This window comes from Pectobacterium peruviense, from assembly GCF_002847345.1.
Taxonomy (GTDB): Bacteria; Pseudomonadota; Gammaproteobacteria; order Enterobacterales; family Enterobacteriaceae; genus Pectobacterium; species Pectobacterium peruviense.
Genome location: NZ_LXFV01000023.1, coordinates 1 through 57,671 on the forward strand (window position 1 = coordinate 1; position 57,671 = coordinate 57,671).

The 57,671-nt window shown below is 52.1% G+C and carries 52 protein-coding genes, 2 tRNA genes and 1 riboswitch (1 of these 55 running past the window's edge); of the genes, 28 read left to right on the forward strand and 26 right to left on the reverse strand.

All coding sequences use genetic code 11. From position 1 onward, the window contains the following. Nucleotides 1–65 precede the first annotated feature (65 nt). Nucleotides 66–842 (reverse strand): phosphatidylglycerophosphatase B, encoded by a 777-nt coding sequence (gene pgpB, locus A0G03_RS16235; RefSeq protein ID WP_048259795.1) that lies wholly within the window; start codon nucleotides 840–842, stop codon nucleotides 66–68. A gap of 274 nt (nucleotides 843–1,116) precedes the next feature. Between pgpB and ribA the strand changes: the two genes are divergently transcribed. After that, nucleotides 1,117–1,710: a GTP cyclohydrolase II gene (gene ribA, locus A0G03_RS16240; protein ID WP_048259794.1), complete on the forward strand. Its 594-nt coding sequence runs from the start codon at nucleotides 1,117–1,119 to the stop codon at nucleotides 1,708–1,710. Nucleotides 1,711–1,785: 75 nt separating this feature from the next. Here ribA and A0G03_RS16245 read toward each other — a convergent pair whose 3' ends face one another. After that, nucleotides 1,786–3,420 carry an ABC transporter substrate-binding protein gene (locus A0G03_RS16245; RefSeq protein WP_048259793.1) on the reverse strand — a complete coding sequence of 545 codons (1,635 nt, stop codon included), beginning with the start codon at nucleotides 3,418–3,420 and terminating at the stop codon, nucleotides 1,786–1,788. 297 nt (nucleotides 3,421–3,717) lie between these two features. Here A0G03_RS16245 and A0G03_RS16250 point away from each other — a divergent pair, with 297 nt between their 5' ends. After that, the gene (locus tag A0G03_RS16250; RefSeq protein WP_048259792.1) at nucleotides 3,718–4,248 is read left to right on the forward strand and encodes a hypothetical protein; all 531 of its coding nucleotides are present in this window, start codon (nucleotides 3,718–3,720) and stop codon (nucleotides 4,246–4,248) included. Between the two features lie 2 nt (nucleotides 4,249–4,250). Continuing rightward, nucleotides 4,251–4,682, forward strand: a complete 432-nt coding sequence (locus A0G03_RS16255) for a putative T6SS immunity periplasmic lipoprotein (RefSeq protein ID WP_072062018.1) — start codon at nucleotides 4,251–4,253, stop codon at nucleotides 4,680–4,682. A 107-nt stretch (nucleotides 4,683–4,789) separates the two neighbouring features. Here A0G03_RS16255 and acnA read toward each other — a convergent pair whose 3' ends face one another. Together acnA and A0G03_RS16270 are read right to left on the reverse strand one after the other, a co-directional pair. Further along, nucleotides 4,790–7,462 (reverse strand): aconitate hydratase AcnA, encoded by a 2,673-nt coding sequence (acnA, locus tag A0G03_RS16260; RefSeq protein WP_048259791.1) that lies wholly within the window; start codon nucleotides 7,460–7,462, stop codon nucleotides 4,790–4,792. A 485-nt stretch (nucleotides 7,463–7,947) separates the two neighbouring features. Next, complete coding sequence (locus A0G03_RS16270) at nucleotides 7,948–9,264, reverse strand: dicarboxylate/amino acid:cation symporter (protein WP_048259790.1); 1,317 nt, start codon at nucleotides 9,262–9,264, stop codon at nucleotides 7,948–7,950. Nucleotides 9,265–10,135: 871 nt separating this feature from the next. Here A0G03_RS16270 and gstA point away from each other — a divergent pair. Next, nucleotides 10,136–10,744, forward strand: a complete 609-nt coding sequence (gstA, locus tag A0G03_RS16275; protein ID WP_048259789.1) for a glutathione transferase GstA — start codon at nucleotides 10,136–10,138, stop codon at nucleotides 10,742–10,744. A gap of 54 nt (nucleotides 10,745–10,798) precedes the next feature. Here gstA and pdxY read toward each other — a convergent pair whose 3' ends face one another. The 5 genes from pdxY to anmK all read right to left on the reverse strand — a co-directional run bounded on the left by pdxY (nucleotide 10,799) and on the right by anmK (nucleotide 15,572). Next, the gene (gene pdxY, locus A0G03_RS16280; protein ID WP_048259788.1) at nucleotides 10,799–11,659 is read right to left on the reverse strand and encodes a pyridoxal kinase PdxY; all 861 of its coding nucleotides are present in this window, start codon (nucleotides 11,657–11,659) and stop codon (nucleotides 10,799–10,801) included. An 84-nt stretch (nucleotides 11,660–11,743) separates the two neighbouring features. Beyond that, nucleotides 11,744–13,021 (reverse strand): tyrosine--tRNA ligase, encoded by a 1,278-nt coding sequence (gene tyrS / locus A0G03_RS16285; protein ID WP_048259845.1) that lies wholly within the window; start codon nucleotides 13,019–13,021, stop codon nucleotides 11,744–11,746. Between the two features lie 233 nt (nucleotides 13,022–13,254). Continuing rightward, the gene (pdxH, locus tag A0G03_RS16290) at nucleotides 13,255–13,938 is read right to left on the reverse strand and encodes a pyridoxamine 5'-phosphate oxidase (RefSeq protein ID WP_048259844.1); all 684 of its coding nucleotides are present in this window, start codon (nucleotides 13,936–13,938) and stop codon (nucleotides 13,255–13,257) included. Between the two features lie 107 nt (nucleotides 13,939–14,045). Continuing rightward, complete coding sequence (locus A0G03_RS16295; protein ID WP_048259787.1) at nucleotides 14,046–14,363, reverse strand: MliC family protein; 318 nt, start codon at nucleotides 14,361–14,363, stop codon at nucleotides 14,046–14,048. A gap of 96 nt (nucleotides 14,364–14,459) precedes the next feature. Next, nucleotides 14,460–15,572: an anhydro-N-acetylmuramic acid kinase gene (gene anmK, locus A0G03_RS16300; protein WP_048259786.1), complete on the reverse strand. Its 1,113-nt coding sequence runs from the start codon at nucleotides 15,570–15,572 to the stop codon at nucleotides 14,460–14,462. A gap of 349 nt (nucleotides 15,573–15,921) precedes the next feature. Here anmK and A0G03_RS16305 point away from each other — a divergent pair, with 349 nt between their 5' ends. Continuing rightward, a complete protein-coding gene (locus A0G03_RS16305; RefSeq protein ID WP_005972534.1) occupies nucleotides 15,922–16,389 on the forward strand; it encodes an outer membrane lipoprotein in 468 nt (155 codons plus the stop codon). Between the two features lie 132 nt (nucleotides 16,390–16,521). On the opposite strand, the gene slyA is transcribed toward A0G03_RS16305, so the two are convergent. Together slyA and A0G03_RS16315 are read right to left on the reverse strand one after the other, a co-directional pair. Continuing rightward, the gene (slyA, locus tag A0G03_RS16310) at nucleotides 16,522–16,959 is read right to left on the reverse strand and encodes a transcriptional regulator SlyA (RefSeq protein WP_010276609.1); all 438 of its coding nucleotides are present in this window, start codon (nucleotides 16,957–16,959) and stop codon (nucleotides 16,522–16,524) included. A gap of 230 nt (nucleotides 16,960–17,189) precedes the next feature. After that, entirely contained in the window at nucleotides 17,190–17,429 is a 240-nt protein-coding gene (locus A0G03_RS16315) for a DUF1289 domain-containing protein (RefSeq protein ID WP_072062016.1), read from the reverse strand. 288 nt (nucleotides 17,430–17,717) lie between these two features. Between A0G03_RS16315 and gloA the strand changes: the two genes are divergently transcribed. Then, nucleotides 17,718–18,125 (forward strand): lactoylglutathione lyase, encoded by a 408-nt coding sequence (gene gloA / locus A0G03_RS16320; protein ID WP_048259785.1) that lies wholly within the window; start codon nucleotides 17,718–17,720, stop codon nucleotides 18,123–18,125. A 149-nt stretch (nucleotides 18,126–18,274) separates the two neighbouring features. Continuing rightward, on the forward strand, nucleotides 18,275–18,946 hold the full coding sequence (gene rnt, locus A0G03_RS16325) for a ribonuclease T (RefSeq protein ID WP_048259784.1): 672 nt from the start codon (nucleotides 18,275–18,277) through the stop codon (nucleotides 18,944–18,946). A 111-nt stretch (nucleotides 18,947–19,057) separates the two neighbouring features. On the opposite strand, the gene A0G03_RS16330 is transcribed toward rnt, so the two are convergent. After that, nucleotides 19,058–19,408, reverse strand: coding sequence for a Grx4 family monothiol glutaredoxin (locus tag A0G03_RS16330; protein ID WP_005972539.1), 351 nt, complete (start codon nucleotides 19,406–19,408; stop codon nucleotides 19,058–19,060). Nucleotides 19,409–19,748: 340 nt separating this feature from the next. Here A0G03_RS16330 and A0G03_RS16335 point away from each other — a divergent pair, with 340 nt between their 5' ends. Next, nucleotides 19,749–20,600: a C40 family peptidase gene (locus tag A0G03_RS16335; RefSeq protein WP_048259783.1), complete on the forward strand. Its 852-nt coding sequence runs from the start codon at nucleotides 19,749–19,751 to the stop codon at nucleotides 20,598–20,600. 90 nt (nucleotides 20,601–20,690) lie between these two features. Here A0G03_RS16335 and cydH read toward each other — a convergent pair whose 3' ends face one another. After that, nucleotides 20,691–20,780 carry a cytochrome bd-I oxidase subunit CydH gene (cydH, locus tag A0G03_RS16340; protein WP_014915740.1) on the reverse strand — a complete coding sequence of 30 codons (90 nt, stop codon included), beginning with the start codon at nucleotides 20,778–20,780 and terminating at the stop codon, nucleotides 20,691–20,693. A 390-nt stretch (nucleotides 20,781–21,170) separates the two neighbouring features. Between cydH and purR the strand changes: the two genes are divergently transcribed. Then, a complete protein-coding gene (purR, locus tag A0G03_RS16345; protein ID WP_048259782.1) occupies nucleotides 21,171–22,196 on the forward strand; it encodes an HTH-type transcriptional repressor PurR in 1,026 nt (341 codons plus the stop codon). A gap of 306 nt (nucleotides 22,197–22,502) precedes the next feature. After that, complete coding sequence (cfa, locus tag A0G03_RS16350; protein ID WP_048259781.1) at nucleotides 22,503–23,654, forward strand: cyclopropane fatty acyl phospholipid synthase; 1,152 nt, start codon at nucleotides 22,503–22,505, stop codon at nucleotides 23,652–23,654. A 60-nt stretch (nucleotides 23,655–23,714) separates the two neighbouring features. Here cfa and A0G03_RS16355 read toward each other — a convergent pair whose 3' ends face one another. Then, complete coding sequence (locus A0G03_RS16355) at nucleotides 23,715–24,350, reverse strand: riboflavin synthase (protein WP_048259780.1); 636 nt, start codon at nucleotides 24,348–24,350, stop codon at nucleotides 23,715–23,717. Nucleotides 24,351–24,598: 248 nt separating this feature from the next. Between A0G03_RS16355 and A0G03_RS16360 the strand changes: the two genes are divergently transcribed. The 6 genes from A0G03_RS16360 (at nucleotide 24,599) to A0G03_RS16390 (ending at nucleotide 31,301) form a co-directional block, all read left to right on the forward strand. After that, complete coding sequence (locus A0G03_RS16360; RefSeq protein WP_048259779.1) at nucleotides 24,599–25,972, forward strand: MATE family efflux transporter; 1,374 nt, start codon at nucleotides 24,599–24,601, stop codon at nucleotides 25,970–25,972. A gap of 499 nt (nucleotides 25,973–26,471) precedes the next feature. Continuing rightward, nucleotides 26,472–26,548 (forward strand) — tRNA-Val (locus A0G03_RS16370). A gap of 308 nt (nucleotides 26,549–26,856) precedes the next feature. Continuing rightward, on the forward strand, nucleotides 26,857–28,410 hold the full coding sequence (locus A0G03_RS16375; RefSeq protein WP_048259778.1) for an L-lactate permease: 1,554 nt from the start codon (nucleotides 26,857–26,859) through the stop codon (nucleotides 28,408–28,410). A 45-nt stretch (nucleotides 28,411–28,455) separates the two neighbouring features. Then, a complete protein-coding gene (locus tag A0G03_RS16380; RefSeq protein WP_048259777.1) occupies nucleotides 28,456–29,175 on the forward strand; it encodes a (Fe-S)-binding protein in 720 nt (239 codons plus the stop codon). A 9-nt stretch (nucleotides 29,176–29,184) separates the two neighbouring features. Next, the gene (locus tag A0G03_RS16385) at nucleotides 29,185–30,606 is read left to right on the forward strand and encodes a LutB/LldF family L-lactate oxidation iron-sulfur protein (RefSeq protein ID WP_048259776.1); all 1,422 of its coding nucleotides are present in this window, start codon (nucleotides 29,185–29,187) and stop codon (nucleotides 30,604–30,606) included. Beyond that, the gene (locus A0G03_RS16390) at nucleotides 30,606–31,301 is read left to right on the forward strand and encodes a LutC/YkgG family protein (RefSeq protein WP_048259775.1); all 696 of its coding nucleotides are present in this window, start codon (nucleotides 30,606–30,608) and stop codon (nucleotides 31,299–31,301) included. Before A0G03_RS16385 ends, A0G03_RS16390 begins: the two co-directional genes overlap by 1 nt. Before the next feature lie 51 nt (nucleotides 31,302–31,352). Here the strand turns inward: A0G03_RS16390 and uca are convergent, their stop codons facing one another. From uca to A0G03_RS16425, 7 genes are all read right to left on the reverse strand, one after another. After that, a complete protein-coding gene (uca, locus tag A0G03_RS16395; protein ID WP_048259774.1) occupies nucleotides 31,353–34,955 on the reverse strand; it encodes an urea carboxylase in 3,603 nt (1,200 codons plus the stop codon). A gap of 242 nt (nucleotides 34,956–35,197) precedes the next feature. Beyond that, nucleotides 35,198–35,833 (reverse strand): urea amidolyase associated protein UAAP2, encoded by a 636-nt coding sequence (locus A0G03_RS16400; RefSeq protein ID WP_048259773.1) that lies wholly within the window; start codon nucleotides 35,831–35,833, stop codon nucleotides 35,198–35,200. 11 nt (nucleotides 35,834–35,844) lie between these two features. After that, entirely contained in the window at nucleotides 35,845–36,591 is a 747-nt protein-coding gene (locus tag A0G03_RS16405) for an urea amidolyase associated protein UAAP1 (RefSeq protein ID WP_048259772.1), read from the reverse strand. A 13-nt stretch (nucleotides 36,592–36,604) separates the two neighbouring features. Then, the gene (locus A0G03_RS16410; protein ID WP_048259771.1) at nucleotides 36,605–37,396 is read right to left on the reverse strand and encodes an ABC transporter ATP-binding protein; all 792 of its coding nucleotides are present in this window, start codon (nucleotides 37,394–37,396) and stop codon (nucleotides 36,605–36,607) included. Then, nucleotides 37,393–38,208 (reverse strand): ABC transporter permease, encoded by an 816-nt coding sequence (locus tag A0G03_RS16415; RefSeq protein WP_048259770.1) that lies wholly within the window; start codon nucleotides 38,206–38,208, stop codon nucleotides 37,393–37,395. The genes A0G03_RS16410 and A0G03_RS16415 overlap by 4 nt, the downstream gene beginning before the upstream one ends. Nucleotides 38,209–38,231: 23 nt before the next feature. Beyond that, nucleotides 38,232–39,290: a putative urea ABC transporter substrate-binding protein gene (locus tag A0G03_RS16420; RefSeq protein WP_048259769.1), complete on the reverse strand. Its 1,059-nt coding sequence runs from the start codon at nucleotides 39,288–39,290 to the stop codon at nucleotides 38,232–38,234. A gap of 59 nt (nucleotides 39,291–39,349) precedes the next feature. Further along, a riboswitch (guanidine-I (ykkC/yxkD leader) is annotated at nucleotides 39,350–39,451 on the reverse strand. Between the two features lie 182 nt (nucleotides 39,452–39,633). Then, nucleotides 39,634–40,047, reverse strand: a complete 414-nt coding sequence (locus A0G03_RS16425; RefSeq protein WP_048259768.1) for a MarR family winged helix-turn-helix transcriptional regulator — start codon at nucleotides 40,045–40,047, stop codon at nucleotides 39,634–39,636. Between the two features lie 81 nt (nucleotides 40,048–40,128). Here A0G03_RS16425 and A0G03_RS16430 point away from each other — a divergent pair, with 81 nt between their 5' ends. Continuing rightward, a complete protein-coding gene (locus tag A0G03_RS16430) occupies nucleotides 40,129–40,392 on the forward strand; it encodes a DUF3861 domain-containing protein (protein ID WP_048259767.1) in 264 nt (87 codons plus the stop codon). Between the two features lie 86 nt (nucleotides 40,393–40,478). Here the strand turns inward: A0G03_RS16430 and katG are convergent, their stop codons facing one another. Together katG and A0G03_RS16440 are read right to left on the reverse strand one after the other, a co-directional pair. Beyond that, nucleotides 40,479–42,653 carry a catalase/peroxidase HPI gene (gene katG, locus A0G03_RS16435; protein WP_048259766.1) on the reverse strand — a complete coding sequence of 725 codons (2,175 nt, stop codon included), beginning with the start codon at nucleotides 42,651–42,653 and terminating at the stop codon, nucleotides 40,479–40,481. A gap of 313 nt (nucleotides 42,654–42,966) precedes the next feature. Beyond that, nucleotides 42,967–44,097, reverse strand: a complete 1,131-nt coding sequence (locus A0G03_RS16440) for a metallophosphoesterase (RefSeq protein WP_048259765.1) — start codon at nucleotides 44,095–44,097, stop codon at nucleotides 42,967–42,969. A gap of 262 nt (nucleotides 44,098–44,359) precedes the next feature. Between A0G03_RS16440 and A0G03_RS16445 the strand changes: the two genes are divergently transcribed. Continuing rightward, nucleotides 44,360–45,133 carry a DeoR/GlpR family DNA-binding transcription regulator gene (locus tag A0G03_RS16445; RefSeq protein WP_048259764.1) on the forward strand — a complete coding sequence of 258 codons (774 nt, stop codon included), beginning with the start codon at nucleotides 44,360–44,362 and terminating at the stop codon, nucleotides 45,131–45,133. A gap of 33 nt (nucleotides 45,134–45,166) precedes the next feature. On the opposite strand, the gene A0G03_RS16450 is transcribed toward A0G03_RS16445, so the two are convergent. Then, on the reverse strand, nucleotides 45,167–45,958 hold the full coding sequence (locus A0G03_RS16450) for an HAD-IIB family hydrolase (RefSeq protein ID WP_048259763.1): 792 nt from the start codon (nucleotides 45,956–45,958) through the stop codon (nucleotides 45,167–45,169). Between the two features lie 583 nt (nucleotides 45,959–46,541). Here A0G03_RS16450 and A0G03_RS16455 point away from each other — a divergent pair. The 3 genes from A0G03_RS16455 to A0G03_RS16465 all read left to right on the forward strand — a co-directional run bounded on the left by A0G03_RS16455 (nucleotide 46,542) and on the right by A0G03_RS16465 (nucleotide 48,941). Further along, nucleotides 46,542–46,618, forward strand: a tRNA-Val gene (locus A0G03_RS16455). Between the two features lie 430 nt (nucleotides 46,619–47,048). Beyond that, complete coding sequence (locus tag A0G03_RS16460; protein ID WP_048259762.1) at nucleotides 47,049–47,837, forward strand: SDR family NAD(P)-dependent oxidoreductase; 789 nt, start codon at nucleotides 47,049–47,051, stop codon at nucleotides 47,835–47,837. A 108-nt stretch (nucleotides 47,838–47,945) separates the two neighbouring features. Next, a complete protein-coding gene (locus A0G03_RS16465) occupies nucleotides 47,946–48,941 on the forward strand; it encodes an NADP-dependent oxidoreductase (protein ID WP_048259761.1) in 996 nt (331 codons plus the stop codon). A gap of 175 nt (nucleotides 48,942–49,116) precedes the next feature. Here the strand turns inward: A0G03_RS16465 and narP are convergent, their stop codons facing one another. After that, a complete protein-coding gene (narP, locus tag A0G03_RS16470; RefSeq protein ID WP_048259760.1) occupies nucleotides 49,117–49,749 on the reverse strand; it encodes a nitrate/nitrite response regulator protein NarP in 633 nt (210 codons plus the stop codon). 87 nt (nucleotides 49,750–49,836) lie between these two features. After that, complete coding sequence (gene narQ / locus A0G03_RS16475; protein ID WP_048259759.1) at nucleotides 49,837–51,555, reverse strand: nitrate/nitrite two-component system sensor histidine kinase NarQ; 1,719 nt, start codon at nucleotides 51,553–51,555, stop codon at nucleotides 49,837–49,839. A gap of 490 nt (nucleotides 51,556–52,045) precedes the next feature. Here narQ and napF point away from each other — a divergent pair, with 490 nt between their 5' ends. The 7 genes in view from napF to napC are tightly spaced (at most 8 nt apart) and all read left to right on the forward strand, a layout consistent with a single transcriptional unit that may run on beyond the window. After that, a complete protein-coding gene (gene napF, locus A0G03_RS16480) occupies nucleotides 52,046–52,582 on the forward strand; it encodes a ferredoxin-type protein NapF (RefSeq protein WP_048259758.1) in 537 nt (178 codons plus the stop codon). Further along, on the forward strand, nucleotides 52,579–52,899 hold the full coding sequence (gene napD, locus A0G03_RS16485; protein WP_048259757.1) for a chaperone NapD: 321 nt from the start codon (nucleotides 52,579–52,581) through the stop codon (nucleotides 52,897–52,899). The genes napF and napD overlap by 4 nt, the downstream gene beginning before the upstream one ends. Next, nucleotides 52,896–55,382 (forward strand): nitrate reductase catalytic subunit NapA, encoded by a 2,487-nt coding sequence (gene napA / locus A0G03_RS16490; protein ID WP_048259756.1) that lies wholly within the window; start codon nucleotides 52,896–52,898, stop codon nucleotides 55,380–55,382. Before napD ends, napA begins: the two co-directional genes overlap by 4 nt. 5 nt (nucleotides 55,383–55,387) lie before the next feature. Beyond that, complete coding sequence (gene napG, locus A0G03_RS16495; RefSeq protein ID WP_048259755.1) at nucleotides 55,388–56,080, forward strand: ferredoxin-type protein NapG; 693 nt, start codon at nucleotides 55,388–55,390, stop codon at nucleotides 56,078–56,080. Continuing rightward, the gene (napH, locus tag A0G03_RS16500; RefSeq protein WP_048259754.1) at nucleotides 56,067–56,930 is read left to right on the forward strand and encodes a quinol dehydrogenase ferredoxin subunit NapH; all 864 of its coding nucleotides are present in this window, start codon (nucleotides 56,067–56,069) and stop codon (nucleotides 56,928–56,930) included. The genes napG and napH overlap by 14 nt, the downstream gene beginning before the upstream one ends. Then, nucleotides 56,927–57,379 (forward strand): nitrate reductase cytochrome c-type subunit, encoded by a 453-nt coding sequence (gene napB, locus A0G03_RS16505; RefSeq protein WP_048259753.1) that lies wholly within the window; start codon nucleotides 56,927–56,929, stop codon nucleotides 57,377–57,379. Before napH ends, napB begins: the two co-directional genes overlap by 4 nt. Before the next feature lie 8 nt (nucleotides 57,380–57,387). Then, on the forward strand, nucleotides 57,388–57,671 hold the start of the coding sequence (gene napC / locus A0G03_RS16510) for a cytochrome c-type protein NapC (protein ID WP_048259752.1). Its footprint extends 319 nt past the window's final position; the window shows 284 of its 603 coding nt (coding positions 1–284); it begins with the start codon at nucleotides 57,388–57,390; the stop codon falls past the right edge of the window.

Below are 57,671 nucleotides of genomic sequence, written 5' to 3' on the forward strand. Positions count from 1 at the left end.
AAAAATGCGGATGAACGATGTCATCCGCAAGGTACGAACTACAGGCGATTACTCACGCCAGAGGGCTACGAGGATTTATTCTCAGCGGCATCTTCTTCCGCCTGTTCTTTAATCTCTTCCAGCTGGAGCGACAGCGGGCCACACCAGCGCTGTGCCAGCCAACTGGCAACCACAACCAGCAGCCAGCTGATTAACGTCGCCACCACCAGATCCTGCGGCCAATGCATACCAAGCACCAGACGGCTGCCCATGACGCCACTGGCCCAGAGCATCAGGATCACCACCGTTTTATAATGCCGACGCGCCCACAGTAACCCGACGCCCAGCAGCGCCCAGGTCGCAGCAAACATGGTGTGCCCGGAAGGGAAAGCAAAACCGGTTTCAAACTGCCAGTGGCTGCGTAGCCACTGCGGAATCTGCGTTTGATCCTGCAACTGCGTTTTAACCAGCTCCGAACGTTCCTTGCGCGGCAACGAGTAGAAATAGCTATCGTTAACCTGATGATTTTTCTCCAGCCAAACGACATAGGGTCGCGATTCCTGTACCCATTCTTTAATCACCGATTTGATGCCCTGCCCAATCAGCACGGTAATCGCCATAATGACCAACAGACCGATCGCTGGCTTCAGGCGAAAACGCAGGCACCAGAGAAACCAGATACTTAGCACGATGCTGGTCAGAATGCCCCACGGCGATGTCACTGTCTCGGTGATCCAAAAAAGTACGCGCAACCAGAGCCCGTCATACTCCGGCTGCCACTGCCAACCGCTCATCCAGATAATCATTGGCATAATCAGTAATAGCGCGGCGCCAATGGTTGTTCGTTTGGCAATTTCGTACATAATTTCTTCCCATAATTCAGCATGATGCTTTGCAACAAAACTTTCACAATTCTATCAGAAAATCCGACATGAACTGTCAGTATGGCGTAAAATAGCGCTCAGTTCTGTCAACGAACCTGAAACCAAACCGCGGTCAGGCCACATTCTAATTCAATTTTTGTGACGTTCTTAGACAGGCTTTTTTGCTGGTCAAGCGCGATAGGTCGCAGTAGGATTCGCCTCAGCACTTTTTTGGGACACAGCTTTTTTGGACACAGCTTTTTGGGAGAAAAGTATGCAGCTAAAACGGGTGGCGGAAGCCAAATTACCCACTCCGTGGGGCGATTTTCTGATGGTAGGTTTTGAAGAAATCGCCACGGGTCACGATCACCTTGCTCTGGTCTATGGTGATATTTCCGGTTCAGTTCCCGTACTTGCTCGCGTGCATTCCGAGTGCCTGACGGGGGATGCCCTGTTTAGCCTGCGCTGTGACTGTGGCTTCCAGCTTGAAGCCGCATTAGGCAACATCGCCGAAGAAGGTCGCGGCGTGCTGTTATACCATCGTCAGGAAGGCCGGAATATCGGGCTGCTCAATAAAATCCGCGCTTATGCGTTGCAGGATCTGGGAGCCGATACGGTGGAAGCGAATAACCAGCTTGGGTTCGCCGCTGATGAGCGCGATTTCACTCTGTGTGCTGACATGTTCAAGCTGCTGGGTGTCGATGAAGTTCGCCTGCTGACCAACAACCCGCAGAAAGTGAAAATCCTCAACGAAGCAGGCATCAATATCGTCGAACGTGTGCCATTAATCGTCGGGCGTAATCCGAAGAATGAGCACTATCTAGCAACCAAAGCCGCCAAAATGGGGCACATGCTGGATATGAAATAACGATCCCACGTTTCGTTCTGAGATCGTTTGCTTCGATGACCACAGCCGGTTTTTCACCGGCTGTTTTATTTTAGATTAGTGCTTAATGATGTAAATATCTTGCGTGTAATAATCGCCGCGAACATTGGGCGAAAAGCCACCAACATACGTCTTAACCATCTGCGGCTGAACATAGTAGTAGATAGGCAATAATGGGATATTTTTATCTAAAATATCCGAAGCCTGTTGATAAATAGCCTCTTTATCATGCTTATCTTTGACCGTCAGCGCCTTTTTCAGCAACGCATCATACTGTGCATTACTAAATTTACCGTTGTTGTTGCTGTCGTTGGTTTCCAGCGTATTCAAGAATGTACTGGCTTCATTGTAATCCCCAGTCCAAGACTGTCTGACCACTTCAAAATTACCCGTACGTACGGTATCCAACATGGTCTTCCATTCCTGATTTTGCAGCGTCACTTCCAGACCAAGGTTCTTCTTCCACATTGAACTGGCGGCAATCGCCACGCGTAAATGCGACTCGGAGGTGTTATAAAGCAGATTGAGTTTCAGCGGATGTTTCTCGTCAAACCCAGCCTCTTTCAACAATTTCTTCGCCTCAACGTTACGCTGCTGCTGTGTCCAGCTTGCCCACTCGGGATCCTTACGTTGGAATCCCCCGACATTTTTGGGAATCAAGCTGTAAGCGGGCGTCTGCCCCATGCCTAGCACATTGTTTGCGATGATATCTTTATCCACGCTGAGATCCAGTGCACGGCGAACGCGTGAATCATCAAAAGGCGCTTTCTTCGTATTGAAACGATAGAAATAGGTGCCAATCTGTGGGGCAACTCTCACTTCTTGCGGGTATTCTTTTTTCAATGATGCAAACTGAATGGGCGATAAAAGCCCCGTGACATCAATTTCACCCGATTTATAACGATTCAGCTCCGCCGCCTGCGAGCTGATCGGCAGATACGTGACTTTGTTAATTACGGTATGCGCATCATCCCAATATTGGCTATTGCGCTTGCCAACAATGCGTTCGTTCACCACCCATTCACTCAGCGTATAAGGGCCGCTGCTGACAAAATTCCCAACCTGCGTCCAGTTTTCTGGATGCTTTTCAATGACGGCTTTCGGCAATGGCACCAGAACATGATAAGCCGACATTTCCAGGAAATAAGACAATGGGTGTTCCAGCGTCACTTCAACCGTATGGCTATCCAGCGCCTTTATGCCCAGCGTATCGGGTGCCTTTTTGCCCGCCATAATATCTGCCGCATTCTTCACGTACATACTGGCGACGTAGCTGCCGTAAGGCGACAACGTTTTAGGATCGCCAAGGCGTCGCCAGCTGTAAACCACATCATCCGCAGTAATCGGTGAACCATCGGACCATTTGGCATCGGGACGCAGGTGGAATGTCCACACCGTGTTGTCTTTATTATCCCAGCGCTCGGCCAGTCGCGGCTGGATAATACCGTCATCACCCACGCGCACCAGATTATCGAAGAAGTCATTGATAATGTGACCTTCAACGTCACTTTCTACCTTATGCGGATCCAACGATGCCGGCTCTGATCCATTGCCTCGCACCAGTTCTTGTTTATCTGCTAGTGCCGTTCCGGCAGGAACCTGTGCCGCAAAAACCGATGTCATTGTTCCTGTCGCGCATAGCGTAAGAAGCAGTAGCGAGTGTTTAAAACGTTTTTTGATTACAGCATTCATATAACCTCCTGTTATATCCCCGTCATTATTCAAACAGCGTTGGAGTTGTAGTCGGGGCATGGCTGGGCAATAATTTTTACTTATTCCCCATGTAGTTAGCGTCAATACCACATAACCACAATTTGCCGGAGGATACGAGAATTTCATGTAGGAAAAAGTGCGCTGGCACACCAAGACGAATATCTCGTTCTTCGTTGCCAGAAAGGGAAGCGCTATTATGTCTGGATTAACGCTTCATTTTGAACGAGCAATAGTCCAAGCTATAAACCTACCTAGCTATAACAAATGGAGATTGTTATGGATGATCGAAAAGAAGGAAGTTTACGACTGCTTACGTCTGGTGAAATCAGGCTGGCTAAATCTATTTTTGGCGATTCGATCCACTACCACACAGTCTGGATTCATCACGACAGTTATCTTCCTTTCGGCCTTCAAGATAAAAATACGGCGATGAGCCCGAATGGAGAATTGTACTTTCGGGCATGGTATAGCGACGATTTTTCCCTCACGAGTATGTCCAGCCAACATCTCTTTATTCACGAAATGAGCCATGTCTGGCAGCGTGAGCGAGGTATGAATGTCATAGTTAGAGGCTTAGTTAGCTGGGCCGTCAGTTATCGCTACCAGTTTGGTAACCGCACGTTACGATCCTACCCAATGGAACAGCAGGCACAGATAATCGCTGACTATTTCGTTTTAAAAACCTACGGCTATCAAGCGTGGAAAATGTTGAGAGCGCGCGGCGATGTCACCCTTGATGGCGATATTTCTGAGGCCGTAATACGCCAGCACTATCAAAAAACCATGCAATTCTTTCCCTGGAATTAACGATGACATTTACTGCAAGATTGCCTGCATTTTTGCTTGTATTTAGCACCTTTATTCTTGTTGGCTGCCCCGGTTCAGGTGACCGATTGCAGCCAGATGAATTGACATCTGTCAGGCAAGTTAAAGGTGATATTTGTTTTTCAGTTAATAAGCCTGTGGATTACCAACCCACTCTTATTGTGATTAGTACAAGGCTTGCTCCACCACAGGAATGGGTACTGTATGAAAATCCCAGTGTTATCGTTACACAGGGAGAACTGTGTATTCCCCCTTCCTTTTACCGCTTTTTAGACAACAGAACATACGTCGTCAGGTATATCCTACAATCGAAAAAGCACAGTGATTCGCGAAGAAGCGTCGTGACTGCGATAGTGATTACAAACGGCAGTGTTCGGAGCGTACCGCTTAGGGAAGATGAAGCCGCTTATTATTGATGTTCGCTTTTTCAGGCATATAGAAAAGAAGCATCAAGAAAAGAGGCATCAAATATAGACGAAGCCACCACGAACAGACTTTCTGCTCATGGTGGCTAAATATAAAATTACAGCATATTGCGGATGACGTAATGCAGGATACCGTCGTTCTGGTAATAGGTCAGTTCATTACGGGTGTCGATGCGGCAGCGAGTATTGATCGTCTGCGTATTGCCATCAGCCCCCGTGATATTTACCTCAACCGTGGCACCCGGTGTAAGTTGATTTAATCCCGCAATCGAAATCTGCTCATCCCCCGTTAATTGCAGCGTTTTACGCGTCACACCTTCGGGAAACTCCAGCGGTAGAATCCCCATCCCAATCAGGTTAGAGCGGTGAATACGCTCGAACGATTCTGCGACGACAACGCGAACGCCCAGCAAACGCGGGCCTTTCGCAGCCCAGTCGCGGCTAGAACCTGAACCGTATTCTTTCCCGGCAAACAGCGCCAGCGGGACATTTTCGTCCTTATAACGCATCGCCGCGTCATAAATTGTCATCTCATTCTGTGACGGGATGTGACGGGTATAACCACCCTCTTTACCCGGCACCATCTCATTACGGATACGGATGTTGGCAAACGTCCCGCGCATCATCACTTCGTGGTTACCACGCCGTGAACCGTAAGAGTTAAACTCCGTGGTTTCGACGCCGCGATCCAGCAAATATTTCCCTGCCGGGCTATCACGCTTGATGTTGCCTGCCGGTGAGATATGGTCGGTTGTGACCGAATCGCCCAGCATCGCCAGAATGCGCGCGTTGTGGATATCCTGAACCGGTTCCGGTTCTTTCCCCATATCCAGAAAGAAAGGCGTCTGACGAATATAAGTCGATTCTTCCGGCCACTGATAGGTAGGATTGTCATCGACCTCGATATCTTGCCACTCCTGCGTGCCTTCAAACACCGCAGCATATTGTTTGTGGAACATGCCCGCGCTGACATTCAATACCGCGTCCGCCACCGCTTTCGTCGACGGCCAGATATCCTTCAGATAGACCGCTTTCCCGTCACGATCTTCACCCAGCGGTTCTTGCGTCAGATCGACATTCATATTCCCCGCTAGCGCGTAGGCGACCACCAGTGGCGGTGATGCCAGCCAGTTCGTCTTCACCAGCGGATGAATACGGCCTTCAAAGTTACGGTTACCTGACAACACGGCACCGACCGTCAGATCGCCTGCTTTTATCGCGGCTTCGATCGCATCCGGCAGCGGACCGGAGTTACCAATACAGGTGGTACAGCCGTAGCCCACCAGATTGAATCCCAACTCGTCGAGATACGGGGTTAATTCCGCTTTAGCATAGTAATCCGTGACGACCCGTGAGCCCGGTGCCAGCGAAGTTTTGACCCACGGTTTGGTTTTCAGACCACGCTCTACGGCACTTTTTGCCAGTAGTCCGGCCGTCATCAGCACGCTAGGGTTGGAGGTATTAGTACAAGAGGTGATCGCCGCGATCACGACCGCCCCCTGATGCAAGCGATGCGTTTCACCTTCCAACGTGAACTCTTCATAGTCGGAGCGGTTCTTCACCGAGCTGACATCCAGTTCCCGGCTGGCTTTAAAAGCTTCCGGCACGCCCGCTAAAGGCACGCGATCCTGTGGACGCTTCGGCCCTGCCAGATTGGTTTCCACCGTTGCCAAATCCAGCGCGAGCTGGCTGGTGAATACCGGCTCATCGCCAGCATTACGCCACAGCCCCTGCTGCTTACTATAAGCTTCCACCAGTGCAATCTGTTCTTCGGCGCGGTTGGTCAACCGCATGTAATCCAGCGTAATGTTATCGATAGGGAAAAAGCCACAGGTGGCACCATATTCCGGTGCCATGTTGGCGATGGTCGCGCGATCCGCCAACGGCAGCGAATCCAGCCCATCGCCGTAAAATTCCACAAATTTTCCAACTACGCCGTGCTTACGCAGCATCTGCGTTACCGTCAGAACCAAATCGGTTGCCGTGATCCCTTCTCGCATTTTGCCGCTGAGTTTTACGCCAACCACATCGGGGATTAGCATCGAAACAGGTTGCCCTAACATCGCGGCTTCGGCTTCTATCCCACCAACACCCCAGCCGAGCACACCCAAGCCGTTAATCATGGTGGTGTGCGAATCGGTTCCTACCAGCGTATCAGGGTAGGCAAATTGTTTGTCGCCCTGCTTTTCATACCAAATGGCCTTGGCCAAGTATTCCAGATTCACCTGATGGCAAATCCCCGTTCCAGGCGGTACGACGCTAAAGTGGCTAAAGGCATTCTGCCCCCAGCGCAAAAACTCATAACGTTCGCGGTTACGCGCCATTTCTAACTGCGTGTTATCCGTTAGCGCCTGACGATCGCCAAAGTGATCAACCGTAACCGAGTGGTCAATAACCAGATCGACCGGCGACAGCGGGTTAACCTTGTTAACATCGCCGCCCAGTCGTTTCACCGCCGCACGCATCGCCGCTAGGTCGACCACAGCGGGCACGCCGGTAAAGTCCTGCATCAGTACGCGCGCCGGACGATAGGCAATCTCCCGATCGGCGTGACCGGTTTTCAGCCAGTCCACCACCGCCTGAAGGTCATCCTGCTCAACCGTGTCGCCGTCCTGATGGCGCAATAAATTTTCCAGCAATACCTTGAGTGACTTCGGTAATTTGTCGATATTACCAAGCGTTTTTGCCGCCTTCGGCAGGCTGTAGTAATGATAAATCTGCTGTCGTACCGTCAATGTTTCCAGACAAGTGTCGCGAAGGTGTGATGACATGCTTCCTCCCAAATTAACTTGCTATACCCGTCATACTTCAAGTTGCATGTGCGTTGGCTGCGTTCAAATACTCGGCCCGTCGTGGGCCTCGCCCTAAAGGGCCGCTGCAAGCAGCGTTCAAATTTGCTCCCGGCAAATTTGTCACCCGAATCACTTACTTGAGTAAGCTCATCGGGATGCCTTCTCTTGCCGCCTTCCTGAAACTCGAATTATTTAGGGCATATTCGTTCTTCTGCATCGGGCGATTAATCAATAACCAGCCTGAGCTTGCGGTCTTATTTAAAGATAACACAAACAAAAAATAACGTTTTTGCAACAATGCGATATGAACGCAGCGATAGCCATTAGCTATTGAAAAGAAGCAAATCGGAGTAAATACGCAGGGGATGAAAAAAACACGTCAACAGACAGAGGATATAGAAGGTAATCGGAGCGAGAAAACGGCCCGAAGGCCGCCTGTCTTAGCGTATTAACCTGACGTTAATTTAGACATTCCCAGTTGCCATCACAGGGGCTTCCTCGTCAGAATGCTCATGGTCTCTTTCTTCGTTTATTTCTTCCAGATCATGGTTCCGCTCCAATTTAGCAACAACCGCAGTAGCCATGCCGTTACCAATCACATTGGTCGCTGTCCGGCCCATATCCAGGAACTGATCGATACCAATAATCAGTAAAATGCCTGCTTCGGGTAAGCTGAACATTGGCAACGTGGCTGCCACTACCACCACAGCGGCACGCGCTACCCCTGCCATGCCTTTACTCGTGATCATTAGCGTCAGCAAAATCAGGGTCTGCTGCGTCAGGCTTAGGTGAATATTGTAAGCCTGCGCGATAAACAGAATGGCAAAAGCCTGATAAATCATGGAGCCGACAAGGTTAAAGGAATACCCCAACGGGAGTACGAAGCTGGTGATTTTTTTAGGAACACCGAATTCGCTCAGTGCCTCCATCGTTTTCGGATAGGCCGCTTCGCTACTTGCGGTAGCAAACGCCAGCATACTCGGTTCGCGCAGCAGTTTGAGCAGTCCCCAGGTTGCTTTCTTACCCAGGAACAATGCACCCGCACCGAACATCAGCCCCCACAACAGCACCAATCCAAGGTAGAACTCACCAATGACTTTGCCAAAGTCGAGGAGAAGCCCCAGACCTTCGGTCGTGATGGAAGAGGCTAACGAAGAAAACACCGCCAAAGGCGCTAATCGCATGACATAGTCCGTCACCCGGAACATCACCTTCGCCAGTTCCTCTATCATCGATTCCATCGTGACAGCATGTTTATTTTGCCCCTTCACAAAAGCCAGTGCGGAACCGAAAAACATGGAGAACACCAGAATCTGCAATATTTCATTATTCGCCATCGCTTCGACGATGCTGCGCGGAAATATATGGGCAATGAAGCTTTTCAGCGTGAATCCGCCAGTACTCACACCGCTATCTACCTGAATCGGCGTGCTCGGGATGGCGAGATTCATTCCAACACCTGGCTCGAAGATATTTGCTAACAGCATGCCAATAAAAAGGGAAACGATGGAAGAACAAATAAACCACACCATGGCTTTCAGCCCTATTCGGCCGACGGATGAGGAATTCCCCATGCTGGCAAGGCCAGAGACCAATGTTGCGAATACCAATGGCGCAATGATCATTTTTATCAGGCGAAGAAAAACATCGGTCACTAAATTAAAGTAGGACACCACCTCTTTGGCTTCTTTTTCCGTCAATAGAGAATGACAAATCCCGCCGACAATAATCCCGAGAAGAATAGCCAAGGCTATAAAAAATAATAACCTGTTCTTTTTCATAGTAACCTCATGGTAATGAATAGATTCAGACAATACACATTGTTAGTCGCATTATCCGCCGGGTTCGCAATCGTAAGCACCTACGGCTTAGGCTATTTTCGGCGTGTTGTCTGTGTCTTGATATGGTGATAATAATGACTCGGGAATATTATTTATTTTTCCATCACAGATAAAAAATCTCGTAACGAAAAGCATTGGACATAATTACCCCTCTTTTGTTACATGCGACAAATAAAGGAGTAGTTTAATCGACATGACAGTGAAACAGTTTCCCTTCATACCCTTTCCTATTTTCATTTTTAAATATTCATCAAACACTCACCGTGGGGAAATAAACTAAATGGACAACATCATGAAAAATACGAAATGTGTCACTAATGAAATTTTTCTTATCAATAAATTTAGTAATGGTTAATTAACATCGATAAACTACACGTCGAAAAACATCACTGACACAGCTAATTTAAGTGTATTGGCTTAAAAAATCAGCAGTGCCATTTTATTGGGCGCTTTCTTCTGTTCTATCGCCTCTTCCACCTATGCACCACGATCTCGCTAACCCAGCTATCTCAGCAACCCAGAAGCCTCTGAACAATCTGTAACCGCCGCTCTACCACGGCCTGACCCCAGATGTATCATGCGCTACAGAGTTTTGCCTGTGGCCTCGGTTAAAATGCCTAGGTAATACCTCAAAATTTGACTTTGTTCCGTCAAAATCGCCCAAATTTCATGCGTCACTCATACATAAGGAGTATTTTGCAAGAAGCCTCACACTCTATCGTTACGTTTTGTTGTAAAAAAACGACATGTCGTCATTCAACAATCATCAGCGCATGTGTTGATGGAAAAATAATAATAGAAAGGGGTTTTCATGAAACTGTTTTACAAGGCTGAAAGCAGTTCTCTTTTTACACACATCGTTTTGATCGAATCCAAATTGGAGTTCAAGCTGGAGAAGGTTAATCTGCGCACGAAAAAGACGGAGCGTGGAACCGACTATACGTTCATCAACCCGAAGGGGATGGTGCCTGCGCTAGAATTGGAGGATGGTTCGATCCTGACGGAAGGGGTTGCCATCGCCGAATACATCGCCGATCTGGTTCCGCACTGTAACCTGATTGCACCCACCGGAAGTATGGCGCGCTATCATACCATTGAATGGCTGAACTACATTTCTGCCGAACTGCACAAAACGTTTACGCCGATTTTTCGCCCCGGAACGCCAGAAACGTATAAAGAGCTGTTAGTTGAATATTTGCAGGTCAAATTCCGTTATATCAATCTGGTATTGAGTGAACAAAACTATCTGGTCGCCAACCGCTTTAGTATCGCCGATGCGTATCTGTTTACCGTGATGCGCTGGGCGCAGTCGTTAAAACTAGATATGTTCCGCTACCCTGCATTGGCAGCCTATCTCGACCATATTGCCGAGCGCCCTTCCGTCGCTACCGCGCTTAAGGTTGAAAGGTTGAAAGGTTGAAAGGTTGAAAGGTTAACATGCAACAACGCCCCGGGTTTCGGGGCGTTGTTCGTTTCACGACAGGCGAACGGCCTGGAAATGATGACGCGGATTGGCAATCCCATCCTGAGCGGCAACCAACTGCAACTCATACTCATTCATCTCTTTCGTCACCAGCATGACTTCATACACTGCCGCCGTCGTGTGCTCCAACGCTTTATCTAACGCAACGCCTTTCAACAGGTTCACCAGCAGCAATCCACTGGTCAAATCGCCCACACCTACAGGCTGGCGTTCAAATTCCACCAGCGGGCGGCTGATGTGCCAGGCGTCCGTCGGCGTGACCAGCAGCATTTCGAAGCTGTCTTCGCGACTTGCCGCTCGGCTAAGGTGCTTCACCAGAACGATTTTTGGCCCTTTTTCACACAGCGCACGCGCGGTTTCCACGGCTTCCGCCACGTTATGCACGGTACGGCCACCGAGCAGCTCCAGCTCAGGCAGATTCGGTGCGATAATATCGGCCGCTAACAGCGACTGCTGGCAGTGAAAATCAGACACGCCGGGCGCGACGATACAGCCTTTCTCCGGCGTACCCATTACTGGATCGCAGAAGTACAGCGCATCAGGGTTGGCGGCTTTTACCTGCCGAACAATACCCAGTATATGCTCCCCTTGCTCGGCAGAGCCTATATAACCACTCAGCACAGCATTACAGGTCTTCAGCTTGTCGATGTTCGCAATCCCCTGCACCACTTCGGTTAAGTGGCTAGCAGGCATCACACACCCCGTCCAGTGACCATATTGAGTATGGTTCGAGAACTGCACCGTATTCAGAGGCCAAACGTTTGCGCCCATCCGACGCATCGGAAACTCTGCCGCACTGTTACCGGCATGACCAAAAACGACATGTGACTGGATGGAAAGTATATTTTTCATTAGATATGACTCAAATCCTTGCCAGCGCCTGTGCGCCTCAACTTACAAGAAGAAAGGGAGCTGACGCTCCCTTATCGGTAATGCTTATGCTTTCCAGCAGATCAGGCAGTAGTGTTTTTTACCGCGACGCAACAAGGTGTAGCGATCAAATAAACGGTCGGAGGCACTGAAGGTGTACTCAGGATTGGCCTGCTTTTCGCCGTTAATCGTTACCGCATTCGAGGAGATCATCGTACGGGCTTGACCGCGTGATGGCACCAGCTCAGCGCTGACCAGCGCCTGTTGCAAATCAGCACTGTTTTCCAGTTCGATGATCGGCATACCATCCTGCGCCAATTGGGCAAAGTCGTCCTGCGTCATATCCTGCAACGCGCCAGAGAACAGGCTTTGTGTAATACGACGAGCAGCTTCCAGACCCGATTCACCATGAACCATACGAGTGACTTCTTCCGCCAGCACGTATTGCGCGCGCGGCGCTTTGCCGCTGTTCTTGTCTTCTTCTTCCAGCGCATCGATGTCTTCGAGGCTCATGAACGTGAAGAACTTCAGGAACCGGTACACATCGGCATCCGCCGTGTTGATCCAGAACTGGTAGAATTTGTAAGGGCTGGTCTTGCTGGCATCCAACCAGATTGCGCCGCCTTCCGTTTTACCGAATTTCGTGCCATCAGATTTCGTGATCAGCGGAACAGTCAGACCGTAAACCTGCTTCTGATTCATGCGGCGCGTCAAATCGATACCAGACGTGATGTTGCCCCACTGATCAGAGCCACCGATTTGCAGTTCGACATCATGCTGCTTGTTCAGCGAGGCAAAGTCGTATCCCTGCAACAGGTTGTAAGAAAACTCGGTGAACGAAATACCGACGTCATCACGGTTTAAACGCTGTTTGACAGCTTCTTTGCTAATCATCTGGTTAACGGAGAAATGCTTACCGATATCACGCAGAAAATCCAGCACGTTCATGTTGCCAAACCAGTCGTAGTTATTGGCGGCAATCGCGCTGTTTTTACCGCAGTCAAAATCCAGAAACGGAGAGACCTGACGGCGGATTTTTTCTACCCACTCACCCACGGTTTCAGCCGTGTTCAGCTTACGCTCTGTCGCTTTAAAGCTGGGGTCACCGATCAGTCCCGTAGCACCGCCGACCAGCGCAACAGGTTGATGACCAGACAGCTGGAAGCGCTTCAGGCAGAGCAGCGGCACCAGATGCCCCAAATGCAAGCTGTCAGCGGTGGGATCGAAACCGCAATACAGTGCAATTGGCCCTTGCGCCAGCCGCTCTGCTAACGCTTCCTCATCCGTCACCTGGGCAATCAAGCCCCGCTCTTGCAATTGTTTAATCAGGTTACTACTCGCCATCGATAACTCCATTTTCATAAAAAAAGCCGTTACGTTCCCTTTGGGGTTACGCACAAGGCCGTGAAAGATGCGCAGCATACCTGTCTGCTGTCGCATGATGATTTCGCTGCTGCATTACCTTACGCAACAAGCCATGAATGCCGAATCGCCACGCAATGCCCAGTCAACGCGAAACCTCATAGGATAAAGTGCTGATGATAGGAGCGCCAGCGTTTAACACGGATATTTCGCGATTAAGGCGCTAAACGATCAATCTGCCAGCCCTCTTCCTGTCGCTGGTAAAAAAATCGGTCATGTAAGCGGTGTTCACCGCCCTGCCAGAACTCAACAGAATCGATAACGACGCGGAAACCGCCCCAGAAGCTCGGCAAAGGCACCTCGCCGCTTTGGAATTTTTGCTTCAATTCCAAAAATTTGCTTTCCAGCACGCCGCGCGCGGAGATTCGGCTGGACTGTTTTGATACCCATGCGCCGATTTGACTGTCCTTCGGGCGACTGTGGAAATATTTCAACACCTCAAGCGTCGGCAGTTTCTCTACGCGCCCCAGCACCATCACCTGCCGTTCCAGCATATGCCAAGGGAACAGTAGACTGACGCGTGGATTATTTTCCAGATGATGCGCTTTGCGGCTGCCCATATTGGTATAAAACACCATGCCTTTCTCATCATAGTGTTTAAGCAGAACGATACGCTGATAAGGCTGCCCGTGCTCGTCAACGGTCGCGACAGACATCGCGGTAGGGTCGGCCAGCTTCGCTTCACAGGCTTGTTTCAGCCAGCGTTCGAACAAGTCCAGCGGGTTGCTGGGAAGATCGCCACGACGAAGCCCACCACGCGTGTATTCACGGCGGATGTCAGCGATATCGGCTGGTTGAATAAGAGGAGTACCGTCAGAGGGGGAACGTTCCTGAGTCATAATATCCTGCTGTCGCAATGTCGGGCCAGAAGCGGGGAAAAATCCCATTCTGCTCCCGTACCCGAAAAATCGCAATCAGCAGTAACGCCGCAACCGAGCGGCGTCAGTTACATCGGTGCCAGCACACAATCATCGACGATAACCCGTTCACCACGCTGGATAAATGCACGGTCGCCTTTACTCCAGAATGTGTAGGTATCATTGCTGTATCTGACACCAGAAGCGGACACCACCTGAGGCAGACTGAGACGTTCACCGTCCAGTAGGAAGCTCACCTGTGAAGGCGTTTCTCCCCCCTGTTGTAACGTGACGGTTAGCGGCATCGTGCCACATTGATAGTGCAGCGTTTCTACTGTCTGTTTATGACCAAAATAACTGCATCCGCTCAGCAGAATCAGCGCTGTCCCTGTCAGCAATCGTTTCATTTTTTCTCCTGTCATTCTTGTCAATGGCGGCAACTGACGCTGCCGCTCATGCAAGTTTAACAAGAGGATAACAATGAACCTCTCGGCAAAATCTGATTAATTCACGTTAACTGGATAAATCGCACCTAGCACCGTTTCCTGACTCGCCCCTGTGACAGACGGCAGATTACCCGGCAATCCTGATAGCGTACGCGACGCCAGCCAGGCAAACGCTAGCGCCTCCATATCATCACCACTCACACCACATTCATCCGTCGTGCTGACTTCAATGCCCGGCAGCAAGGCCGAAAGACGTGCCATGATGAGTGGATTACGCGCTCCGCCTCCACAAACTAATAAACGCTCACATCCACCAACTAGCAGCACTTGTTCGGCAATGCTTATAGCCGTTAACTCAGCCAGCGTTGCCTGAACATCCTGCGGCACTATCGGCGGCAATCCAGCCAGCATTCTTTCGAGCCAGCCGAGGTTGAAATATTCACGTCCAGTGCTTTTGGGCGCTCGCAGCGCAAAGTAAGGATCGGTCAACATCCGGCGCAACAGTAATGGATTCACCTGTCCACTCATCGCCCACACGGCGTCTTTATCATACGGCTGTGCACAGTTCCGCCAGATCCAGGCGTCCAGCAGCATATTCCCAGGCCCGGTATCGTAACCACGCACAGGTGCTCCCGGTACCAGCAGCGACAGATTAGCGATTCCCCCAATGTTAAGCACAATACGACGCTCAACAGGATCCATCAGCAGCGCGTGGTGGAAGGATGGCACAAGCGGAGCACCTTGCCCGCCATAGGCCAAATCGCGGCGTCGAAAATCTCCTACGGTCGTGATGCCAGTTAAGGCAGCAACGCGGTTATTATCACCTATCTGCAACGTACAAGGTGCATCGCCTGTAGGCTCATGCCAGACCGTCTGCCCGTGGCAGCCAATCGCAGTAATATCCTGCGCCCCCAGACCCGTCTCTTTAAGCAGTGTCAGCACCGCTTCGGCAAACAAGATTCCCAGACGCGTATCCAACTGCCCCAGCGCTGACAGCGTCACCGCCTGCCCCTGACACATTCCCAGGATAGCCATTTTGATATCCTGCGGTATCGGGTGACAGTAGCTAGCCTGTTGAGCCACGGTATGTTCGTCAATCGCGGCTAGCACGACATCCACACCATCAAGACTGGTGCCGGACATCACGCCAATATATCTGCCTGATCTCATTATGTAGTCTTTGCCTCTATGGGATAAAAAGAGAACATCGATAAAAAACGTTATGTCGAAAGTAAAAGTAGCACGTTAACACGCTGAATTATTAAATTTTTTGTGTTTTTGCCACACGGGTTAGGTTTTAACCAAAAGTGGGTTTTTGATAATATTTGCTACAAAAAAAGCCCTTTCTCATGTTATTTCCCTCTCTGTTTATACGCAATTTAAGCGCACTATTATATTCTGAAAAAAAGAGTAAAAAGAGTGGCATGCTACACTGAGCCAGACCATAATTTATTGGTATAACACTGCGTCGGCCGAGGCTGAGCCAGCCCGACATATTCGCTATTAAGGAGTTTTTATTATGATGAAGCGTTTGCTTGTGGTTACCCTTGCTGGTATCACGCTGGCTGGTTGTGCTAATACCAGTACGCTTTCCGGTGATGTGTACAGCGCATCTGAAGCTAAACAAGTGCAGACCGTGACTTACGGCACCATCGTTTCTATGCGTCCGGTTCAGATTCAGGCAGGAGAAGATTCTAACGTTATCGGCGCGCTGGGCGGTGCTGTGCTGGGTGGTTTCTTGGGTAACACTATCGGCGGCGGGTCTGGTCGTAGTCTGGCGACAGCGGCGGGCGCCGTAGCGGGTGGTGTCGCGGGTCAAAGCGCAACGGGTGCGTTGAACCGTACACAGGGCGTAGAACTGGAGATCCGTCGTGATGACGGCAGTACCATTATGGTGGTACAGAAACAGGGCGATACGAAATTCAGCGCCGGACAACGCGTTGCTATGGCCAGCAATGGCCGCAGTATCACCGTTTCTCCACGCTAATTGTTGTGTGACGGTCGCCGCTATCAGCAGCGACCGTCACAACGAATAATCAACTCCCGGAATAAATAACCAATAACGGGTATCGGTAATCTTGCCGGGATTTAATTCTCCCTCTGCGTAACCCAAATTTAGCTACGCTTGATTTTCATGTAACGCCAATATATTTTTCTCAAGACGCGAAACTAGCAGCGCTAATTCATCAACCTGCTCCGGCGTAATACCAAATAATACTTCACTACGTGTATGACTAATTACACCATTGACTGCCTGTATTATCGGCTCTGCTGATTCAGTCAGCATAATACGTTTTGCCCGGCGATCGTGCGCGCAAACGTGACGAGTGATTAACCCTTTCTCCTCAAGCTGATCCAGTGTTCGGACCAATGAGGGCTGCTCAATACCTATTGCTTTGGCTAGTTGAATCTGCGACTGGCCAGGGGGTAAATGGTATATGTTATGCAACGTAACCCAATGCGTCTGGGTCAGTTCAAGTGGTTTTAATCGATGATCGACCAGCGCACGCCACACGCGCACCAGACGAGCTAAATCAGATCCTAATGGCAATTCCATCACCTCTCCTTATTGTTAGCACACTAAGTTATATCCCTGGATTGCAATCAACTCTGATTTATAAGAATAAAAAAACGATTTTATTATCGTAAAAAATAGAACCCTAACGCAGTGGATTCTATCAAATAAAAGTCTTTTAAAAATGATCTTAGGCTTATTTTATTCAATCGAACGCTCCTGCGTTGCTTAAACAAAATTTCACGTAAATAGATCATCTAAAACAGGATGGCTTAAAACAACGATGGCTGATGGGACTCTGCTGACGCATCGGCTTTCTCTGAACGCTGTAACCGTTTCATTCTCTGCCGACACAAACGCAGCACATCCTGTTTCTGCGCATCACTCATTTGGCCCCAACTAAAGCGCTCATTGCGATTGCGAAAGCAACCACGACAATACCCGCCTTCATCCGTCTGACAAATACCACGGCATGGATTAGGGACAACAAAGAGTTCAAGTTGCTCTGGCACAACACCTCCTGCTACAACTCTATTTATTGAAGCCCTGTTCTTTACTGCTGGCAAGCCCAAACGGACAGTCACAATGAAAATAATTAGGTAACCATTGTAATAACTGATGATTTTTTTACACACAAGGTCGGCTAAAACTGACCCAATGCGCTAATTAGCCCTCCTGATAGTACGTTTTAACACAAACCTAACCGCAGTGTCGCATTTTTAGCATCATCCCAACGGCTTGGACTCAGCAGAGCCACAACGTTATACTTCCCTTTTGTTGCACTTTTTAACGAGGGCACTATGCGTTTACTTCATACCATGCTGCGTGTTGGCGACTTACAACGTTCTATTGATTTCTATACCCAAATTCTGGGAATGCGTGTACTGCGCACCAGCGAGAATACCGAGTACAAATACACGCTGGCTTTCGTCGGTTATACCGAAGAGAGCGAGGGTTCGGTTATCGAGCTGACCTACAACTGGGGCGTCGACAGCTACGATCTGGGCAATGCCTATGGTCATATCGCGTTGGGCGTTGACGATGTTGCCGCAACCTGTGAGCGTATCCGTAAGGCGGGTGGCAATGTGACGCGTGAAGCCGGTCCGGTCAAAGGCGGCACGACCGTTATCGCATTCATCGAAGATCCAGATGGTTATAAAATCGAATTGATCGAAAATGCCCACGCTGGTAACGGCATCGGCCACTAAGATCCTGCGCAATACAGGTGCTACATCGGCACCTGTTCTTCTCTCTTCCTCTACAATCTCCGACGTTTGAAACGGCAACGGGCATGCTGCATCTCCAGTCAAAATTTGCAATAATGCGCGCTGCGTTTTGCTAACAATTTAAGAGACAAATGGCTGATAAAAGTGATCTGAACGCCCTGAGCGGCCGTTTTCGTGGGTTTTACCCGGTAGTGATTGATGTTGAAACCGCCGGATTCAATGCGAAAACCGATGCCTTGCTGGAAGTCGCGGCGGTAACATTAAAAATGGATCAAGACGGTTGGTTGCAGCCAGATGAAACACTACATTTTCATGTTGAGCCATTTGAAGGCGCAATTCTGGAACCTGCTGCACTGGCATTTAACGGCATTGACCCCACCAACCCGCTTCGCGGCGCGGTAAGCGAATACGACGCGCTGCATGAAATTTTCAAAGTCGTGCGTAAAGGGATCAAAGATCAGGGCTGTAACCGCGCGATTATCGTGGCGCATAATGCCACGTTCGATCACAGCTTTATGGCAGCGGCAGCGGAGCGTTGTAGCCTGAAACGTAATCCGTTCCACCCTTTCGCCACCTTCGATACCGCAGCGCTCAGCGGGCTGGTTTTAGGTCAAACGGTTCTTGCTAAAGCCTGTATTACCGCGGGTATTGCGTTTGACTCCAGCCAGGCACACTCCGCGCTGTATGACACAAATCAGACCGCATTATTGTTCTGTGAGCTGGTTAATCGCTGGAAACGTCTGGGCGGATGGCCGCTTGCGTTGGAAGAAGATTCGCTGGAAGACGCATCAGCCGAAGACTGAGTCGGCGGGAAAGACTAAGATCAAAAAACGGGTGCCATAAGGCACCCGCTGGAAAACTTTACTCTAGCAACATAACAACATTACGCGTCGCGATTATGCTTGATAAGAGACTTACTCTTGATCGGCCTGCTGCGCTTTGTATTTGTCTGCCGTTTCTTTGATCAGCTGTTGCAATTCACCGCGCTGAAACATTTCAACCACGATATCACAGCCGCCAACTAATTCGCCGTCAACCCACAGCTGCGGGAATGTCGGCCAGTTTGCGTATTTCGGCAACTCAGCACGAATATCTGGGTTCTGTAAAATATCTACATAAGCAAAACGTTCGCCACATGAAGACAATGCCTGAACGGTCTGTGCGGAAAAACCGCAGCTTGGTAATTTCGGGGAGCCTTTCATGTACAGCAGAATCGGGTTTTCAGCAATTTGGCGCTGAATTTTTTCAATTGTCGGTGTCGTCATCTTCTTGCTTCCTTAAACCTATAGGATGGCTAACGTCCAAAACGCTAGCCATGAGCCGCCGTCAGAAGTATTGCGACAGCGACATTGACTCAATGATATTGTACCGATGCCACTAGCTACAAAAAAACGCCATTTTTTGTAGGGTTATTTTTCTCGTCGCTTTGCGTCGCTGATGAAATCAACGCCAAAAAATGCTGATAAATCAATCGAAAAAACAACTATTAACGTTTTTTCACTATTCTGTATGAATAAAGCGACCGTGCCTACTTTTTTATGACGCCGTTTTCAGGAATACTGTGAGGATTGAGCGAGTTAAGGATTATGTTCGGTCACTTTTATTATGCGCTTATTTATTACTCTTTTTATATTATTTTTCAGTAATCTATCCCTGAACGTCGTTCAGGCTGCGCCGCATACCCCGCATTCGGCACCGAAGAAAAACGTCGTTGAAGAAACGAATAAGAAAAGCCGTCAAACAAAGAGTAATGCTAAATCACCGACGCCGATCAAAAGCAAAAAACCCGAACCTACCGCAGTCAGCACTAAAACCAAACCCCGTAGCGCTAACAAATCGACAGAAAAAAAACCGTCACGGACACAAAGCAGCACGCCCGCGCTAGTAAAGAAAAACCTTAAAAAACTGAAACCTGAAGACGAGAAGCAGACAACTGCACAGGCCAGAGTTAAAACCGGGTTAAAGAAAACCGCACTCAAAGAGAAGGTGGATAAAAACCCGTCTCCCACCGAAAAAGGAATGGCGCTGAGCGCGGCGCATAAAAAACGCTATCAGCATGCCAAAACGACCGCCATGAATAAATTGATGAGCCAAATAGGTAAACCGTACCATTGGGGCGGCTCATCTCCCTTTACCGGATTCGACTGTAGCGGACTGGTTTATTACGCCTATAAAGACGTCGTCAAGATCCAAATCCCGCGTACCGCAAACGAAATGTATCACCTACGTGATGCCGCGCCGATTAAAAAGAGTGAACTAGAAAGTGGCGATTTGGTCTTCTTCCGCATCAATAATCGTGGCGCAGCCGATCACGTTGGGGTTTATCTGGGAGAAGGGAAATTTATCCAGTCGCCGCGTACGGGCTCAGATATTCGCATCAGCAAGCTGAGCGAAGATTATTGGCAGGAGCACTACGTTGGCGCGCGTCGCGTGGTCACGCCACAGACCATTCGTTAAGCAAATTATACCGGTTATACCCTAAATAATTCAGACACGTTTATGCACCACCAACGTGTCTGAATACCAACCAGCGCAGAAGCCGATCGGTTAGTTCAGCACCGCAATAAAGCTAAACGCGATGATCACAGCTAACGAGCCAACGGTTGTCAGTAAAGACATCTTCAGATCTGTATCCATAAACCACTCCTTATTAGCGAACAAGTTTCATCTGAAACTTCATCTAAAAAAAGACACCACCATGTGCAGCAGAACCCGCTTAGACGGTTAAAGCTACAAATAATAGGGTTATTACGATTCTTTCATAATTCTAGCGAAAAATCTCGGACGAATGCATCACTAATAGTATAAATTAGCCCTTTCACTTTCATGATAAATCGGACACAATCCGCTGTTTATGAAAGCGCTGCGTATCAGTCGAAAAACGTCAACCCAGACCCCTTCGGTATAACATTCGGCATTCTCCTTCTGAAATCCTGTTTTTTAGCTTAGAAGAAGAACTTTAAACGTAGGCAAACGATTAACAATATACTTACGTCTGTAACAGGTAAGTTCAGGAGTCATTTTTAGATGGCAACGATTAAAGATGTGGCAAAACGTGCTGGCGTTTCCACCACAACCGTATCGCACGTGATCAATAAAACACGTTTCGTCGCCGAAGAGACTAAGGCAGCCGTCAGGGCGGCAATCAAAGAATTGCACTATTCGCCCAGCGCCGTCGCTCGCAGCCTCAAAGTTAATCACACTAAATCTATTGGTTTGTTGGCCACATCCAGCGAAGCCCCCTACTTTGCCGAGATCATTGAAGCAGTCGAAAACAGCTGTTATGCCAAAGGTTACACGCTGGTGCTGTGTAATTCTCATAACGACATTGGCAAACAGCGCGCTTATCTTTCCATGTTGGCGCAAAAGCGCGTCGACGGCCTGTTGGTGATGTGCGCCGAATACCCGCCGGAGCTATTGGGCATGCTGGAAGATTATCGCAGCATTCCAATGGTCGTCATGGACTGGGGACAGATGCACAGCGATTTTACCGATACGATTATCGATAACGCCTTTGAAGGTGGTTATATGGCGGGTCGCTACCTGATTGAACGCGGTCATCGAGATATCGGCGCGATCCCCGGCATTCAAGAGCGCAACACCGGCAGCGGGCGCTACCTCGGCTTTTTAAAAGCATTGAAGGAAGCCGACATCGCCGTGCGCGACGAATGGGTTGTTCAGGGCGATTTCGAACCGGAATCCGGCTATAAAGCCATGCATCAGATTCTCGCGCAGAAACAGCGACCTACGGCCGTATTCTGTGGTGGCGATATTATGGCGATGGGTGCCATCTGTGCAGCCGACGAACTGGGCCTGCGCGTGCCACAGGATATTTCGGTGATCGGTTATGACAACGTGCGCCATGCGCGCTTCTTTACGCCAGCGCTGACCACCATCCATCAACCGAAAGAACGCCTGGGCCAATCCGCGTTTTCTATGCTGCTGGATCGTATTACCAGTAAGCGAGAAGATGCGCACGTCATTGAAGTACACCCGACGCTGATTGAACGTCGCTCGGTTGCCGATGGTCCATTCCGCGATTATCGCCGTTAATCTCGACGACCAATACAGACGGTTTTTCTATTCCTGCCCGCTTTCCCTCTCTGCTTGCTCCAGCCAATTTTCTTGTATATTGGCTGGAGCAACTCTAAACTGAACCCTGCGTTTCAGTTTCACTGATAAAACCAAAATAGCGATAGCCGCACGTCAGTAAGCAGGTCCGTGCTTTTGCCAATGAGATCCTGTTTACGTGCAAATTTCTTCTTCATTTTTCTCTGGTGACAGCCGATACGTCGGTTGCAGTAAGTGCTGTCCAGGTGTTTTACGATACTTTTATACGTGAAAAGTTAAGGAGACATGATGGGATTACCTTATGCAGAAAAATGGGATCACGATACCGCGCCTTGGTTCCACATAATGCAAGACACGTTAGCCGCTGCGGATATCGCGATCAACGGTACTCGCCCCTTTGATATCCACGTTACCCATCCCCGCTTTTTTAAACGTGTCTTGCGAGAAGGTTCGTTGGGATTAGGTGAAAGCTATATGGACGGATGGTGGGAGTGCGAACGGCTGGATATGTTCTTCCATCGTGTCCTGCGTGCAGGGCTAGAAAATACACTACCTCGCCGCTTGCACGATCTTACTCGAGTCGCCATTTCCCGCGTCACCAATTTGCAGTCCCGCAGACGTGCTCAGGTTGTCGGCAAAGCACATTACGATTTAGGTAATGATCTCTTTACCCTAATGCTCGATCCCTACATGCAATATTCCTGCGCTTATTGGAAACAGGCGCACACGTTGGAACAAGCGCAGGAAGACAAACTCACCATGATTTGCGAAAAACTCCAGCTAAGATCAGGCATGACGCTGCTGGATATCGGCTGCGGCTGGGGCGGGCTTGCTGAGTTCGCCGCGCGTCGCTACGGTGTCTCCGTTTACGGCATCACCATCTCCAGAGAGCAACAGCGTCTGGCGCAACAGCGCTGTCAGGATCTTGGCGTCACCATTGCGCGACAAGACTACCGCGATCTGAACCAGCAATTCGATAGGATCGTCTCTGTCGGTATGTTTGAACACGTCGGCCCGCGCAACTATGGCGCTTACTTTCGCATGGCAAAACGCAGTCTTAAGCCCGATGGACTGTTCCTGCTGCACACTATCGGCGCCAATAAGACCAACCCGCACATTGATCCCTGGATTCATAAATACATCTTCCCCAACGGCTGTATTCCCTCTATACAACACATCGCGCAGGCAAGTGAGCCTTACATGGTAATGGAAGACTGGCACAACTTCGGTACCGATTACGATCGCACATTACTGGCATGGCATACACGCTTTCAACAAGGGTGGCCCCAGCTTTCCACACGCTACACCGCCCGTTTTCGTCGGATGTTTAGCTACTATCTGAACGCGTGCGCAGGGGCGTTCAGAGCCAGAGAGCTTCAGCTCTGGCAGATCGTATTCAGTATCAATGGAATTGACGGTGGATTACGCGTTTCGCGCTGAGAGATAAAAGAGAAAACCGGATGATATTCATCCGGTTTACAAAAAGATGCAGCGCGGGGATTACTCTTCGCTGACGAGGTCGTTCGCCTGCTTGCTGGCTAACACGCGTTCTACGGTATCGACCACGGCCTGCGTTTGCGGGTCGATTTCAATATTGATGCGATTGCCCAAGCGCTTCTGACCCAGCGTTGTACGGTTCAGCGTTTCTGGAATTAAATGCACGCAGAAACGTCCGCGTGTCACTTCTCCCACCGTCAGACTGATGCCATCAATCCCGACAAAGCCTTTATGCAGCACGTATTTCATCAGCGCTTCATCTGCCAGGCGGAACCAAATCTGATGATTATTTTCTGAAACCTGAATCTTGACCACTTCCGCCGTACACATGATGTGGCCCGACATGACGTGGCCGCCGATCTCATCGCCAAATTTAGCGGCTCGCTCAATATTCACGACATCACCTTCATGAATATCGCCCAGATTCGTTAGCCGTAGCGTTTCTTTCATAAGATCAAAACTGACGCGATCGCCATCAACGGCAGTTACCGTCAGACAGCAGCCGTTGTGCGCCACTGAGGCACCGAGCGTAAGCCCTGGCAGCAGATCAGGGGGGAGTTGAATAACGTGCGTGCGAAAGTTGGATTTTTCTTCAATCGACACCACAGGTGCAGTGCCCTGAACAATACCGGTAAACATGCGGTTTGCCTCTTAAAAACAAAGAAATGACTGTATGCAGTGTGCCCGATATTCCGCGGAAAACCAAACCAGAATACGGAGCGTCAAACGCTATCGAAACCGCAGCGTAACAAAAAGAATATATTCTCTTTCATGCTGGTTTACTTTTATTAAGTCGTTACAATAACGCTCTCATTTTATTCTTGACGTTTTTCATATCCAGATTATTCATCCCGCTAGCAAAATTAAGTCATTCAAGGAAGGTATCCGTGCAACAGTATCTGACAGAAGCGCGTAAATTATCGGCGCTTGCTGTTCCTGTCATTATTGCGCAAGTGTCCCAAACGTCGATGGGTGTGGTTGACACCATCATGGCCGGTGCTTATAGCGCCACCGATATGGCCGCCGTCGCAGTGGGAACCTCTATCTGGCTACCCGCCATTCTTTTTGGTCACGGTCTGCTATTAGCGTTAACACCGGTTGTCGCACAGCTCAACGGTTCCGGCCGTCGCGATCGTATTTCTCATCAGGTGCGACAATCTTTCTTTCTGGCCGCCATTATTTCTGTGCTGACGATGCTGGTGCTGTATCAGGGGGAATACGCGATTAATCTGATGAGCGACGATTCACCTGAACTGGCCGCAAAAGCCATCGGCTATCTCCATGCGTTGCTGTGGGGCGTTCCCGGCTATCTGTTCTATCAGGTGTTACGCTGTCAGTGTGAAGGGCTATCCAAAACCTATCCCGGCATGATGATTGGATTCATCGGGCTGTTAATCAACATCCCGATTAACTATATCTTTATTCACGGTAAATTTGGCATGCCCGAACTAGGCGGCGTCGGCTGTGGCGTGGCTACCGCATCGGTTTACTGGATCATGATGCTGTTGATGATGCTCTACACTCGACGTGCTTCCTGGCTACGCGATATCCGCCTCCACTGTCCCGCATTCCGCCCAGATGTTGCCGTGCTGAAACGTCTGTTTGGCCTAGGCTTACCGATTGCGCTGGCACTGCTTTTTGAAGTCACGCTGTTTGCCGTGGTGGCACTGTTGGTATTACCGCTCGGTGTCGTCGATGTGGCCGGTCACCAGATTGCCCTGAACTTCAGCTCTCTCATGTTCGTTCTCCCGCTCTCGGTTGGCGTCGCCACGACTATTCGCGTCGGGCACCGATTAGGGGAAGGTTCGGTTGAAAACGCCCGCATTGCGGCGCACACCGGTATCATGGCTGGTGTAGCGTTAGCCGGTTGCACAGCCATTTTTACCACGTTGCTGCGTGAGCCTATCGCCCTACTCTACAATCAGGATCCGTTGGTGGTTGCAATGGCTTCTCAGCTCATGCTGTTGGCTGCCGTTTATCAAATCTCTGATGCCGTTCAGGCGATCGGCAGTGGCGTACTGCGAGGCTATAAAGACACCCGCGCGATTTTCTATATTACGTTCACCGCGTATTGGGTGTTAGGGTTACCGAGCGGCTACCTCCTCGCGTTGACGGATGTTATCGTGCCACGCATGGGGCCTGCGGGTTTCTGGTGTGGTTTCATCATTGGTCTGACAGCGGCAGCAGTCATGATGGTGACGCGAATTCGTTTTCTTCAGCGCCAGCCTGCCGCACGAATCTTAGCGCGGGCAGCACGTTAGATAACGTTTCACTCTGTTTTCTACCCTAAATAATTCGAGTTGCGTGACAAAACGTTAGCGTTTTGAACAACGCAAAGCGTTGGCCCTTTAGGGCAAGGCCCATTTATGAGCCTTGTAACGCGGCAACCGAGCGACAAATTCGTCGGGAACGAATTTGACCAGCCAACGGCTGGCCTTCGGTGAGAGACAGGAAGTCTCTCATTTCATCCCCAGGAGCTTACACAAGTAAGTGACTGGGTGACAAATCTGCCGGGAGCGGATTTGAACGCTGCTTGCAGCGGCCCTTTAGGGCGAGGCCCACGACGGGCCGAGTATTTAAGAGCAGCCAACGCACAAGCAGCTTGAAGTATGACGGGTATCGTCGAAAAAAACGGCGGAACGGATACAACCACAGCAATCGCGCTGGCAAGAGCACAAAATTGCATTTTTCCTCTTGCCAGTTTTCACCTTGCTCGCTACTATTCGCCTCGCTGTCAGACAGGCAGTTCGGTATCTAAATGCGTTCATAGCTCAGTTGGTTAGAGCACCACCTTGACATGGTGGGGGTCGTTGGTTCGAGTCCAATTGAACGCACCATTTCTTGTATTTTCTTCTCCACTGACTCCTTTTACATTGCCGTTCATCTTCCATCTTCCGCCATTTATGATGAAATAAACGTCGCTATTTTCGACGGTTTATCCGCACACCGGTTTCCCAATAGCCCCACTTAAGCAACTAAATTAACCATTAAGTAACTAATCTCACAACATTTTTGCACTTCTTTGTTTCATCTGACCCGATTCAGCTAAAATTATTTAATAACCACTCATTATATAAGTGTATATAGCACCACGTTGGTATTCCTTGTTTTTTACTTCTTAAAATCAGGATGTCAGGACACCGCTATGCACGATTATTTATATTTTTTGCTGGGTAGCTTCCCACTGCTGGTCATGATTGTTCTTATTCTCAAAATAAAAATGCCTATCCATCACGCGGTACTCATTACGTTGACGCTCACCGTAATTATCACCGCCCTATTTTGGCACACACCGCTAAGAACGCTGGGGTTAGCGGCAGGCTATGGCGCACTGAAAGGTTTATGGCCAATTATCATCGTTATTCTGGGGGCGATATACAGCTATAACCTGATGCAAAAAACACGCAGCATGGATGTGCTACGGGATGTTCTTGCCAGTATCAGCGATGATAAACGTATTCAGGTGTTGCTGATTTCATGGTGTTTTGGTGGTTTTCTCGAAGCGGCTGCGGGTTATGGCACCGCCGTTGCGATCCCCATCGGCATCCTTATCGCACTCGGCTTCAACCCGATGAAGGCAGCCATCGCATCACTGGTCGCCAATACCGTCCCTACCGCCTTTGGTGCCGTCGGTATTCCGGTTTCGATTTTGGCAGAACAGGTTCATCTTCCGGTCACTACATTAAGCGCCACGGTTGTACTGCAACTGGCGTTATTCAACATTCTCCTTCCCTTTGTCATCATCGCAATCATTGGCGGCGGTATTAAAGCCATTCGCGGTGTGTTCGCTATTACGCTGGTGTGTGGCGTAACTACGCTGGTGCCGCAGTATATTGTGGCCGTCCATCTCGGAGCCGAATTGCCCGCCTTCGCAGGCAGTTTAGTCAGCCTGATTGCGGTTACGTTAATGGCAAAATGCCGTAAGAAAGAAACCGACACCACCTACCTTATCGACAGCGCTCAGCGCGTGTCCCTATCAGGCTATTCCGGCAGTCAATTGCTACGCGCCTGTGCGATTTATATCCTGATTTTTACCTTTATTCTGCTTTGTTCTCCGCTGTTCCCCACCATCAAAGGCGCCGTCTCTCAGGTGGCGTCCGTCATTCCCTTCCACCTAACGGAGACACAGGTGCTGAAGTTGAAGATCGACTGGATTGCCACTCCGGGCGTCCTGATCATCATCGCCAGCTTGCTGGGCGGTTTTATACAGGGCGCGAATCTGGGGACCATGCTGCATGTCTTCGCCAGCACGGTAAAACAGCTCAGAAATTCGATTATCGCGATTACCGCCATCGTCGCTATGGCAACAGTAATGGATGTCAGCGGACTGATCGCCACATTGGCACAAACGATGGTGGACGTAACCGGAGGTGGCTACCTGTTTATTGCTCCCGTGATTGGGGCGTTAGGCACTTTCGTCACTGGCAGCGACACCAATTCCAACGTGCTATTTGGCAAGTTGCAAACTATGGCTGCGGAAAAGCTGCATGTTGATCCCGTCTGGCTGGCTGCGGCGAACACCGCTGGGGCCACTGGCGGCAAGATGATATCGCCACAAAGTATTGCGATCGCGGTGTCGGCAACACGCATGGAAGGACAAGGCAGCGCGATTATGTCCGGTACGCTGAAGTATTGCGGCGTCTACATCATCATTCTTGGGCTCAAGGTCGGCCTGGTGTACTACCTATTTATGGCCTGATATCACAATAAAAAATCCATCTACATTGAGTAATGGGAGTCTGTCGTGAATGTTAATTTTTTTGTTACCTGTATTGGTGACGCCCTTAAATCCCGTATGGCGCGTGATTCCGTACTGCTATTAGAGCAGTTGGGCTGCAACGTGCACTTTCCCGAAAAACAGTCATGTTGTGGGCAACCCGCCATCAACGGTGGTTATATCAACAGCGCCATTCCCGGTATGAAAAGCGTGATTGCCGCGCTGGAAGACAATGACGACCCGATCATTTCTCCCGCAGGTTCATGTATGAACGCCATCCGCCACTATCCCGAATATCTGGCCGATGAGCCCGAATGGGTGCTACGTGCCGAGCGTGTTGCCGAACGCATGAAAGATCTGACCTCGTTCATCGTCAATACGCTGGGCGTGACGGACGTCGGCGCACGTTTGTCGGGGACGGCGGTTTATCACCCCTCCTGTAGCCTGTTTCGCAAATTGGGCGTGCGCGAAGAACCCATCGCGCTGCTCAGCCACGTTCAGGATTTACACTTACTGCCGTTTAAGGCAGAAGAAACCTGTTGCGGCTTCGGCGGCACGTTTTCGGTGAAGATGGCAGAAATTTCCGGCGAAATGGTGAAAGAAAAAGTCAGCCATATGATGGAGGTCAAACCCGACTATCTGATTGGCGCCGATGTCAGTTGCCTGCTCAATATCGGTGGCCGAATGCAGCGTGAAGGCCACCCTGTCAAAGTGATGCACATCGCCGAAGTTCTGATGAGCCGCTAAGGAGAGAATATGAGCCTAAAAACCAGCGATGTTAAATTCAAGGATCGTATTCAAACCCAGATTCACGATCCCATCATGCGTAAGGCGGTTGCCAACGCGCAGGAACGTATCGGCGCAAACCGTCAGAAAATGGTCGATGAGTTAGGCCATTGGGAAGCGTGGCGCGATCATGCCGCCCAGATTCGCGAGCATGTACTTAACAATCTCGATGCTTACCTTTACCAGCTATCAGAAAAAGTGACGTCCAACGGCGGACAGGTCTATTTCGCCAAAACCAAGGAGGATGCCACCCGTTACATTCTTCAGGTTGCTCAGGCTAACCATGCCAAAAAAGTCGTCAAAGCGAAATCGATGGTCACCGAAGAAATCGGCATGAACCACGTCCTCCAGCAGGCGGGGATTGAGGTTATCGAAACCGATCTGGGCGAATATATTCTGCAACTGGATCAAGACCCGCCTTCGCATGTCGTGGTTCCCGCTATCCACAAAGATCGCTACCAGATCCGCAAGGTACTGCACGAAAAGCTGGGCTATGACGGACCAGAAACCCCAGAAGCCATGACGCTGTTCATTCGTCAGAAGATACGTCAGGATTTTCTCAGTGCGGAAGTCGGCGTCACCGGCTGTAACTTCGCCGTGGCGGAAACTGGTTCGGTCTGTCTGGTCACCAACGAAGGCAATGCGCGAATGTGTACCACGTTGCCAAAAACGCATATTGCGGTGATGGGGATGGAGCGGATTGCGCCGACCTTTGAGGAAGTGGACGTCTTGATCACCATGCTGGCGCGTAGCGCAGTCGGTGCACGCCTAACGGGTTATAACACCTGGCTGACAGGGCCACGGGAAGCGGGACACGTTGATGGGCCGCAGGAGTTTCATCTGGTGATTGTCGATAACGGTCGTTCACAGATTCTTGGCTCCGCGTTCCGCGATATTCTGCGCTGTATCCGCTGTGGTGCCTGCATCAACACCTGTCCTGCCTATCGTCATATTGGTGGACACGGTTATGGCTCTATTTATCCTGGTCCGATCGGTGCCGTCATTTCCCCCTTGCTGGGCGGCTATCGGGATTTCAAAGAATTGCCCTATGCATGTTCACTCTGCACCGCCTGCGATACCGTGTGTCCAGTCCGTATTCCTTTATCATCGCTGATTCTTAAACACCGGCGCGTCATGGCGGAAAAAGGAATAACACCAAAAGCAGAACAGCGCTTCACGAAACTCTTCAGCTACGTCAACAGTCACCCGATGCTGTGGAAGGTCGGAATGATCGCCGGCGCCCATGCCGCAGGCTGGTTTATTAAAAACGGAAAAACACGCATTGAGATGGGTGCTATAGGTGAATGGACGGAAGCGCGCGATCTGCCAGATGCAGACGGCGAAAGCTTCCGCAGCTGGTTTAAGAAACATCAGGCAAGAGGAAAAAAATAATGGAAAACCGAGACAGTTTTCTGGCCGATATTGCCCGCCAGCTCGGACGCAAGGTGCGCCACATTCCCGCTCCGTTGCCAAGGCCTGCCAGCCATCATGCTCGTACTCGATTAACCGATCTGAGCGTACAGCAGCGTTGTGATGCGTTTATCGATGTCGCGACTAACGTCATGCTAGCGCACTGCGAAATCGTCAGCGAAGCCGACGCAGCACAGGCCGCGCTGCACTTGTGCGATAAATACGGACATGCACCCGTGATCATCAGCGACGATCGGCGTTTAGAGGCATTAGGGATCACCGCATGCTTGCAGCGTGAATGTCAGGCCACCGTATGGGATCCGAGTGTGGGAGAAGAGAACCTGCGGCTGGCGGAACAAGCCAAAGTCGGCGTAGTCTACGCGGAGTATGGCCTAACAGAATCTGGCGGCGTGGTGCTATTTTCCGCACCACAACGAGGACGCGCCGTCAGCCTGTTGCCGGAATCTTCTCTCTTTGTACTGAGAAAAAGCACACTGTTACCCCGTATCGCGCAGTTGGCGCAGCACCTACATCACATGGCGCAACAAGGCGAGCGAATGCCATCGTGCATTAATATTATTGGTGGCCCAAGCTCCACCGCCGATATTGAACTGATCAAAGTGGTCGGCGTGCACGGGCCGATCAACGCAGCCTATCTGATCGTTGAGGACTGTTAACACTCGGGCAGGCGGCCTCATTTCGCCGCCTGCAAAGATCCGGTGCAAGACTTATCCCTGAGACTCAATCACCACCACGCACTGTCCTGCGCGAACGGACGCTCCAGGCTGGCAGCGAATCTCTCGAACCCTGCCGCGCTGCGGCGATAGAATCGGGATCTCCATTTTCATGGATTCGAGGATCATCAGCGTTTCCCCTTCAGCTACCGTCTTACCGACCTCCGTCGCCACCTGCCAGAGGTTGCCGGAAATCGGGCTTTCCACGCCGACCTGCCCCGGCTGAATCGGCATTTCGCTCGTTTCCTCAATCACCACGTCCACGCTATCCGTCACCGATTGACCGGCAATACGCCAGCGCTCACGTTCCGCCTCAAACGCTGCCCGCTGGCGCACGCGGAATGTATCGATGTCTTCCGCTTCCCGCGACAGGAAATCCTGATAGGCACTTAACGCCAATTCGCTTTGCTCGATCCGCAGCGGATAGCGCCCTAGCGGGAAGTCCCGTCGGATGGATAACAATTCATCGGCCGACACCGGATAGAAACGAATTTGGTCGAAGAAACGCAGCAGCCACGGTTTACCGTCAAAGGCGTCAACGTCGCGATAACGATCCCACATTTGCAGCGTGCGTCCGACAAACTGGTAGCCGCCCGGCCCTTCCATGCCATAAACGCACAGGTAAGCGCCGCCAATCCCCACCGAGTTTTCCGCCGTCCAGGTGCGCGCCGGGTTATATTTGGTGGTGACTAAACGGTGACGCGGATCCAGCGGCGTTGCCACCGGTGCGCCGAGGTAAACATCACCCAGCCCCATCACCAGATAGCTGGCCTCAAACACCGTTCGATAAACCTCATCGAGATTATCCAGTTCGTTAATCCGGCGGATAAATTCAAGGTTGCTTGGACACCAAGGCGCATCGCTGCGTACCGTGGTCATGTATTTCTGAATCGCCAGTTGGCAGGCAGGATCGTCCCAGGACAGCGGCAGATAAACCACCCGCGATGGCACCGTCAGATTTTGCTGGGTGCAAACGGCCAACCATAACGAGGAAAGCACCTCCAGCAAAGGCGACAACGCCAGCGTTTCAGGACGATAATGCACCTGCAACGAGCGAATACCCGGCGTGATATCAATGATGCCATCGAGCGTTTTTTGTTCCAGTGCCAGCATCAGCGCATGAACGCGAAAACGCAGCGCTACGTCCAGCTCCGCCGCCCCCACTTCCAGCAGTAAATGCGTATCGCCAGACAGCCTTGCAACCAGCCGCTTATCCGCGTCACCAATATCCAGCACCACTGGAGAAATGAGCGCGGCAGGCGACCAGTCGATGTTGATCGGCACAAGCTGTTCGACCTCCGCATGACGCGCTAATGCCAGTGAATGCGCCGTGGCAAGATCGACGGGAATAAAGCGCACACGATCGCCAGCATTAAGCTGCCCCAGCGCCCACAGGTCGGCTTCGATCACCGTCACCGGACAGACGAAACCGCCCAGACTCGGGCCATCCGGCCCCAGAATAACCGGCATATCGCCGGTGAAATCCACCGCACCGATAGCATACGGATTGTCGTGAATGTTCGACGGATGCAGCCCCGCCTCTCCGCCGCTGTCGCGAACCCATTCCGGTTTCGGCCCAATCAAGCGCACGCCTGTGCGGCTGGAGTTAAAATGCACTTCCCACTCGGTGGTGAGAAAAGTGTCCATATAGGCAGGCGTAAAATAGTCGGGGGCGGCATGCGGGCCGTAAATCACGCGCAGTTCACGTACCGCAGACAAGGTCGTGCGTAACGCATCCGGCAGGCTGTCGCCGACACGTTTGTCCGCCAGCGGAGCAAGGTGCAAGACATCTCCCGCCCGTAGCGCACGCCCGGCATGGCCACCAAACTGCCCCAGCGTGAACGTGCTTTTACTGCCAAGGTAATCTGGCACCTCGATTCCACCACGCAGGCAGAGATAGCTGCGCACGCCCTGTTCCTGCATTGCCCCTAAACGCAACGTGGCACCGGTCGGTATTGCAAATACGCGATCCATCGGGACGGGCTGACCGTCCATCTCAATAGCAATCGCCGCCCCCGTAACAACCGCCACGGCATCCGTGTTAAAGCGCAATGTCGGCCCGTTCATCGTGATCTCCAGCGCGGCCGTTCCCGCCGGATTTCCCACGAGTCGATTCCCTAAACGCAGCGCGCGATCGTCCATCGGACCCGACGGTGGCACGCCGACCGACCAGTATCCGAGACGTCCGGGATAATCCTGTACGGTGGTTTGCGTACCCGCACTCACCACTTCGCAGGTTGTCGCCTTATAAGACAATTTATCTAGGCAGCGCGTCCACGGCTGGCCGCTGGCAAACGGTTCTGCCACCAGAATCTGACGTAAATAGTCACGATTGTGCTCAACGCCGTAGAGTCGCGTCTCTGCCAGCGCGCGATCCAACCCGGCCATCGCCTGCTCACGGGTTGGCGCACAGGCTATGATCTTAGCCAGCATCGGATCGAAGAACGGGGGGATATCGCATCCTGCCGTCACCCAGGTATCGATGCGCAGACTGTGTCCTTCTGACGCGGGGAATTCGACTTCCGTCAATAATCCCGGTGATGGCTGGAACTGTTTGCCCGGATCTTCGGCATACAAACGCGCCTGAATCGCATGACCACGCGGATTCAGTTGGGCTGCCAGTTCACGCAACGGCGGCAGATCCCCTGCGGCCAGTTCAATCATCCAACGCACCAGATCCACACCCCAGACCTGCTCCGTTACGCCGTGCTCGACCTGTAAGCGCGTATTGACTTCAAGAAAATAAAAACGATCGGTCGCACTGTCATAGACGAACTCCACCGTCCCCGCACTGCGGTAATTCACCGCCTGCGCCAGACAGATTGCCGCAGAACACAGCGCGTCAGCGACGCCGTCCGGCAGATTGGGCGCAGGCGTTTCTTCAATGACTTTCTGGTTACGACGCTGTACCGAGCAGTCCCGAACGCCCAGCGCCAGCACGTCGCCCTGACCATCACCAAAAATCTGTACCTCCAGATGCCGGGCACGTTCGATATATTTTTCGATGAAAACGCCCGCGTCGCTGAAATTGTTCTGTCCGAGGCGTTTTACCGTTTCAAACACCTCGGACAGTTCCATGGCGCTATAGCAGACGCGCATCCCAATCCCGCCCCCACCAGCCGTGCTTTTGAGCATGACCGGGTAGCCAATCTTTGCCGCCGCGCACAGAGCGGCATCAATATTTTCCAGCAGCTCAGTGCCTTCCAGCAGCGGAACGTGGTATTTTTTCGCCAGCGCCCGTGCGGTATGTTTTAAACCGAACACACGCAACTGCTGCGGTGTCGGTCCAACAAAAGCAATTTGTGCCGCTTCACAGGCTTCGGCAAACGCCGCATTCTCAGACAGAAAGCCATATCCCGGATGGATGGCCTGCGCACCACTGCGCTGCGCCGCCGATAAAATTTTCGCGACATCCAGATAGGTATGCGCCGCCGCGCCCTCTCCAAGGCTAATAGCTTCATCGGCGTCCTGAATATGCAGGCTACTGATATCGGCATCAGAATAGACCGCGACGCCACAGACGTTCATCTCGCGCAGCGAACGCAGAATACGGCACGCAATCGCACCACGGTTAGCAATCAGAAGTGTATCGAACATACGCTAGACTCATGCAAGGGCAGGTCGTCCCGCCGAAATGCGATCCGCATGATGGTCGTCCATCGCGGTAACGGTCAAAGGATGTAGAAGCGTGCTACCACACCGAAATCATCAGTTTTTGTCCGACGGAGAACGGCTCGTTGACGGCAGAGAATACCGGTTCGCTCTCGCTTCCAATGCACTCACTAGCCACTCTTTCACACGCTGCCATCGCGTGTGTTTTTCACGGTCTCGATCCGGCGTCATTTCCATACCAGCACCTCCGCAGGTGTCGGGTTCCAGCCATTACACGGGTTGTTAAGCTGCGGACAGTTGGAAATCAGCACGACGACGTCCGTTTCGGCGCGTAGCTCCACGTATTTCCCCGGCGCGGAAATACCGTCCTCGAAGGTCAGCCCACCTTCCGCCGTTACCGGCACGTTCATAAAGAAGTTAATGTTCGCGCCAATATCTTGCTTGTTCAGACGACCATCGTGCAGGCAGGCACAGAGAAAGTTGTCACGGCAGCTGTGCATGTAGCGTCGGTCAAGCGCATAGCGCACCGTGTTACTCTCTTGCGCACAGGCACCGCCCAACGTGTCATGTCGACCGCAGGTGTCGGCGACAATCGTCAACAACGGATTGCCAAGGTTGGAATACAGCACGCTACCGGTCGTCAGGTAGACGTTATTCTGACGGCGCAGCGTTCGCTGTGGATCGTAGCGTTCACGTGGGTTATCAACGCGATAGAACAACGTATCCACCGCCTGATTGCCTTCTAAATCCAATAGTCGCAGCGTCTGTCCTTGCTTGACTTCAAACAGATAGGGTTCCCCGGCGGGGATGACATGGCGGAAGACCGCGTCGTCGGCTATTTTATTGCTGGCAATTAACGTCATATCCGGCCTCTTTACAGGTAACCGCGTTCGGTATTGTGAAACGCGCGTGCATTTTCCTCACGGAACTCACGGCAGTATTTGGCGACATCCTCGTCTTCTGCTCGGCTCCAGGTGAGTGCAATTGGACGCGGCGCATACGTCGGGTTGGGATCCATCGGATGTTGCAAGGCCGTCAGCACGACCAGCGTGTCCATCGGCACATACAGCTCGATGTAGTCACCCGCCTGAGAATGACTGGCGTGAAAGTGAAACTGCCCTTGTGTATCCACCGTGACTTTGCTGAACAGGTTGATCGTCATCAGCAGATCTTGCAGATTGAGGTTCCATTTCCCCATTTCGACCAACAGGTTATCCATCCCGTTACGGAAAAAACCGTTGCGTAGTTCCTGATAGCGTCCCTGCCCGTATTTCTCATGCACCTCCTGTGCGTTGAGCACGCCGCCCATGCTGTCGTGCCAGCCGCAGGTGTCGGTAACGATCGCCGCCAGTACCCGTCCCATATCGGAGTAAAGGCAGTGCCCAACCGTTAATTTGGCGGTGTGTTGCCCTTTCAGAGTGTCCGGCAGGTTTAACCGTTCGCTGGTCTGGTGCGCGTTAAACAACAGCAAGCCCACATTGCCGCCGCCTTCCACATCGGTGATCCGCAGAATCTGTCCGCGCTTTAGGATGAAGGAGGTATGGCCTCCGCCCGGCACCGTTTCTTCATCAAACGTTGACCGGCCTGTCGATGTATTTTTCGATGTCTGTATCTCTGTCATCACAGAAAGCTCCTTAAACGGGGGATGTCATCACGCTGACAACAGGAGGCAGCGACGTAAGCGCACGCTGCCGCGTGGCGAGACGCGCCTGATTCAGGGGGATGTCATAAGTAATACGTGCGCCATAGGCTTCCGGCGCATGGGGATCGACGCGAACTTTGTCGAACACCAGCAAACGCGTGCCAAGGTGGAACCCCTCCGGCAAATCGTGGGTAACCATAAAGACCGTTAAGCGGGTTTCCCGCCACAGCTCCAGCAGTAAGGTGTGCATATCGCCGCGAATACCGGGGTCCAGCGCCCCAAACGGTTCATCGAGCAACAGGATGCGCGGCTGGACAATAAACGCCTGAGCAATCGCGAGCCGCTGCTGCATCCCCCCGGAAAGTTGATTGGGATATTTGTTCATCGCATGTCCAAGCCCGACGCGTTCCAGCATGCGAGCAGCACTGTCACGTACCGCCTGCTTACGCCGTCCGAACAGCCTGCCAAGCCAAGGGGAGCGCGGTATTTCCAGCCCAATCACCACGTTTTCCAGCACGGTTAAATGTGGGAAAACCGAATAGCGCTGAAACACCACACCGCGGCTGGCATCCGGTTCGGCGGGCAGCGTTTTCCCTTCTAGCCGCACTTCGCCACGACTGGGCGTTTCCTGCCCCAGCAGCAGGCGCAAAAAGGTGGATTTACCGCAGCCGGATGCCCCGACCATCGTACAGAACTCCCCTTCCTCGACGTTCAGGTTCAATCGTTCCAGCACAACGTGGTCGTCGTACTCCTGCCAGATATTATCGATCTCGATAAAACTCATGCTTTGCTTTCCTCTGACCACGGGAACCAGCGGCGATGTAGCCAGCGCAGTGCCATATCCATCAGCCATGCCAGCAGCGTAATCCACACGACGTAAGGCAGAATCACATCCATCGCCAGATAGCGGCGTACCAGAAAGATGCGGTAGCCCAGCCCGGCCGTTGCCGAAATCGCTTCGGCAGAGATGAGGAACAGCCACGCCGCGCCCAGCAGCAGTCGCAGGGAAATCAACAGCCGTGACAGCAGTTGCGGCAGGATGACGCGCAACACCACCACCCAGCTGTTCGCCCCCAGCGTTTGCGCTTTAATTAGCATTTCCTGTGGGATATTGCGGGCACGCTGTTCGAGATCGCGCGCCAGCATCGGCGTGACGCCAATAACGATCAACATCACTTTCGAGAGTTCATCCAATCCGAAGACGATGAAAAGAATGGGTAAAATCGCCAGCGGCGGGATCATCGACAGCACGGTCATCAACGGCGAGAGCGACGCGCGGAACAGCGGAAAAGCCCCTGCCGCAATCCCAAACAGCAGACTCAACAGGCTGGCGATCCCCAGTCCCAGCGCAAGACGCACCAGACTGGCCTGCGTATCCAGCCAGAACAGATAGTCGCCGCTACGTTTGTCTTCGGTAAATGCCATGCGCTGAATTGCCTCGGCCATTTGCCCAAGACTTGGCAGCAGTTTGTCATTGGGATTGGCTTCCAGCCGCAGTGCCGACCCCACGAGGTACAGCACCAGCAGCACGGCAAACGGCAGCAGGACAAGCAGCAGCCGTCCGCCCCGGCTGGGGGAGCGATTAATCAAGCGCACGATAGTCTCTCCAGTCTGCGAGGTCAGAGTTTGTTCTCTGCGGCCAGACGCACGAAGGTGTCGTCAAAGCGCAGTTTCACATTCGCGCTGTCACCTTGCGTGATCTGCCCAGGGAACGTCATGCCGATAAAATCGGCACTCTGTGCGCCAGTGCCGAGTAACCCTTTATCAAAGGAGAAATCTGCGACGCGTTTCATGGTATTCGGGAGATCGGTGCTGGTCAGAAATGCCAGGTTGTCCTGTGCGGAATAAAACAGATGGGTGGTTTTTAGCTGTGCCTGATAGCCTGCTAAATCGGTACCTGAAGCGGCCGCCATCGACTCCAGCGCAGGTTTGTCGCCCGCCTTCATCAGCGCCATCATTTCAAACCAGGCACCGGCCAGCGCTTTACCCAGCGCCGGATTCTCTTGTAGCGTCTGCGTGTTCACGACCATCATGTCGATCAGTTCGCCGGGGATCTGACCGGACTGAAAGACTTCCGAGGTATCCGGCTGGCTTTTAATCGCGGAAAGCTGTGGGTTCCAGGCGACAGCCGCCTGTACGCTACGGGTCGCGAAAGCGGCAACAATATCGGCATCTGAAGTGTTGACGACGGTGACATCCCGCTCCCGTAATCCGGCGGTTTCCAGACCGCGCACCAGCAGGTAATGAGAAACGGAGAGTTCAGGCAGATTGACCTTCATCCCACGCAAGTCGCTCAGCGTTTTCCCTTTTCCTTTGAGTACGATACCGTCATTGCCTGCGGAGAAGCTGCCAAGCAGCAGCGCCGTGGTATCCACACCGCCCGCCGCCGGAATGGTCAGCGCATCCATGTTGGTCATGGTGCAGCCGTCAAACTGTCCGGCGGTGTATTGATTGATCGACTCGACGTAGTCGTTAAGCTGGGTAACCTTAATTTTGATGCCGTACTTGTCGGCCCATTTATCGATAATGTCCTGCGTGCCGATGAAGCCCCACGGCATCCATCCAGCATAGATAGTCCAGCACACGTTGAATTGCGTTTTAGGCGCAGCCTGTGAAGGGAAGCTCAGCAGCGCTGAGAGACTGAGGACGCAAACGCCCAGTAAACGAGATAGGTTCATGCCAGACCTCCAGTTGAGTAGGAAAAAAGCGGGAACAGCGCGACACCATAGGTGTTGCTGTCTCCCGGGCTTTTGTCCCGCCGTGTAACCTCAACTGGAGGTCGCCAGCTCTCGGACCAGACATCCATATGGTATGGATCGGAACCCTAGCCAGCTATTTAGGTTGTTCAGCGCCCTATGTGGTGCTGTCCCGAAGAGATAAGAGCAAAATGCGTGCCAGCACCGAAGGTGCCGCTACGGCTGGCGTTTGTGCAGGAAAGAACGCCGTTCTCGCGTCATCACGGTGCAACAGCACGATGAACGCGCCTCACGGCAGTGCAGAGATCTTTAGTTGGCGCAGGATTTAGTGTTTCGCATCGCTCGCCGCTATTTTTTCCAGCAGCGCACTAAACATAGCTTGTTCGTCCGAGGACAGTGCCTGAAGCATCTGTGCCTCTATCTGCTTTTCCTGATGCAGAAAAACCTGCGTAAACGCGACGCCCTTATCGGACAAACTGAGCCACACGCTGCGGCCATCATCCGGGTTATCAATCTTGCGGACATAGTTGCGTTTAACCAGCTCCGCGACCATTCGGGTAATCTGCGCCTTATCGCGGCCGACAGCTTTCGCCAGCGACTGAGGCGTAATCCGCCCTTCCATCGCGATGATCTTACATAGCCGGATGTGCACAACATCCAGACTAATGTCGTGCGCTTTCATCTGTTCCTGCATCTGTACCTTATAGCGTTCTAATAAGGCAAAAAGGGCTTTCATCATGTTTTATTGACTCAGTCAACTAATGATCATATAGTTGATTTTATCAACTATCTATCATGAGTTCAATTTACTGAGGCCACAATGGGAAACGTCTATCAGATTACGGTGGAAGAAAAAGCCGAACAGCAACGCACGCTGTCGTTTGAATTCTCGCTTCACGATGACCTGTTCAAGCTACTGGAAAAAGTCGATGGCAAGATGGACATGACGCCGGAACAAACTCAGGCTTTTATGGTGGGGTTAAAGCTGTTTGGTGAGGTGATGATGCAACAAAGAAAACATCCGCTGTTTAAGGAGTTTTCCGCCCCGTTCAGAGAGTTCATGATGAACCTGAAGAAACAGTGATCGGCACAGACACACCGAAAATACATTACAGTAGAAAATGATTCTCCCCACGCGGCACACGCGCCCGCGCAGGGAGTGGTTACATCTTACTCTGCCAGATCGAAGCGATCCGCATTCATCACTTTCACCCAAGCAGCCACAAAGTCATTCACAAACTTCTCTTTGCTGTCGTCCTGTGCGTAAACTTCGGCGTAGGCACGCAGAATGGAGTTGGAACCAAAGACCAGATCCAGACGCGTCGCTGTCCATTTGACTTCACCCGTTTTACGATCGCGGATTTCATACAGGTCTTTGCGGTAAGGCTTCCACGTGTATTTCATGTCGGTCAGATTGACGAAGAAATCGTTCGTCAGCGCCCCTTCACGATCGGTAAATACGCCGTGCTTCGTACCGCCGTAGTTGGTTCCTAGTACGCGCAGACCGCCCACCAGCACCGTCATTTCATTCGCAGTCAGCCCCATCAGTTGGGTGCGATCGAGCATCAGCTCTTCCACGCTAACGGCATAATCCTTCTTCAGCCAGTTACGGTAGCCGTCATGGATCGGTTCGAGGACATCGAAAGACTCCACATCAGTCAGGGCATCGGTGGTGTCACCACGTCCCGGCGCAAAAGGCACCGTCACCGATACGCCAGCCGCTTTTGCCGCTTTCTCAATCCCCACATTACCGGCGAGTACGATGGTATCGGCCACGCTAGCCCCCGTTGCGGCCGCAATACTTTCCAAAACGACTAATACGCGCGCCAGACGCGCAGGTTCATTCCCTACCCAGTCTTTCTGCGGGGCAAGACGAATACGCGCACCGTTGGCACCGCCGCGCATATCGGAGCCACGGAACGTACGGGCGCTGTCCCAGGCTGTCGACACCAGCTCACTAATGGACAGGCTACTTTCCGCAATGCGTGCTTTGACAATATCGACATCATAGTCGGTACGGCCCGCCGGAACCGGATCCTGCCACAGTAAATCTTCCTGCGGCACATCTGGGCCAACGTAGCGCGCTTTCGGCCCCATATCGCGGTGCGTCAGTTTGAACCACGCTCGGGCAAACACTTCAGAGAAGTAAGCCTGATCCCGAGCGAAGCGCTCAGAAATCTTGCGATATTCCGGGTCAACTTTCAGCGCCATGTCGGCATCGGTCATCATCGGGTTGTAGCGAATAGACGGGTCCTCAACGTCAACCGGTTTATCTTCTTCTTTAATGCTGACAGGCTCCCACTGCGACGCGCCCGCTGGACTCTTTCTCAGTTCCCATTCGTGATTCAACAGCATTTGGAAGAAGCCGTTGTCCCATTGTGTCGGATGCGTCGTCCAGGCACCTTCCAGCCCGCTGGTTACGGTATAGCGACCTTTGCCCGATCCCGTCGGGTTATGCCAGCCCAGGCCTTGCTCTTCAACATCGGCACTTTCTGGTGCCGCGCCCAGCAGGCTGGCATCACCGTTACCGTGAGTTTTACCCACCGTGTGTCCACCCGCTGTCAGGGCAACAGTTTCTTCATCATTCATCGCCATACGAGAAAACGTAACGCGCATGTCTTGTGCAGTACGCAGCGGATCGGACTTGCCGTCAACGCCTTCTGGGTTAACGTAAATCAGCCCCATCTGTACGGCAGCCAGCGGATTTTCCAGCGAGGTACGATCGTCGCTGCCATAGCGTTCGGTACTGTTTGCCAGCCACTCTTTTTCTGCTCCCCAGTAGGTATCTTTTTCCGGTTGCCAGATGTCTTCACGACCAAAAGCAAAGCCGAAAGTTTTCAGCCCCATGGATTCGTAAGCGATATTGCCCGCCAGAATAATCAGGTCTGCCCAACTGAGTTTATTGCCGTATTTTCTTTTGATGGGCCACAGTAAACGGCGCGCTTTATCGAGGCTGACGTTATCCGGCCAGGAATTGAGCGGTGCGAAGCGCTGGTTACCGGTTCCGCCGCCGCCGCGACCGTCGGTTGTGCGGTAGGAGCCTGCCGAGTGCCAGGCCATACGAATCATCAAGCCGCCGTAGTGACCCCAGTCCGCTGGCCACCATTCCTGGCTGTCGGTCATCAGTGCATGCAGGTCTTTTTTGAGGGCATCGACATCGAGGGTTTTAAGGGCTTCACGGTAGCTGAAATCGCTGCCTAACGGGTTGGTCTTGGTATCGTGCTGATGAAGAATGTCGAGATTGAGGGCATTTGGCCACCAGTCCGTGTTTGATGAGCCAGTAGAAGTGTTTCCGCCATGCATAACCGGACACTTGCCGGCTGGTTTCGTTTTATTCTCGTCCATCATTATCTCCCAGTATGTTGCATTGCCTTAATCGCTGCGCCAGAAGGTCGGTCGTTCTCCGATAGCCTTGTCATGTGACAACGGAGCCTTCACCGATTCCCTCTTCTTGATGCAAGACAGTGCCAGAGTCTCCCTATAATTTATAATTGTATATGCTAACTTCTGCGATAGCTTAACCTGATGAAAAGCAGCTCAATCGCACATTTTTCCTATCTGCATCAATAATCTTGCGGATAGAACAGCTTGCGATAATGAGCCTGCTTGTGATCGCGACCTCTTTCAGGAAGCCGTTGATTCAGCTACCACAAAAAAACTACAGCGCGGGCGAACGGAATATGAACTGGGTAATTTCAGCTCGTTTCCCTAAGCGAATAGGAAAGCCGTTCCATAGACCCGCGCCATTGCTCACGTACAGATGCATGCCATCGACGTCATAGCTGCCAGAGACATAGCCTTCATTCGCCAACTGCGTCACCCAGTGCATGCCCAGCACCTGTCCGCCGTGCGTATGGCCGGAAAGCTGTAAATCGGCTCCGGCACGCGCGTTCTCTTTCGCCCCCGTGGGTCGATGGCTCAGCAGAACGACAGCGCTATCGGGCGATATTCCCGCAAGTGCAGCACGCGTATCCGGCAGCTGTTGTTTAAAATCAGCAGCGGTGCGATCGGTGATACCCGCCAGTACAAACGCGGCATTATCACGGCTAATCGACACATGTTCATTGAGCAACATACGTAAACCCAACGCATTCAACCGCTGCACCCATTGCGTATATTCCACGTAATATTCATGGTTGCCGACGATGGCAAACACGCCTTGTGGGGCTGTCAGGTTCCGCAGCGGCTCCATGTCATCGTGACGAGCACTGACGGTGCCATCGGCCAGATCGCCCGTAATCACCGTCAGATCGGGTTTAAGCGCGTTGGTTTTTGCCACTACCGCTTCCATCCAAGGGCGCTGCAACAGACGGCTGGCATGTAAATCCGTTAGCTGCACCAGTCGGAAACCATCCAGTGCCGGCGGCAGATGTTTTAATTCGACCTCTACCGTGCGGACTTCAGGAACACGTACCGCTTCCCACACGCCAATAGCCGCCAGCCCCATCGCCACAGCGGCAATGCCGCCACGCAGCACCATGTTGTTCAGCAGAACATTTCCGGCTGACGGAGATAAAAAACGCCCCACGACGCCGAGAAGATCGATGGCCAACAGCAGGAATGCAGATATCAACAGCGCGCCGAAAGCCCATCCCAGCAGCATCAGGATGAATGCAGGCACTTCCGGCGATGCCATCGTGCCAAAAAAGGTGCGCGTAATCAGATGATGCTGCGAAACCAGCAGCAGTAACACCGCCAGCATGCGCTTTACAGGCACCCCGACACGTAAGCGCCAGACCAGACGCCAGATAACATAGAGGGCGATGAGCCCGGTAATGGCATGAAACACGGATGTTTTCTCTCTTTATCGGTGATATCGGTATATTGACGCGGACATTATTTCCCAAGGAAATGTTTATAGTGTCCGCTAAGATCGTGTCAAGACGTTTACCTCGCCGTTCACACATTGCGGATCAACACGGTAGAGGTGTTGTGTTGCCAGAAGGGGCAGATTAACATGGCGCGATTCCCTGCTGTACACGTCACTGACCAGAGTGAAGCCTGACAACTGACGGCAGATTGTGCATGATTTTGATTAACCAAGGACATTTATGTTCGATTACACCGACTTTCCCGAACAACGGCAATCCAAAATCAGGCAGATCCTCAGCGAGGAAGGCAAAGTCGTCTGCACGCAGCTCTCGCGCGAATTGAACGTATCCGAGCACACCATACGGCGCGATCTAAAGGAACTGGCGCAATCCGGTGCCTGTAAGCGCGTCTACGGCGGTGCAGTCAGTATGCCGCCAGAAGCCATTGATTTTGCCAGTCGGGCAACCATCGACGCAGCCCAGAAAGATCGCATCGCTCAAGCCGTCATCCCGCTGATAAAGCCCAACAGCTGCGTCTTCTTTGACACTGGCACCACCAATCTGGCGGTGGCGAAACAGATCCCTGCGGGTCTGAAGTTTACCGCCGTGTGTAATTCGCCGATTATCGCGGCGGAATTGATGCAACATCACGATGTAGAAGTGATTTTTCTCGGTGGAAGGATCCAGAAGGAAGTCGGCGGCGCGATTGGTATCGACACACTCAGGCAGCTAGAGAAGATGTATTTCGATCAATGCCTGCTGGGAGGCTGTGCCTTTGATGCTAATGAAGGGCTGACCGTTTTTGAATATGACGATGCGGAATTTAAAAAGTGCCTCGTAACCCGTAGCAGCGAAGTGATCGTGGCCCTGACTGCCAATAAAATCTCCGCTCTGGCGCGCTATCGCGTTGCCGCCTGTGATGAGATCACTTCACTGGTAACCGATGACGAAATCCCCCCTGCCTGCCAGAGCGTGTTAAGCGAAAAAAATCTGGATCTGATTATTGCCCGATAATACAACGGTAGCCCCAGCGGCTGCCGGATCCACTCATGAAAGCAGCAGCTTTATCGTTTTTAGTACCCCATCATCGTCATTACTACGGGCAATAAAATTCGCCGCGGCTTTGGTTTCCTCAAACGCATTGCGCATCGCAAAGCTGTAAGCCGCGCGGCTCATCAGTTCAATATCATTATAACCATCGCCGAACACCATCGTTTCATCTGGCGTAATCGCCAATGTGTTCTGAAGAATCTCTACGGTGTGCCCTTTGTGTACGCCAACATTGGCAATGTCGATCCAGGCCGCTTCGGAGACCACGATATAAACATGGTCGTGAAACGCATCGAGATACTTCGCCGTCTCATGACAGTGTCCCGCTGGGTCATAAACCGTGATTTTCACAAAGTCATCGGTGACGACAGCAAAACTGGGTATCAACGTCACGTTGGTGTACGATTTCTTCACCTTTTCCAGTAAGGCTGGGCTGATCGTTTCTTTTACCATTGCTCCATTTGGAGTACAGCCGATGATCACATGTTGGTCGTCTACGCTTTCCAGCACGCCAATCAGGCTCAACGCAAGACGGTTTTTGATGAGCGATTGGTAAACATAATCTCCCTGATGTTTGATGCGCGTCGCACTGTCTCCCAGAATCCAGATATCTTTCGCCTCATCGCCAAAAAGCGCTTCCACCCGTTCGCACTGCTTACCTGTGCAGGCGGCAAACTGTACGCCCTTCTCTTTCATTAACGCATAAACCTCGGCAAACAAGGTTCTGTTGTAATCGCCATCGCTGTGAAGAAACGTGCCGTCCAGATCGGTAATTACCAACTTGATCATTCCACTCCCCTTTCAGATTGTACGTACACAGACAGCCGCGTTTCAGGCTGGGAACAGCCTGCCTGAATAAAGAAAAAAGCGCTTTTGCGTGGTGAGTTAGGCGACTGACGTGATAATTACACACCAACGCTCGATTTAGCTCGATAATGTATTTTTTTCGCAAAAAAGCGCAATTTTCGTACGGTAAAAATCATTTTCGCTAAATGCGTTGAGATAGCACGCGAAAATTAGCATAGCATTTATTGACAATGCGCAACAAGAAGCCAAATCAATCAATAGTGAGCATCAACAGAGGAAGCCGTGACTGAACCTCGATGAAAAGGGTTCTACCACACGCCAGATGTTCAAATGAAGCCGATACGGGACGAAACCCGTGCTCCGATGAGCCGCAACAGCGCCATATTTTGCTGACATAGCGGCTTCATTCGACGAATACGGCTAAACATTCGGCACTTGAAAGAAGATGATAAACAAAGCGCTTGCCACGAACGTCGGAGCCGTCCATAATAGCGCCCATTCCAAACACTGGAATGAAGAAAAGCATTCTAATCAAAACGTTACTGATTAAGATGTTATCTCCTGTACGACCGTAGCTCAGTTGGTTAGAGCACCACCTTGACATGGTGGGGGTCGGTGGTTCGAGTCCACTCGGTCGTACCAATTCATGTTCTGAAGATATTACCCTGCGCCCGTAGGTTAATGAATATGAATTGAAATTTCCCTTACTCATGTCCTGTTAATTTCATCAAAACCTATTCAAATAAGCGTTTTTACGCTCATTTTTAGCCTGATCCTGAGCGCTAATCTAATCCGCACGACAATCCTGTTACCGACTTTGCAGCATTAACCATAATTGCACACCAATCTCTATTGATGTCACTCATCATCAAAACACTTGACGAAATAGATGATGGTCATCATTATAAAAACAGCTCATTTTCTGTAAAAGAGGATAAGCCATGACTGACCTCTATCTGACCCTTCCCGCCCGCGTCATCGCGGTCGATAGTGAGTAGAAGCTGTCATTTTTCGGCCTCACGTGTGGACTTAACCAGCGTGCCTGCCACGATTTTCCTTCAAGGACAAGACTATGACAACCCGCTCCACCGTTCTCATTACCGGTGCCTCAACCGGAATTGGCGCCACTTATGCAGACCGCTTCGCACGTCGCGGACACGATCTGGTGCTGGTCGCCCGCGATGAAGCACGCCTCAATGCGCTCGCCGATCGCCTACGGAATGATCACCATATCAATGTTGATGTTCTACAGGCCGATTTGACCCGATCCGAAGATCTGGCCACAGTCGAACGCCGTCTGGTAGACGATTCCGCGATTGACATACTCATCAACAACGCAGGTATCGCACAGTCTGGAGGTATTCTCGATCAAACCGCTGACAGCATTAACCAACTGATCACCTTGAACACGACGGCGCTGACACGACTTGCTGCAGCCATTGCTCCACGGTTAGTTCAATCCGGTGCGGGGACTATCGTCAATATCAGCTCAGTCGTTGGCTTGGCACCCGAATTCGGCATGTCAGTGTATGGGGCAACCAAAGCCTATGTACTATTCCTTTCTCAGGGGTTGAGCCAGGAACTCGCGCCCAAAGGCATCTATGTACAAGCCGTTCTGCCTGCATCCACACGCACCGAACTCTGGTCTCAGATCGGTATCGATGTCAATTCGTTGCCGGAAGTGATGGAAGTCGGCGAACTGGTGGACGCCGCCCTCGTTGGCTTCGATCAGCGTGAACTCGTGACGATCCCGCCTTTGCATGTCGCTGAGCGCTGGGACACGCTGGATACAGCACGCCAGGGTCTGCTGTCGGATTTGCGTCAGGCAAATCCGGCGCAACGCTATCGCCCAGCCAAATAACACACTCGGTTACCTCCGAAGCCTCTGCTAGGCAACATAGGACTACGCCATAGCGCGGTCCCTATTCAATCGTTATTTATCTCTCTACAGGCAAAGGGCTACATCACCATGAAGGCATTTTTCATCAATCGCTATAAGGACGCGGGCCAGATTGGTCAACTGCCCGACCCCGAGATAGGGCAAGACGATGTATTGGTGCAGGTGCATGCCGCCAGCATCAATCTACTGGACGCCAAGATCCGTAAAGGCGAATTCAAACTCATCCTGCCCTATCGTTTCCCGCTGGTACTGGGCAATGATCTGGCCGGTGTGGTCGTGCGCGTCGGCCGCAATGTTCGTCGGTTTAAGGCTGGCGACGACGTTTATGCTCGTCCCCCTGAGGATCGCATAGGCAGCTTTGCCGAGCTGATTGCCGTGAAAGAGGAAGCGCTGGCACTCAAGCCGACCAATCTCGACATGGAGCAAGCCGCCGCCATCCCGCTGGTTGCCCTGACAGCCTGGCAGTCGCTGGTCGAGACCGCACAGTTGAAGAAAGGCCAAAGAGTGCTGATTCATGCAGGTTCGGGTGGCGTAGGCACCATCGCCATCCAGTTGGCTAAGCACCTAGGTGCATTTGTCGCGACCACCACCAGCACCCGCAATGTCGAATGGGTGAAAAGTCTGGGTGCCGATGTTGTGATCGACTACAAAACACAGGCGTTTGAAAGCGTGCTGAAAGATTACGATGTTGTCCTCAACAGTCTGGGCAATGATGTGCTCGAAAAATCACTTCAGGTGCTCAAACCTGGCGGTCGACTTATTTCCATCTCGGGGCCGCCGACCCCCACCTTCGCCGAGCAGCAAGGACTATCCTGGTTTCTTAAGCAGGTGATGCGTCTGTTGAGCAGAAGTATCCGCAAAAAAGCCGACAAACACGGTGTACGTTATAGTTTTGTTTTCATGCGTGCAGACGGAGATCAACTGCGAGAAATCACTGCGTTGATCGAATCTGGAGCAATCAAACCGGTCATCGACCGTACTTTCCCGTTGGAAGCAACCGCAGAAGCACTGGCTTATGCCGAGCAGGGAAGATCGAAAGGCAAAGTAATCATCAGTATTCGATAATTTGGTGTGATTGAGTAACGGGTATTTCTCAGGCGATTTTTGGGGGTTTCGACCAGAAATACCTGAACCTGCCGACGACCTGCTACTCTGGGATTCTGGGGTAAGGTCTACATGACTTAAGACACGCCAATGGCTCTTTCGGCGGGCGACAATCCGCCGTTAATGAACTGCGGCCCTACTGGCCGCGAGTTTCCAGATACAGTACCGTGGCGGCAACGCGGGAGCGTACGTTGAGTTTGCGCAGCATGTTGCGGATATGCACTTTTACCGTCTCTTCTGAAATATACAGCACTGCGGCGATTTGCTTGTTGGAAAGCCCTGATGCCACTTCCTGAAGCACGTCCAGTTCGCGCTCCGTCAATACGGTAAAGGGCGACGGCGTTTCTTTTATAGCAATACGGTGGCGTAAGACATCGCGAACCTGTTCGCTGAATGCATCACTGCTGCGAATGAAATCCAATAAGTGTTCCGGGGCACTGTCTTTAAGCAGATAGCCATCGGCACCCGCATCCATCAGCGCATAAATATCGCTGGGCGCATCCGACACCGTCAGCACAATCACGCGCGCGCAGATCCCATCACGCCGCAGCGCGTGAAGCGTATCCAGCCCGCTTAATCCTTTCATATTAAGATCGAGCAAAATGATATCGGGAGAATCCCGATTCGCGAGGCTCAGTGCCTCCATGCCATTGCTGGCTTCCCCAATCACGTCAAAGATGGCATCGGTTGCCAATAACTGACGGATGCCCCGACGCATAAGCGGATGATCGTCGACGATCAGCACGCGATAAGATGGTTTTTCTGACATGCCCAGCCCCAATGTAATATGGATCTTATTATTTTTTATTTATGATTTATCCCTGTCATCTTTCAAGCAACATGTGCGCCGCTCGAATTATTCAGGGTAGAGATTGTTCGTGTTACCGCGTTCACGCGCTGCCGTCGGCGTCGAAAAACAGACGCTAACCTGCGTCCCCCCATCTGGGTGGAGGCCAATAGCTAACCGCCCTCCTAACCGTTCGGCGCGTTCCTGCATAATATTTAAACCGTAATGTCCTGCCGGTTCTTCCTGATTGACAATGCCACAGCCGTCATCACGAATATCAACACAATGGCTGCCGTCCGGCTGCGTATGGCAGTTGACGGTAATCGTCGTCGCCTGCGCGTGTTTAATGGCATTTAGCACCGCTTCACGGATGATTTGCAGCAGGTGAACCTGCTGTGATGCATCCAGCGCCTGCGTAGGAATACGGCAATCGATATCAATCGTCGCCGGAGTCTGCGCCCTTAGCGGTTCAATCATTTCCTGCATCGCCGCAGGCAAATCGGCCTGTTGCAGCGTCAGTCGGAACGTTCCCAACAATTCCCGCAGTTGGCGGTACGCATCGCTTAACGCCTGTTCAAAATCGGTGATAATCTGCCGAGCCTGCGCATTTTCTTCCGCTACCGCGCGCTTTAATAATGTCATCTGGATATTCAGATAAGAAAGCACCTGAGCCAGTGAGTCATGCAGTTCACGCGCGATAGTGGCACGCTCTTCCATCAAGAGCAGTTGCTGGTAGTGCTTCTGCGCCTGATTAAAATAGAGGCCGCGCCCCAACATATTGGCGACGCTTTCCATCAGTTGCGCCGACGGCTGCTGCGTTGATGCCTGCCACCGCAACTGTCCAAACTCGACCTCTTGCAAACGGATGGGCAGCGCGTGCCACGCCGTCTGCTCGTCAGGCTGGCCTTCGCATAACAGCCAGTTCTCCCCTACCCGCATTTCCAGACAGACGACCGTTTCATAGCGATGAACAATTTGCAGAATCTGTTGAAAACAATGCCTGTCGATCGTGCTGACATTCATCGCCTGAGAGCAGTTATACAACACCTTCAGCATGCGGTTCACTTCCTGCAAACGCAGCGTTTTCTGCCGTACCTTGTCTTCCAGAGAGCGATAGAGCTTTTGCAATTCGTCAGTCATGCTGCTGAAGGTTTGCGCCAATAATCCCAATTCGTTGGGCAGATTGACATCCAGCCGCGAATGGGTAAAACGCCCCTTCTCAATGGACGCACAGGCCGCCATCAGCTTATTCAGCGGCACGACGACCTGACGGCGAATGCGGCGCAGCGTAAAGAAGATCAGTATATAGATAGTGATCGAGCCAATTATTGATGTCACAACCACTATCATCATCTTGCGCTCGGAATAATGCTGCAACGCCAGCACAAAGAGATCGATCTGCGTGACATAGCGAACAATATTGTCCTGATACCACACCCGATCCCTCGCGCTCAGGCGCTCATCCATCGTTTTCCAGCTCTGCAACAGTGCGGCATAACGGTCGCGTACATCACGCGGCACATACCAGCGATCCAACAGGTGAAAAACCGGGGAATCCAGCGTTTGCGCATAGAGGTGACGATGCGCTTCTAACGCTGCGCGATCGCCCTGTAAGTCATACCCCATGCGATAGCTTTGCATACGCATGGAGCCCGCAACGTTGATCGCTTCTGCATCGCGCAAGCCACTGGCTAACGTCAGCAGCGCAATGCCCGTCGTCAGGAATGAGAGCAGCGCGATATAAAAAAATGCGCGAGCCAGGCTGGTAGAAACAGGACGTTTGACCATCACAACAAGCAATCCTTTTTAGCAATACAAACTCGATACCCTAAATAATTCGAGTTGCAGGACAAAACGTTAACGTTTTGAACAACGCGAAGCGTTAGCCCTTTAGGGCGATGCTCAGCTATGAGCATCGTAACGCGGCAAGAGAAGGACAAATTCGTCGGGAACGAATTTGACCAGCCAACGGCTGGCCTTCGGTGAGAGACAGGATGTCTCTCATTTCATCCCGATGAGCTTACTCAGGTAAGTGATTCGGGTGAGTAAACGCAGCCAACGCACATGCAGCTTGAAGTATGACGGGTATCCACTATCACGATCCCCGCGTGCTCAGGCAAGCCGATAAGGCGCGAATCCTACATAAGCTTGATCCGGCCCCCCCATTTACCTCTAAAGGGTGATTATCGCATACAGCCTAGGGAGCATAGTGTAACCCCTATAAAAACAACGTGTTTTTTATTGGATATTTTACCGAGTGCCAGAGCGACAAACTGCCATGACTAACCTCTCCCGACGTTCCTTACTGACCGGTGGTCTACAGCGTGCAGACAACGCGCTGCGTCCGCCGTGGAGTGGTACTGAAAGCCATTTTCTGAGTCAGTGCACGCGCTGTAATGCCTGCGTTGAGGCTTGCGGAACGAGGATCATCCAGCGCGGTTCAGGGGGCTTTCCCACCATTGATTTCCAGCGCGGCGAATGCACCTTCTGCTATGACTGCGCTCGCGCGTGTCCACAGGCGTTGTTCGCGGAGAGTCACACCGCGCCGTGGGAATACCACCTGACGATTCAGGATGCCTGCTTATCACGGCATCAGGTGGAATGCCGCAGCTGTCAGGATACGTGTGAAACAGGCGCGATACGGTTTCGTCCTACTATCGGACGCGTTGCCGCACCGTCGATCGATGATGACGCCTGTACCACCTGTGGCGCCTGTATCTCTGGGTGCCCCGTCGGTGCCATATCGATGACAAAAATAACAGCGGGATATCACTCCGCGCCAGCGCGTCTCACGACGCAACAGGAAAACCGATGAGCACAGTCTGGCATGTTTGCAGTGTCGTGGTTCACGTCAATACGGAACGTATGGCGGCAGTAGGCGACGCATTGGAAAAATTACCCAATGTGGAGGTAGCCGCCAGCGATAGCGATACCGGAAAAATGGCCGTGGTGCTGGAATCAGATTCAGAAGACACGCTGTTAAAACACATAGCGTCAATACGCGAACTTGCAGGCGTATTGGCGGTTTCGCTGGTTTATCACCAGCTTGATGAACAGTCTTTTGATGAACAATCTTTTGCTTTCGATGAACAACCTCTTGATCAACAAGCTCAGGGTGAGGAAATACCATGAAACTCAGTCGACGACACTTTATGAAGGCGAATGCTGTCGCAGCGGCGGCCGCGGTCGCAGGCATCACCATCCCTATCGCGGTTCGCGCCGCGACCGAGCAATCGGACGCTATCCACTGGGATAAAGCCCCCTGCCGTTTCTGTGGCGTGGGGTGCGGTGTGTTAGTAGGAACGCAAAATGGACGCATCGTCGCCAGTCAGGGCGATCCCGAAGCGCCGGTTAACCGTGGCTTAAACTGCATCAAAGGCTATTTCCTGCCCAAAATCATGTACGGACAGGATCGTCTGACCCAGCCGTTACTGCGTATGCGTGATGGTAAATTCGATAAAGAAGGCGAATTTACCCCGATCTCCTGGGACAAAGCGTTTGACATCATGGCGGAGAAATTCAAAACCGCACTGAAGGAGAAAGGCCCGAACGCAATAGGCATGTTTGGCTCCGGACAATCAACAATTTGGGAAGGCTATGCCTCCGCCAAACTGTTCAAAGCCGGTTTCCGCTCCAACAATATTGACCCCAACGCGCGCCACTGTATGGCATCGGCAGTGGTAGGCTTTATGCGTACCTTCGGTATGGATGAACCGATGGGTTGCTATGACGATATCGAGCAGACCGATGCGTTTGTGCTGTGGGGCTCCAACATGGCGGAGATGCACCCGATTCTCTGGTCGCGTATCACTGACCGCCGCCTGTCGAATAGCAATGTCACGGTTGCCGTGCTGTCCACCTACCAACACCGCAGTTTTGAGCTGGCGGATAACGGGATGGTGTTTACGCCGCAAACCGATCTGGCCATTCTCAACTACATCGCTAACTACATTATTCAAAATAACGCGGTGAACGAGGCTTTCTTTACCCGCCACGTGAACCTGCGTAGAGGCGTGACTGATATCGGTTACGGGCTGCGCCCGACACACCCGTTGGAAAAAGCGGCGAAAAATCCCGGTTCCGATGCGTCCGAACCGATGAGTTTTGAAGAATACAAAGCCTTTGTCGCCGACTATACGCTGGAAAAAACGGTCGCGATCAGCGGCGTTCCTGCCGATCAGTTGGAAGCGCTGGCAAAACTCTACGCCGATCCGAAGAAGAAAGTGATCTCCTACTGGACGATGGGCTTTAACCAGCACACGCGTGGCGTTTGGGCGAACAATCTGGTTTATAACATCCACCTGCTGACCGGAAAAATCTCTCAGCCAGGCTGCGGGCCGTTCTCATTAACGGGTCAACCTTCTGCCTGCGGCACCGCGCGTGAAGTCGGCACTTTTGCCCACCGCCTGCCGGCAGACATGGTGGTCACAAACGAGAAACACCGCGCGATTGCGGAAAAACTGTGGCAGTTACCGACAGGCACCATCCCTGAAAAAATCGGCCTGCACGCCGTCGCACAAGATCGGGCGCTGAAAGACGGCACGCTGAATGCCTATTGGGTGATGTGTAACAACAATATGCAGGCTGGCCCCAACATCAATCAGGAACGTATGCCGGGCTGGCGCGATCCGCGCAACTTCATTGTCGTTTCCGACCCTTACCCAACCATCAGCGCACTGGCCGCCGACCTGATTTTACCTACCGCGATGTGGGTGGAAAAAGAAGGGGCTTACGGCAACGCCGAACGCCGGACGCAGTTCTGGCGTCAGCAGGTTAAAGCGCCGGGCGAGTCAAAATCGGATCTGTGGCAGGTCGTGAGCTTTGCCAAACGCTTCGCTGTAGAGGACGTGTGGCCGGAAGAACTCCTGGCGCAGAAACCCGCCTACCGCGGCAAGACGCTCTACGACGTGCTGTTTGCTAACGATGTCACCACGCGTTTCCCACTCAGCGAATTAGCAGAAAATCAGTTGAACGACGAATCTCGCGAATTCGGTTTTTATTTGCAGAAAGGTCTATTTGAAGAATACGCCGCATTTGGCCGTGGGCACGGTCACGATTTAGCACCGTTCGATGCTTATCACAAGGTGCGCGGTCTACGCTGGCCGGTGGTTGACGGTAAGGAAACGCAGTGGCGCTACAGCGAAGGACACGATCCTTACGTCAAAGCAGGAGAAGCCTACCGTTTTTACGGTAAACCGGATGGCAAGGCGGTGATTTTCGCGCTGCCATACGAACCTGCCGCAGAAGCACCGGACGAAGAATACGATCTCTGGTTCTCTACGGGTCGCGTGCTGGAGCACTGGCATACCGGCAGCATGACGCGTCGTGTCCCAGAGCTGCACCGCGCCTTCCCCGAGGCCGTGCTGTTTATCCACCCGCAGGATGCCAAAGCGCGCGATCTTCGACGCGGTGAGAAAGTGCGCATCATCTCACGCCGTGGAGAAGTCATCTCCGTGGTTGAGACACGCGGTCGTAATAAACCGCCGCGCGGGCTGGTGTATATGCCGTTCTTCGACGCCGCGCAGATGACCAACGTCCTGACGCTGGATGCAACCGATCCGCTGTCGAAAGAAACGGACTTTAAGAAATGTGCCGTCAAGCTGGCTAAGGTGTAGCGAACATGGCACGCCCGGAGAATTCAACACCCGCTCGCCGCCGCTTTCTGCGTGACGCCGTTCGTGCCGTTGCGGGTTTATCCGCAGCGGTGACGATACTCGGCATTCAGCAGCGGCGCGCGCAGGCTGACGTACTCCGGCTGCGGCCGCCGGGTGCGCTGCCTGAAGCGGTTTTTTCCGGTGCCTGCATCCGCTGCGGTCAATGTGTTCAGGTCTGTCCTTATGACACGCTGAAGCTGGCGACGCTGGTATCCGGCCCCGCAGCGGGTAGCCCTTACTTTGTCGCACGCGATATCCCGTGTGAGATGTGTGAGGACATTCCCTGTGTGGTCGCTTGCCCCAGCGGTGCCTTACAGCCGCTGGATGCTATCGATGATGCCCGCATGGGATTGGCGGTGTTGTTAGATCAGGAAAACTGCCTGAACTATCAGGGGTTACGCTGCGATGTGTGTTATCGCGTCTGCCCCCTTATTGATAGCGCCATCACACTAGAGCCAGAACGCAATGCCCGCACCGGAAAGCATGCTCGCTTTCTACCTATCGTGCATAGCGATGTCTGTACCGGCTGCGGCAAATGTGAAAAAGCCTGCGTGCTGGAACAGCCTGCGATAAAGGTCTTACCGCGCGCATTAGCAAAAGGTGAACTCGGGCACCACTACCGTTTCAACTGGCTGGAGGCACGCGATGGCAAATCGTAAGCAAGACGCCGGACGAGAAGCTCGGGCGAAAAAAGGCTGGTGGCGCAGTCACCGCTGGCTGGTCCTGCGTCGCCTGACCCAATCTCTAGTGCTACTCATGTTCCTCAGCGGCCCGCTGTTAGGGTTCTGGATCTTGCGTGGTAACTACAGCGCCAGCCGCTTACTCGACACCGTGCCGCTCAGCGATCCGCTGATGGTGCTGCAAAGTCTGGCTAGTGGTCATCTGCCCACCGCCCTTGCGCTAGTCGGGGCGCTGATTATTGCGCTGAGCTATGCACTAGCGGGTAAGCGCCTGTTCTGTAGCTGGGTCTGCCCTGTGAATCCGCTCACCGATTTAGCCGCTTGGCTGCGCCGTCGTTTCGGCATCACCGCCTCGGCAACACTTCCCCGCAATCTGCGCTATCTGCTGCTGATACTTATTCTGGCAGGTAGCGCGCTGACGGGTGGGCTGTTGTGGGAATGGGTCAACCCTGTCTCACTGGCGGGTCGTGGGCTAATTTTCGGGTTTGGTGCGGGTATCTGGCTGCTGCTGGCGCTATTTCTGTTTGATTTATTGGTCGTGGAACACGGCTGGTGCGGGCACCTTTGCCCGACGGGTGCGCTGTATGGTGCGCTTGGCAGCAAAGGCGCATTAGTTGTGGATGCCGCCAAACGTGAACGCTGTACGCGCTGCATGGACTGTTTTCATGTCTGTCCAGAGCCGCAGGTATTGCGCGCACCCTTGCTCGATAAAGACAGTCCGGTACAGGTGACTGACCGAGACTGCATAACATGCGGACGTTGTATTGATGTCTGCGCTGAAGACGTTTTTAAAATAACCCTTAGATGGAAATCGGGAGCAAAGTCATGAAAAGCCTGAGAATGGGATGGTTTCGCTGGATCACCGCCCTGGCGATAATGGGCAGTACAATAATGTGCAGTGCAATAGCCACTGCACAGGTCGATTTAAGCCAATCACCGGAAGTCGCCGCGGCACAGCCGGGAAACAGCCGGATGCCGAAGCAGCAGGAGCGTATGGCGCTCAACTATGTCAACCAGCCACCGATGATTCCGCATAGCGTGGATGGCTATCAGGTCACCCCAACCTTTAACCGCTGCTTACAGTGCCACGGCGTGGAGAGCTATCGTTCCACCAGCGCCCCCCGCGTCAGCCCGACCCACTTTGTCGACAGAGACGGCAAAGTGCTGAGCAATGTGGCACCTGCACGCCATTTCTGCCTGCAATGCCACGTGCCGCAGGCGGACAGTTCGCCAATTACTGGCAACACGTTCACCCCTTCTAAAGGCTTTGGACAGTGAGGTTTGCGATGAAACAGCCAGGAAAAGTAGGACGGTTGTTACGCCAGCTATGGCAATGGTGGCGTCGCCCAAGTCGGCTGGCGCTGGGAACGTTGCTGATTATCGGCTTCGCGGGCGGCATTTTCTTTCTGGCGACGTCTCAGAAAGGCATGGAAATGAGTAACAGCGAGGCGTTCTGCATCAGCTGTCATGAAATGCGCAATACCGTCTATCAGGAATATATGGAAACCGCGCACTACAGCAACCGCAGCGGCGTGCGCGCCACCTGCCCGGATTGCCACGTTCCGCATGA

Bases quoted from the DNA above. Each gene is read 5' to 3' on its own strand.
- pgpB (WP_048259795.1), bottom strand. From the start codon at position 842: ATGTACGAAATTGCCAAACGAACAACCATTGGCGCCGCGCTATTACTG.
- ribA (WP_048259794.1), top strand. From the start codon at position 1,117: ATGCAGCTAAAACGGGTGGCGGAAGCCAAATTACCCACTCCGTGGGGC.
- A0G03_RS16245 (WP_048259793.1), bottom strand. From the start codon at position 3,420: ATGAATGCTGTAATCAAAAAACGTTTTAAACACTCGCTACTGCTTCTT.
- A0G03_RS16250 (WP_048259792.1), top strand. From the start codon at position 3,718: ATGGATGATCGAAAAGAAGGAAGTTTACGACTGCTTACGTCTGGTGAA.
- A0G03_RS16255 (WP_072062018.1), top strand. From the start codon at position 4,251: ATGACATTTACTGCAAGATTGCCTGCATTTTTGCTTGTATTTAGCACC.
- acnA (WP_048259791.1), bottom strand. From the start codon at position 7,462: ATGTCATCACACCTTCGCGACACTTGTCTGGAAACATTGACGGTACGA.
- A0G03_RS16270 (WP_048259790.1), bottom strand. From the start codon at position 9,264: ATGAAAAAGAACAGGTTATTATTTTTTATAGCCTTGGCTATTCTTCTC.
- gstA (WP_048259789.1), top strand. From the start codon at position 10,136: ATGAAACTGTTTTACAAGGCTGAAAGCAGTTCTCTTTTTACACACATC.
- pdxY (WP_048259788.1), bottom strand. From the start codon at position 11,659: ATGAAAAATATACTTTCCATCCAGTCACATGTCGTTTTTGGTCATGCC.
- tyrS (WP_048259845.1), bottom strand. From the start codon at position 13,021: ATGGCGAGTAGTAACCTGATTAAACAATTGCAAGAGCGGGGCTTGATT.
- pdxH (WP_048259844.1), bottom strand. From the start codon at position 13,938: ATGACTCAGGAACGTTCCCCCTCTGACGGTACTCCTCTTATTCAACCA.
- A0G03_RS16295 (WP_048259787.1), bottom strand. From the start codon at position 14,363: ATGAAACGATTGCTGACAGGGACAGCGCTGATTCTGCTGAGCGGATGC.
- anmK (WP_048259786.1), bottom strand. From the start codon at position 15,572: ATGAGATCAGGCAGATATATTGGCGTGATGTCCGGCACCAGTCTTGAT.
- A0G03_RS16305 (WP_005972534.1), top strand. From the start codon at position 15,922: ATGATGAAGCGTTTGCTTGTGGTTACCCTTGCTGGTATCACGCTGGCT.
- slyA (WP_010276609.1), bottom strand. From the start codon at position 16,959: ATGGAATTGCCATTAGGATCTGATTTAGCTCGTCTGGTGCGCGTGTGG.
- gloA (WP_048259785.1), top strand. From the start codon at position 17,718: ATGCGTTTACTTCATACCATGCTGCGTGTTGGCGACTTACAACGTTCT.
- rnt (WP_048259784.1), top strand. From the start codon at position 18,275: ATGGCTGATAAAAGTGATCTGAACGCCCTGAGCGGCCGTTTTCGTGGG.
- A0G03_RS16330 (WP_005972539.1), bottom strand. From the start codon at position 19,408: ATGACGACACCGACAATTGAAAAAATTCAGCGCCAAATTGCTGAAAAC.
- A0G03_RS16335 (WP_048259783.1), top strand. From the start codon at position 19,749: ATGCGCTTATTTATTACTCTTTTTATATTATTTTTCAGTAATCTATCC.
- cydH (WP_014915740.1), bottom strand. From the start codon at position 20,780: ATGGATACAGATCTGAAGATGTCTTTACTGACAACCGTTGGCTCGTTA.
- purR (WP_048259782.1), top strand. From the start codon at position 21,171: ATGGCAACGATTAAAGATGTGGCAAAACGTGCTGGCGTTTCCACCACA.
- cfa (WP_048259781.1), top strand. From the start codon at position 22,503: ATGGGATTACCTTATGCAGAAAAATGGGATCACGATACCGCGCCTTGG.
- A0G03_RS16355 (WP_048259780.1), bottom strand. From the start codon at position 24,350: ATGTTTACCGGTATTGTTCAGGGCACTGCACCTGTGGTGTCGATTGAA.
- A0G03_RS16375 (WP_048259778.1), top strand. From the start codon at position 26,857: ATGCACGATTATTTATATTTTTTGCTGGGTAGCTTCCCACTGCTGGTC.
- A0G03_RS16385 (WP_048259776.1), top strand. From the start codon at position 29,185: ATGAGCCTAAAAACCAGCGATGTTAAATTCAAGGATCGTATTCAAACC.
- A0G03_RS16390 (WP_048259775.1), top strand. From the start codon at position 30,606: ATGGAAAACCGAGACAGTTTTCTGGCCGATATTGCCCGCCAGCTCGGA.
- uca (WP_048259774.1), bottom strand. From the start codon at position 34,955: ATGTTCGATACACTTCTGATTGCTAACCGTGGTGCGATTGCGTGCCGT.
- A0G03_RS16400 (WP_048259773.1), bottom strand. From the start codon at position 35,833: ATGACGTTAATTGCCAGCAATAAAATAGCCGACGACGCGGTCTTCCGC.
- A0G03_RS16405 (WP_048259772.1), bottom strand. From the start codon at position 36,591: ATGACAGAGATACAGACATCGAAAAATACATCGACAGGCCGGTCAACG.
- A0G03_RS16410 (WP_048259771.1), bottom strand. From the start codon at position 37,396: ATGAGTTTTATCGAGATCGATAATATCTGGCAGGAGTACGACGACCAC.
- A0G03_RS16420 (WP_048259769.1), bottom strand. From the start codon at position 39,290: ATGAACCTATCTCGTTTACTGGGCGTTTGCGTCCTCAGTCTCTCAGCG.
- A0G03_RS16425 (WP_048259768.1), bottom strand. From the start codon at position 40,047: ATGATGAAAGCCCTTTTTGCCTTATTAGAACGCTATAAGGTACAGATG.
- A0G03_RS16430 (WP_048259767.1), top strand. From the start codon at position 40,129: ATGGGAAACGTCTATCAGATTACGGTGGAAGAAAAAGCCGAACAGCAA.
- katG (WP_048259766.1), bottom strand. From the start codon at position 42,653: ATGGACGAGAATAAAACGAAACCAGCCGGCAAGTGTCCGGTTATGCAT.
- A0G03_RS16445 (WP_048259764.1), top strand. From the start codon at position 44,360: ATGTTCGATTACACCGACTTTCCCGAACAACGGCAATCCAAAATCAGG.
- A0G03_RS16450 (WP_048259763.1), bottom strand. From the start codon at position 45,958: ATGATCAAGTTGGTAATTACCGATCTGGACGGCACGTTTCTTCACAGC.
- A0G03_RS16460 (WP_048259762.1), top strand. From the start codon at position 47,049: ATGACAACCCGCTCCACCGTTCTCATTACCGGTGCCTCAACCGGAATT.
- A0G03_RS16465 (WP_048259761.1), top strand. From the start codon at position 47,946: ATGAAGGCATTTTTCATCAATCGCTATAAGGACGCGGGCCAGATTGGT.
- narP (WP_048259760.1), bottom strand. From the start codon at position 49,749: ATGTCAGAAAAACCATCTTATCGCGTGCTGATCGTCGACGATCATCCG.
- narQ (WP_048259759.1), bottom strand. From the start codon at position 51,555: ATGGTCAAACGTCCTGTTTCTACCAGCCTGGCTCGCGCATTTTTTTAT.
- napF (WP_048259758.1), top strand. From the start codon at position 52,046: ATGACTAACCTCTCCCGACGTTCCTTACTGACCGGTGGTCTACAGCGT.
- napD (WP_048259757.1), top strand. From the start codon at position 52,579: ATGAGCACAGTCTGGCATGTTTGCAGTGTCGTGGTTCACGTCAATACG.
- napA (WP_048259756.1), top strand. From the start codon at position 52,896: ATGAAACTCAGTCGACGACACTTTATGAAGGCGAATGCTGTCGCAGCG.
- napG (WP_048259755.1), top strand. From the start codon at position 55,388: ATGGCACGCCCGGAGAATTCAACACCCGCTCGCCGCCGCTTTCTGCGT.
- napH (WP_048259754.1), top strand. From the start codon at position 56,067: ATGGCAAATCGTAAGCAAGACGCCGGACGAGAAGCTCGGGCGAAAAAA.
- napB (WP_048259753.1), top strand. From the start codon at position 56,927: ATGAAAAGCCTGAGAATGGGATGGTTTCGCTGGATCACCGCCCTGGCG.